The sequence below is a fragment of the Psychrobacter sp. 4Bb genome, assembly GCF_002836735.1.
GTDB lineage: Bacteria > Pseudomonadota > Gammaproteobacteria > Pseudomonadales > Moraxellaceae > Psychrobacter.
Genome location: NZ_PJAS01000059.1, coordinates 56,674 through 114,344, shown reverse-complemented (window position 1 = coordinate 114,344; position 57,671 = coordinate 56,674). Strand labels below are relative to the sequence as shown.

General features: G+C 43.3%; 44 protein-coding genes and 2 tRNA genes (2 of these 46 only partly in view). 24 read left to right on the top strand and 22 right to left on the bottom strand.

From position 1 onward, the window contains the following. The 3 genes from CXF60_RS06495 to infA form a co-directional block, all read left to right on the top strand. A protein-coding gene (locus CXF60_RS06495) for an asparaginase (RefSeq protein WP_180958106.1) crosses the window boundary here: on the top strand, nt 1-804 show its 3' portion. The gene continues 297 nt to the left of window position 1, outside the view; the window shows 804 of its 1,101 coding nt (coding positions 298-1,101); its start codon lies beyond the left edge, outside the window; it ends in the stop codon at nt 802-804. Nucleotides 805-847: 43 nt separating this feature from the next. Continuing rightward, a complete protein-coding gene (truA, locus tag CXF60_RS06490; protein WP_102091278.1) occupies nt 848-1,681 on the top strand; it encodes a tRNA pseudouridine(38-40) synthase TruA in 834 nt (277 codons plus the stop codon). 121 nt (nt 1,682-1,802) lie between these two features. After that, entirely contained in the window at nt 1,803-2,024 is a 222-nt protein-coding gene (gene infA / locus CXF60_RS06485) for a translation initiation factor IF-1 (RefSeq protein ID WP_021814850.1), read from the top strand. A gap of 261 nt (nt 2,025-2,285) precedes the next feature. Here infA and CXF60_RS06480 read toward each other — a convergent pair whose 3' ends face one another. The 5 genes from CXF60_RS06480 to leuC all read right to left on the bottom strand — a co-directional run bounded on the left by CXF60_RS06480 (nt 2,286) and on the right by leuC (nt 8,050). Then, on the bottom strand, nt 2,286-3,407 hold the full coding sequence (locus tag CXF60_RS06480) for a L,D-transpeptidase family protein (RefSeq protein WP_102091277.1): 1,122 nt from the start codon (nt 3,405-3,407) through the stop codon (nt 2,286-2,288). Nucleotides 3,408-3,814: 407 nt separating this feature from the next. Beyond that, nucleotides 3,815-4,918 (bottom strand): 3-isopropylmalate dehydrogenase, encoded by a 1,104-nt coding sequence (gene leuB / locus CXF60_RS06475; RefSeq protein WP_102091276.1) that lies wholly within the window; start codon nt 4,916-4,918, stop codon nt 3,815-3,817. A 63-nt stretch (nt 4,919-4,981) separates the two neighbouring features. Then, complete coding sequence (locus CXF60_RS06470; RefSeq protein ID WP_102091275.1) at nt 4,982-5,701, bottom strand: hypothetical protein; 720 nt, start codon at nt 5,699-5,701, stop codon at nt 4,982-4,984. A 137-nt stretch (nt 5,702-5,838) separates the two neighbouring features. Then, nucleotides 5,839-6,489, bottom strand: a complete 651-nt coding sequence (gene leuD, locus CXF60_RS06465) for a 3-isopropylmalate dehydratase small subunit (protein ID WP_057759322.1) — start codon at nt 6,487-6,489, stop codon at nt 5,839-5,841. A gap of 142 nt (nt 6,490-6,631) precedes the next feature. Next, a complete protein-coding gene (gene leuC / locus CXF60_RS06460; protein WP_102091274.1) occupies nt 6,632-8,050 on the bottom strand; it encodes a 3-isopropylmalate dehydratase large subunit in 1,419 nt (472 codons plus the stop codon). Nucleotides 8,051-8,507: 457 nt separating this feature from the next. On the opposite strand from leuC, the gene CXF60_RS06455 reads away from it, so the two are divergent. The 3 genes from CXF60_RS06455 (at nt 8,508) to CXF60_RS14660 (ending at nt 11,527) form a co-directional block, all read left to right on the top strand. Then, nucleotides 8,508-9,380 (top strand): LysR family transcriptional regulator, encoded by an 873-nt coding sequence (locus CXF60_RS06455; RefSeq protein WP_101205469.1) that lies wholly within the window; start codon nt 8,508-8,510, stop codon nt 9,378-9,380. Between the two features lie 457 nt (nt 9,381-9,837). Next, nucleotides 9,838-11,337 (top strand): sodium/proline symporter PutP, encoded by a 1,500-nt coding sequence (putP, locus tag CXF60_RS06450; RefSeq protein ID WP_101205470.1) that lies wholly within the window; start codon nt 9,838-9,840, stop codon nt 11,335-11,337. A gap of 64 nt (nt 11,338-11,401) precedes the next feature. Further along, nucleotides 11,402-11,527, top strand: coding sequence for a hypothetical protein (locus CXF60_RS14660; protein ID WP_267284418.1), 126 nt, complete (start codon nt 11,402-11,404; stop codon nt 11,525-11,527). A 395-nt stretch (nt 11,528-11,922) separates the two neighbouring features. Here the strand turns inward: CXF60_RS14660 and CXF60_RS06445 are convergent, their stop codons facing one another. The 3 genes from CXF60_RS06445 to CXF60_RS06435 all read right to left on the bottom strand — a co-directional run bounded on the left by CXF60_RS06445 (nt 11,923) and on the right by CXF60_RS06435 (nt 15,284). Further along, a complete protein-coding gene (locus CXF60_RS06445; protein ID WP_102091273.1) occupies nt 11,923-13,269 on the bottom strand; it encodes an outer membrane protein transport protein in 1,347 nt (448 codons plus the stop codon). Nucleotides 13,270-13,577: 308 nt separating this feature from the next. Beyond that, complete coding sequence (locus CXF60_RS06440; protein WP_102091272.1) at nt 13,578-14,807, bottom strand: OmpP1/FadL family transporter; 1,230 nt, start codon at nt 14,805-14,807, stop codon at nt 13,578-13,580. Nucleotides 14,808-15,026: 219 nt separating this feature from the next. Beyond that, nucleotides 15,027-15,284 (bottom strand): SlyX family protein, encoded by a 258-nt coding sequence (locus CXF60_RS06435; RefSeq protein WP_102091271.1) that lies wholly within the window; start codon nt 15,282-15,284, stop codon nt 15,027-15,029. 240 nt (nt 15,285-15,524) lie between these two features. Here CXF60_RS06435 and CXF60_RS06430 point away from each other — a divergent pair, with 240 nt between their 5' ends. The 6 genes from CXF60_RS06430 to CXF60_RS06405 all read left to right on the top strand — a co-directional run bounded on the left by CXF60_RS06430 (nt 15,525) and on the right by CXF60_RS06405 (nt 21,897). Next, nucleotides 15,525-17,468, top strand: a complete 1,944-nt coding sequence (locus tag CXF60_RS06430) for an ATP-binding cassette domain-containing protein (RefSeq protein WP_102091270.1) — start codon at nt 15,525-15,527, stop codon at nt 17,466-17,468. Between the two features lie 521 nt (nt 17,469-17,989). Continuing rightward, nucleotides 17,990-18,574 (top strand): ubiquinol-cytochrome c reductase iron-sulfur subunit, encoded by a 585-nt coding sequence (gene petA / locus CXF60_RS06425; RefSeq protein WP_102091269.1) that lies wholly within the window; start codon nt 17,990-17,992, stop codon nt 18,572-18,574. 7 nt (nt 18,575-18,581) lie between these two features. After that, entirely contained in the window at nt 18,582-19,802 is a 1,221-nt protein-coding gene (locus CXF60_RS06420; RefSeq protein ID WP_371531454.1) for a cytochrome b, read from the top strand. Next, nucleotides 19,802-20,518, top strand: coding sequence for a cytochrome c1 (locus CXF60_RS06415; protein ID WP_102091268.1), 717 nt, complete (start codon nt 19,802-19,804; stop codon nt 20,516-20,518). The genes CXF60_RS06420 and CXF60_RS06415 overlap by 1 nt, the downstream gene beginning before the upstream one ends. A 194-nt stretch (nt 20,519-20,712) precedes the next feature. Continuing rightward, complete coding sequence (locus CXF60_RS06410; protein WP_058024136.1) at nt 20,713-21,327, top strand: glutathione S-transferase N-terminal domain-containing protein; 615 nt, start codon at nt 20,713-20,715, stop codon at nt 21,325-21,327. Nucleotides 21,328-21,459: 132 nt separating this feature from the next. Beyond that, nucleotides 21,460-21,897: a ClpXP protease specificity-enhancing factor gene (locus tag CXF60_RS06405; protein WP_102091267.1), complete on the top strand. Its 438-nt coding sequence runs from the start codon at nt 21,460-21,462 to the stop codon at nt 21,895-21,897. A gap of 149 nt (nt 21,898-22,046) precedes the next feature. Here the strand turns inward: CXF60_RS06405 and dcd are convergent, their stop codons facing one another. From dcd to CXF60_RS06375, 6 genes are all read right to left on the bottom strand, one after another. Then, nucleotides 22,047-22,622 carry a dCTP deaminase gene (gene dcd / locus CXF60_RS06400; protein ID WP_058024138.1) on the bottom strand — a complete coding sequence of 192 codons (576 nt, stop codon included), beginning with the start codon at nt 22,620-22,622 and terminating at the stop codon, nt 22,047-22,049. A gap of 134 nt (nt 22,623-22,756) precedes the next feature. Next, a complete protein-coding gene (gene apbC, locus CXF60_RS06395; protein WP_102091266.1) occupies nt 22,757-23,980 on the bottom strand; it encodes an iron-sulfur cluster carrier protein ApbC in 1,224 nt (407 codons plus the stop codon). A 196-nt stretch (nt 23,981-24,176) separates the two neighbouring features. Beyond that, entirely contained in the window at nt 24,177-24,977 is an 801-nt protein-coding gene (locus tag CXF60_RS06390; RefSeq protein WP_102091265.1) for a 3-hydroxybutyrate dehydrogenase, read from the bottom strand. 141 nt (nt 24,978-25,118) lie between these two features. Then, nucleotides 25,119-25,748 carry a 3-oxoacid CoA-transferase subunit B gene (locus tag CXF60_RS06385; protein ID WP_102091264.1) on the bottom strand — a complete coding sequence of 210 codons (630 nt, stop codon included), beginning with the start codon at nt 25,746-25,748 and terminating at the stop codon, nt 25,119-25,121. A gap of 141 nt (nt 25,749-25,889) precedes the next feature. Continuing rightward, complete coding sequence (locus tag CXF60_RS06380; protein WP_102091263.1) at nt 25,890-26,603, bottom strand: CoA transferase subunit A; 714 nt, start codon at nt 26,601-26,603, stop codon at nt 25,890-25,892. A 255-nt stretch (nt 26,604-26,858) separates the two neighbouring features. Then, a complete protein-coding gene (locus CXF60_RS06375) occupies nt 26,859-28,199 on the bottom strand; it encodes a short-chain fatty acid transporter (protein ID WP_102091262.1) in 1,341 nt (446 codons plus the stop codon). Nucleotides 28,200-28,575: 376 nt separating this feature from the next. Here CXF60_RS06375 and CXF60_RS06370 point away from each other — a divergent pair, with 376 nt between their 5' ends. Beyond that, on the top strand, nt 28,576-29,991 hold the full coding sequence (locus CXF60_RS06370) for a GntP family permease (protein ID WP_102091261.1): 1,416 nt from the start codon (nt 28,576-28,578) through the stop codon (nt 29,989-29,991). A 488-nt stretch (nt 29,992-30,479) separates the two neighbouring features. Continuing rightward, nucleotides 30,480-32,579 carry a methionine--tRNA ligase gene (gene metG, locus CXF60_RS06365; protein WP_102091260.1) on the top strand — a complete coding sequence of 700 codons (2,100 nt, stop codon included), beginning with the start codon at nt 30,480-30,482 and terminating at the stop codon, nt 32,577-32,579. 94 nt (nt 32,580-32,673) lie between these two features. On the opposite strand, the gene CXF60_RS06360 is transcribed toward metG, so the two are convergent. Continuing rightward, nucleotides 32,674-33,075: a hypothetical protein gene (locus CXF60_RS06360; RefSeq protein WP_102091259.1), complete on the bottom strand. Its 402-nt coding sequence runs from the start codon at nt 33,073-33,075 to the stop codon at nt 32,674-32,676. Nucleotides 33,076-33,694: 619 nt separating this feature from the next. Between CXF60_RS06360 and CXF60_RS06355 the strand changes: the two genes are divergently transcribed. From CXF60_RS06355 to CXF60_RS06315, 10 genes are all read left to right on the top strand, one after another. After that, nucleotides 33,695-34,753 carry an ABC transporter substrate-binding protein gene (locus CXF60_RS06355; protein WP_102091258.1) on the top strand — a complete coding sequence of 353 codons (1,059 nt, stop codon included), beginning with the start codon at nt 33,695-33,697 and terminating at the stop codon, nt 34,751-34,753. A 135-nt stretch (nt 34,754-34,888) separates the two neighbouring features. Next, nucleotides 34,889-35,920, top strand: coding sequence for an ABC transporter substrate-binding protein (locus tag CXF60_RS06350; protein WP_102091257.1), 1,032 nt, complete (start codon nt 34,889-34,891; stop codon nt 35,918-35,920). A 446-nt stretch (nt 35,921-36,366) separates the two neighbouring features. After that, a complete protein-coding gene (locus CXF60_RS06345; protein WP_101204314.1) occupies nt 36,367-37,266 on the top strand; it encodes an ABC transporter permease in 900 nt (299 codons plus the stop codon). Between the two features lie 64 nt (nt 37,267-37,330). Continuing rightward, complete coding sequence (locus CXF60_RS06340; protein WP_102091256.1) at nt 37,331-38,125, top strand: ABC transporter ATP-binding protein; 795 nt, start codon at nt 37,331-37,333, stop codon at nt 38,123-38,125. Between the two features lie 215 nt (nt 38,126-38,340). Further along, nucleotides 38,341-40,662, top strand: a complete 2,322-nt coding sequence (locus tag CXF60_RS06335; RefSeq protein ID WP_102091255.1) for an FdhF/YdeP family oxidoreductase — start codon at nt 38,341-38,343, stop codon at nt 40,660-40,662. A 94-nt stretch (nt 40,663-40,756) separates the two neighbouring features. Continuing rightward, nucleotides 40,757-41,839, top strand: a complete 1,083-nt coding sequence (locus CXF60_RS06330) for a formate dehydrogenase accessory sulfurtransferase FdhD (RefSeq protein WP_228707056.1) — start codon at nt 40,757-40,759, stop codon at nt 41,837-41,839. 783 nt (nt 41,840-42,622) lie between these two features. Then, nucleotides 42,623-44,272, top strand: coding sequence for a sodium:solute symporter family protein (locus CXF60_RS06325; RefSeq protein WP_319823146.1), 1,650 nt, complete (start codon nt 42,623-42,625; stop codon nt 44,270-44,272). 84 nt (nt 44,273-44,356) lie between these two features. Continuing rightward, nucleotides 44,357-44,491 carry a putative transporter small subunit gene (locus CXF60_RS14545; RefSeq protein WP_219621825.1) on the top strand — a complete coding sequence of 45 codons (135 nt, stop codon included), beginning with the start codon at nt 44,357-44,359 and terminating at the stop codon, nt 44,489-44,491. A 181-nt stretch (nt 44,492-44,672) separates the two neighbouring features. Further along, nucleotides 44,673-44,746: transfer RNA gene (locus CXF60_RS06320), tRNA-Cys, on the top strand. A gap of 124 nt (nt 44,747-44,870) precedes the next feature. Then, a tRNA-Leu gene (locus tag CXF60_RS06315) sits at nt 44,871-44,957 on the top strand. Nucleotides 44,958-45,238: 281 nt separating this feature from the next. On the opposite strand, the gene CXF60_RS06310 is transcribed toward CXF60_RS06315, so the two are convergent. The 7 genes from CXF60_RS06310 to CXF60_RS06280 form a co-directional block, all read right to left on the bottom strand. Then, the gene (locus CXF60_RS06310; RefSeq protein WP_102091254.1) at nt 45,239-46,867 is read right to left on the bottom strand and encodes a long-chain-fatty-acid--CoA ligase; all 1,629 of its coding nucleotides are present in this window, start codon (nt 46,865-46,867) and stop codon (nt 45,239-45,241) included. A 459-nt stretch (nt 46,868-47,326) separates the two neighbouring features. After that, entirely contained in the window at nt 47,327-48,199 is an 873-nt protein-coding gene (locus tag CXF60_RS06305) for a glycoside hydrolase family 19 protein (protein WP_145990205.1), read from the bottom strand. Then, complete coding sequence (locus CXF60_RS06300; protein ID WP_102091252.1) at nt 48,177-48,491, bottom strand: hypothetical protein; 315 nt, start codon at nt 48,489-48,491, stop codon at nt 48,177-48,179. The genes CXF60_RS06305 and CXF60_RS06300 overlap by 23 nt, the downstream gene beginning before the upstream one ends. Further along, entirely contained in the window at nt 48,488-49,063 is a 576-nt protein-coding gene (locus CXF60_RS06295; protein WP_102091251.1) for a hypothetical protein, read from the bottom strand. Before CXF60_RS06295 ends, CXF60_RS06300 begins: the two co-directional genes overlap by 4 nt. Nucleotides 49,064-49,088: 25 nt before the next feature. Further along, on the bottom strand, nt 49,089-49,898 hold the full coding sequence (locus CXF60_RS14540; RefSeq protein ID WP_219621824.1) for a DUF2829 domain-containing protein: 810 nt from the start codon (nt 49,896-49,898) through the stop codon (nt 49,089-49,091). Further along, complete coding sequence (locus tag CXF60_RS06285; protein ID WP_102091250.1) at nt 49,895-50,392, bottom strand: Gp49 family protein; 498 nt, start codon at nt 50,390-50,392, stop codon at nt 49,895-49,897. The genes CXF60_RS14540 and CXF60_RS06285 overlap by 4 nt, the downstream gene beginning before the upstream one ends. A 175-nt stretch (nt 50,393-50,567) precedes the next feature. After that, nucleotides 50,568-57,671, bottom strand: partial view of a PLxRFG domain-containing protein gene (locus CXF60_RS06280; RefSeq protein ID WP_102091249.1) — the 3' portion only. Its footprint extends 3,072 nt past the window's final position; only the last 7,104 of its 10,176 coding nucleotides appear in the window; the start codon falls outside the window, past its right edge — the gene reads right to left on this strand; its stop codon occupies nt 50,568-50,570.

The following is a 57,671-nucleotide window of genomic DNA, read 5'->3' as shown; positions in this document are numbered from 1 at the left end:
GGCACGGATACGTTGAGTTACTTAGGCGCATTTTTAGCAGAAGCGTTTGCAGGTAGTGATATCTGTATTGTTTTGACCGCAAGTATGCGTCCATTATTAGACAGTGAGATATTGCATTCCTATAACATCGATGAACATAGCGATGCTTGGGGCAATCTCAACGACTCATTAAAACTAGCCGCTGCTGGTGAATCAGGCGTGAAAATTAGTTTTAGCGGCGAATCATGGCCTGCTCAAACGGTACAAAAAATTCACAGCCATGATCTGATGGCATTTACTGGTCATTCTCGCGCCGCTTACCCAGCCAATAGCTATATAAAAAATCTACCTGACACGCGTAGGCAACATTGGCTTGATGATCAACAAGACTTGCTATCCAGTATTCAAACACGCGCTGAAAACGCGCGTGTTCATGCGCTATATTGCCTACCTAACGATGTTTCAATAATAAACGACCAGCTACAAGCTTTATTGTCGCAGCCACCATGTGGCATTATTCTATTGGGATTTGGCGCCGGTAACATCCCTTATTCAGCTGTACTAGCAGAGACACTGACCGTTGCACATGAGCGTGGACATATGGTGATATCGGCCAGTCAATGTCCATTTGGCGGCGTCAGCGATAGCTATGCGGCAGGCAGTTGGCAGTACGAGCATCATGTCATTGCTGGTGGGCGTTTGACCATACCTGCTATTTATGCCCGATTACTATGGTTGCTACTTCGCTATGATAGTCCAGCAAGACGCAGACAGCGTTGGTTGAATAATGTCAATCAAACTGGCACTAGCATCAAAAAGCGATAAGCGACTTTTAATTAATTCCCATTTTATAAGTTTAGAAACCCTAATGTCTGAGACTGAAATTATCGACACTGAACCAACCTACACTTTAGCGATTGCTATTGAGTTCTTAGGAACTCATTATCATGGCTGGCAACGGCAACGAGAGGTTTTAGGTGTACAAGAAGCCTTAGAGACAGCTATCGGCAAAGTGGCTAACGAGCCTGTAGAAGTCATCGCAGCTGGGCGTACTGATGCCAGCGTCCATGCGAGTAATATGATTGCCCATTTTACAACTCATGCGTATCGCCCTACTCATAACTGGTTACGCGGTGTGAACAGCCTACTCCCTGATGATATTGCTTTACGCTGGATACAACCCATGCCAGTTGACTTTCATGCGCGTTTTGGTGCTATTGCTCGTCGCTATCGTTATATTACGCTCAACCAAGCACAGCGCCCTGCCATACTAAATCATCAAGTAACTCATATCTATGAGCCGCTTGATTTGAAAGCCATGCAGCAAGCAGCAGCTGATATCGTCGGTACACACGATTTTAGCAGTTACCGTGCTGCTGCTTGTCAATCCAATCAACCAGTGCGTACGATTAGCCATGCAAACCTTTTTGCTCATGGTCAATTTATCGTTTTTGATATACAAGCAGATGGGTTTTTACATCATATGGTTCGCAATTTAATGGGCACATTATATGCCATTGGTAGACACGAGCTAGAGCCAGCAGATTTTTTGAAGATTTTGCATAAAAAAGATCGGACGATTGCACCACCTACCGCTTCAGGTGATGGCTTGTATTTTATCAATGCCTATTATCCTGAACGTTTTCAAAGTTTATTGCCAGATGCGCCATTAACGCCTGTCTGGTTAAATCTACCTGATTAAATTATTATCATTTGGCATACATATCACTTACATGCTGTCAAGTCAAAAGCAGGTTCGTATTGCTTTAATCCGCTAACTTACGTATAATATGGGCTTATTTTTTAATTGATTGATACAAATTATGGCAAAAGACGATATTATTGAATTTGAAGGCGAAGTCATTGATACCCTTCCTAATACTTTGTTCAAAGTTCGTTTAGAAAACGGGCACGAAATCATCGCGCATATCTCTGGTAAGATGCGTAAGCATTATATTCGTATCTTGACAGGTGATAAGGTTAAAGTTGAAATGACGCCTTATGACCTATCTAAAGGCCGTATCACCTACCGTGGTAAAAACTAAATACTGACTGACCAATATGGTTATGAAAGTATTAGCATTGGTAAGATACAGCCAATAACTGAATAGCTACGTTATCGCTGATAGCTGATATGACGCTTGGGTAGTGAAACTGATAATAATAATGAAAATGCTAATCTGCTCATTATTGCCTATCAATATTTTAGTTATTTAGTAATTGACTGTTTCTGATTACCACAAAAAATACCGCTATATTTTAGCGGTATTTTTTTGTCCATTTTTTATGACTTAATACTATCGCATTTAACTAAATTCAACAGTTGCGCCGTTTTTTATAACTCCGAGTAGACTAAGCGCATCCCAGTTGGTCAAACGCACACAACCTGCTGATGCCTGACGACTGATACGAGCAGGATCTGGTGATCCATGAATGCCATAAGTCGGTTTGCTAAGCCCAATCCATACCGAGCCTACTGGATTGTTGGGACCTGGTGGTATGATAGACTTGCTACCGTCATTGGCCGTGTAAGTATAGTTGGGCTCGTGCACCTTTACCTTGACAGTATGCGTACCTGTTGGTGATGGTGTCGCTGTACTACCCACTGTCGTTGGATAGCTAGCGATCAAGTTATTGTTTTCATCATACGCGTAGAGTGTCTCAGTGGCCTTATCAGCAACGACGCGATGCACAGGCTTGGTATTAGGATTACCAGGGTTGTATACCGTAATGATTTCACCGGCAGTAAAACTGGCATCAGGATTAAGCGACTTTAAATATTTCTCACTAATATGAAACTTCTCTGCCAACGCCTCAGTAAGACTTTCGTAGTACATCCCCTCAAGCTTTGATTTGGCAACAGAATCAGCAGGTATGGTTGTCGTTTTAACATTCACATCTGCTTCAGTAAGCTGATAACTGACTAGCACTGGTTGAGTCGTGAGCTTCTCATTCTTGGTCAGCGCCTGCCACGTCTCGTTGTTCAACGTATCGGTTACATCTAAACCATTTGCTTTTTGAAACGCCTGCATGGCTTTGCGAGTATTTTTGCCCCAGTAGCCATCGACAGGCCCTACTCCGTTATGATGCCAGTTTAATAGAGCCTGCAGCTTTGTTCCTATATTACGATCGATCTCTGCATCCGCCGTCCAAGTGACATTGTTTATCTTTTTTGCATTGTCAGATAGGTTCTCAGTTGTGTATTTAATAGTAGGCAGTAGCTTATTCAATGAAGTCGCAGCTTTACTATCTCCTGTTAATTTTTGACTTACGCCATTAGTCACTGGACTGACTTCTGCCGGAGCCTTGACGCTATTATTTGCGTTCACACTATCCGTTGTCTCTGCTGCAATGCTTTGCCCCATGAATAGTAAGCTAGAGAGACTAATCACTGTTAATGCTTTACTGATTCTTGTTAATTGATACATGTAATACTCCTCATTTAAGAAATTCTATTATTATTTTCAGTTTTCAAATACTACAGTTTTTTGGATTTTTAGAACTTACCTTTGGCATCTAGATTTTGGATATTTTACTTTTGCTAAAAGCGAAATATTTTAGCTCCTTTATAAGCTACTAATATTGTCATATTACCTTGTGAGCATATAACAGCTTTGTGTTAAAAGGAGCTTTGTTGTACAGCGTCTCTGTTAATAAGGCGCTTATAAATAAGCTTTGCTAATAGATAAACGGTAAACGGTAAACGGTAAACGATAAACGATAAACGATAAACGATAAAAAACCCATACGCCACTTGGTAGCCTATGGGTATACAACACGCAAACTAAGACTGTGGAAAATGCTATATAGGAATAGCCTTTAAACGCAAGTTAACTTATATCAGTTTAGCCAAGATCGCTTGACCCATTTCTTTACAGCCTACCTGCTTAAGTCCAGCTTCGCTGCTATCTAAAATATCTAGCGTACGTAAACCATCATCAAGCACATCACTGACTGCTTGCTCAATTGCTTGTGCCGCTTCTTCTTGCTTGAAGGTGTAACGCAGCATCATAGCAACAGATAAGATAGTCGCTAATGGGTTGGCTTTATCTTGTCCTGCGATATCAGGTGCTGAACCATGACACGGCTCGTACATACCCTTACCTGACTCATCTAAGCTCGCTGATGGCAACATCCCGATAGAGCCTGTCAACATCGCAGCTTCATCAGATAGGATATCGCCAAACATATTACCTGTCACCATAACATCGAACTGCTTAGGATCTTTAATCAACTGCATGCAAGCGTTGTCAGCATACATATGTGACAACGCCACATCACTATAGTCAGCTTGCTGCATCTCGATCATCGTCTGTTTCCACAGCTCGGTGACTTCTAACACATTGGCTTTATCAACTGAACATACCTTAGCTGCTGTACCTGCTGCTTGCGCACGCGTTTTTGCTAACTCAAAGGCAACTTTACCAATACGCTGAATCTCACTTGTGCTATACACCATCGTGTTATAGCCCTGCTGCTCACCGTTTTCTAGTGTGCGGATACCACGAGGCTCACCGAAATAGATACCGCCTGTCAGTTCACGAACGATCAATAGATCTAGGCCTGAGATAATTTCCGGTTTGATACTTGAGGCATTAGCCAACTGTGGATAGAGCTTGGCTACGCGTAAGTTGGCAAATAAACCAAGCTCACCGCGGATTTTGAGCAGACCGCGCTCAGGGCGTTTACTACGCTCGATTGCATCCCATTTAGGACCACCGACCGCACCTAGCAATACGGCATCTGCGGCGCGAGCACGGGCCAATGTCTCATCTGGTAAAGGCTCACCAGTTGCATCAATAGCCACACCGCCAATCAATCCAGACTCAAGCGTTAAATCAAGTGAAAACTTATCATTGACAGCTTTGAGCACGTCAATGGCTTGGGTCATAATTTCAGGGCCAATACCATCACCCGCTAATGTTAAAATCGTTGCCATACTGATCCTTTTGGAAATATTTTTATTGGTTGATTATATTTTTGAGCTTTTCAGTCTCATATTTTATGCTGCCATTTTTTTGGCTTTGGGTGCTGATGTTACTGCTTTGACCATACCCGTCTCTACAAACTCGCCTTGATGCTCAGCGTCTAGTTGCTTGCAGAATCGGCGCTGTACTTGAGTACCTTGCAATAGCTCAATACATAAAGGCTCAGGTGATGCTGTGTCTAATAGACTGCCTGATTTTTCGGTGTTCTTTTTTTGATAAGCGCGCAACTGATAAGTACCTGCTTCAGTGAAATCATGAATCATCGCGAAACGCTCAATATAGCCCATATTGTTTTCTGGATAAAAATTAACATGAACCTCGTGTTTGGCAGGCATGACCCGTGCATAGTAGTTGGTCAATCCTGGCATACTCGAAGGCGCTAACGGCACAACTTTTATGGCATTTTTATTGACGAGTGGCGTCATATCCATATTCATCGAGGTTTTTGCCATACCTTCTTGACGTGGTAAGGCTGTCATAATCTGAGGATTGATTGGCTCGTGACTATTAGGCGCGATAATGAGTGTTTTATCTATCTGCACAATTTCGCAATGATATGTACCCACACAGGCAATATTTACTTCACCAGCAATAGGTTTAATTTTACCCACCCATGCTTCAGCACTCTCTGCTTCATCTATTTTTTGATAGCCCGTCAATAGCTGACAGCCTGACAATAATAAGCTTGCAGCAACGATTGTACTTGTCCATAGAGCATAACGTTTTGTATTCATAATGGCGGCTACTATTCAAGAGAGATAATAAAATGTAGTGAAAAACTATTCTTCATTTTAGACAGTTCACCGCCATAACTCAACGCTGCGTTGCGACTACTCGCAGTTTTATAAGCAGTAGATTATAGAATGACCCTCTACGCTCTTACGTCGTTAAATATCCACGGTGTTTTTTGCATCATTTGTTGTTCATAATCTTTGATAGCATCACTTTGCTGCAAAGTTAGACCAATATCATCCAGTCCGTTTAATAGGCAATGTTTGCGAAAAGCATCTACTTCAAAGGCATACTCTTCACCAGTTGGTGTGATAACGACCTGACGCTCAAGATCCGCGGTCAACTCATAGCCTTCGTTATCAAAAGTCGCCTTCATTAACGTATCTACAATCGCTTCATCCAACACAATCGGCAACATGCCATTTTTAAAACAGTTATTGTAGAAAATATCTGCAAAGCTAGGCGCAATTACCGTACGGAAACCATACTCTGATAACGCCCAAGGTGCATGCTCACGACTAGAGCCACAACCAAAGTTTCTACGTGCTAGTAAGATAGTAGCACCTTGATAACGCGGTTTATTCAATACAAAGTCTGGATTGATAACTCGTGTGCTGTTGTCTTGACCAGGATAGCCTTCATCAAGATAGCGCCAATCGTCAAATAGATTCACGCCAAAACCTGTACGTTTAATAGACTTCAAAAACTGTTTTGCGATAATTTGGTCGGTATCGACGTTTGCGCGATCTAACGGGCAAACGATACCTGTTTGGGTGTTATAAGCTTGCATAAAATTTCCTATCAATTATATTTTTGCTGGCTGATGATCTTGATAAGCGTATTAAATAGTAAATAAGTTTTTACCATCTTTGACAGCATGCTCATATATTTATTGTTCATACAAGCATGATATCAGCTACTTATTATCAGTCTTAAAACGTACGAACGTCTACAAAATGACCTGCCAACGCGGCGGCAGCTGCCATTGCTGGGCTTACCAAATGCGTACGACCACCATTGCCCTGACGACCTTCAAAATTACGGTTAGACGTTGAAGCACAATGCTCTTGCGGCTCAAGTTTGTCTGCATTCATCGCAAGACACATTGAGCAGCCCGGCTCACGCCATTCAAAACCAGCTTCAGTAAACAACGTATCCAAGCCTTCAGCCTCTGCTTGCAGTTTCACTTGTCCAGAACCTGCAACAACGATCGCTTCTTTTACGTTATCAGCAACTTTGCGACCTTTGATTACCGCTGCCGCATCACGTAAATCTTCGATACGTGAATTGGTACATGAACCAATAAATATACGATCAAGTTGGATATCCGTAATTTTCTGACCTGCCTCTAGCCCCATATAAGTATAAGCACGTAACCAGCCCTCTTCTTGAGCTTCATCCATGGCTTGATCTGGTGTCGGTACAGATTGCGTGATATCTACTACCATCTCAGGCGATGTACCCCAAGATACCTGCGGTGCGATCTGGCTACCATCCATTTCTACTACAGTATCAAATACCGCGTCATCATCTGAATATAGTGTACGCCAGTAGGCTTCCGCTTGTGCCCATTGTGCTTCGCTTGGCGCATATGGACGACCTTTGACATAATCAATCGTCGTATCATCGACCGCAACCATACCGACACGTGCACCTGCTTCGATCGCCATGTTACAGACGGTCATGCGACCTTCCATACTCATGTCTTCGAACACTTGACCTGCAAATTCAATCGCGTGTCCTGTTCCACCTGCTGTACCGATTTTTGCAATAATAGCTAACACCACATCTTTTGAAGTGACACCAGCACCAAGTTGACCAGTGACACGGATCTGCATATTTTTTGATTTCTTTTGAATCAAACACTGCGTTGCCAATACATGCTCAACTTCGGAGGTTCCGATACCGTGAGCCAAGCAACCAAGTGCTCCGTGGGTCGCTGTATGCGAGTCACCGCAAACAACCGTCATACCCGGCAAGACCAAACCTTGCTCTGGACCGACCACATGCAAAATACCTTGACGGGCATCATTGATAGTAAATTCAGCAATATCAAACTTGGTGCAGTTATCATCCAACGTGACAACCTGCAAGCGTGATACCTTGTCTTTAATCCCAGGCACCCCTTCTAGGCGCTCTTTGGTGACAGTCGGCACATTGTGATCTGGACTGGCAATGTTAGCCGATAAACGCCATGGCGCTCTGTTTGCCAATTCCAACCCTTCAAATGCTTGTGGACTCGTCACTTCATGCAACAGGTGGCGGTCGATATAAATCAGGCTCGAACCATCGTCGCGCTTAGTGACTTCGTGAGCGTTCCAAAGTTTGTCATATAACGTTTGACCAGCCATGTTGCTATCCTTTATAGGTTACTAATTACTTAATTTTTACTTACTTGCAAATTGCCAAGCTAAGATTCTATAGACCTCTTGCAAAAGTACCGTTTTATTGACCTTCGTTAACGGAGTATCAAAGGCTAGCAATGACTTATGCAAGAGATCTTATGTAAATGCTATGTCTATCTACAATGTTTAATAATTACTGTCGTATCTAAAATTTAAATATTATTTCTTTATGAGACCCAACATATGACTAAAATTAACGCTTAAAATACGTTTTAAATGGCAAATAGCCAATTTTTTAGAATAAATATGTCACAATATGCCTCGATGTCTTGTGATTATAGCAGGCAAATCCTATAATAATAATTGATGATTTTTAACCAGACGCAAACTTTTTTTTCTAATACGTTGTGATTGGGTCAGCCAACTTTTATTTATAGCTCATAAAGTAGCTAAGGACATTCGTTTGAACACCACAAACTTGACGACATTCGTTACCGTTATGCACACTGGCAGTATCTCAGGTGCCGCAGAAAAGCTGTTTATCACTCAGCCTGCTGTCAGTAAACGTATCAAAAACTTAGAAGACGAGTTTAATATTACCTTGTTTGATACGGTAGGACGTGGAATTGTACCTACTCAAGCTGCCAGTGAAATGCTACCTCATGCCAAGCGTTGGCTGGAAGATTATGAGAACTTTAAAATCAACTTGCAGCATTCTCAGCATATCGTTTCTGGCAAATTAGTCATTGGTACTAGCCATCATATTGGCCTACATCATTTAGCACCTGTCCTTAAACACTTTATTCAAGCTTATCCAGCTGTTCAGTTAGAAGTACACTTCGTAGATTCTGAAAAAGCGCACAAAGCAGTACTAGATGGTGATTTGTCTTTAGCCTTTGTTACGCTTCCACCGGTCTACGATAAGCGCTTAACTTATCACACGCTCTGGTCAGACCCTCTTTATTTTATGACGGGTACGCTATCACCTTTGGCTACTAAATCTAATGTGACGTTGGAGCAGTTAGCGCGCTATCCTGCCATTTTGCCTTCTGCCAATACCTTTACCAGTCAGATTACTTTGGCCGAATTTGCCAAGCACAATCTGAAGCCTTATGCCACGATGAGCACCAACCCTCTTGAGTCTATCCGTATGCTGGTATCTGTTGGTCTTGGTTGGTCAGTACTACCACAAACGATGGTCAGTCAAGACTTGGAACGTATCGATATGGCTGACAATATTGAATTACAACGCTATTTAGGTGTGGTCATCAATCCAAAATTAACTCAATCTAGCAGCGTGACCGCCCTACTAGACTTACTTGCGCCTATTGAATAAAAAGAGCTCGCTATAACAGTCTAACCATTAAGCTATTCGCATTTGTGACTCTCATGCGTTATAATACGCTTGACGTTGCTTTTATAACAAAAATTTACCACAAGGACACTGATAGTCATATATTGAATACTTCTAGTAAGATATGATGGTTAACAGTAGGTTTAATGGTTTAGATTGATGATGTAGGTTGCTAATACTCATATATAAATAGCAGATGCGAGCAATAACAATAGATAAGTGGAATGCGATGTTCCCGTTGTTCTCTATCTCTATATGAGTGCTAGCCATAGAACAACATCAATCATATAAAACTACAGAAGATACTGAAAAAAGCCATTATGTCTCAATTAATGGCTTTTTTTGTCTTTAAATATTGTTTTGGACATCGCCTTGTAGGACAGAACTTTTATAGTTAAAAAATAATTACAGCCAACCATGTTGGTTAAGGACAATTTATATGAACGGAGTTTCTAGTGGCGTGCTGATATCACTCGGCGCCTATTTCTTAGTGATGATTGGGATTGGTGTTTACGCTTATTTTAAGCAAGCCAATGATACTGAAGGCTATATGTTAGGGGGTCGTAACTTAGGCCCAGCAGTAACCGCACTTTCTGCAGGTGCATCAGATATGTCAGGTTGGTTACTACTTGGCTTACCTGGTTATATGTTTGCCGATGGTGTGGTCAGTATTTGGATCGCGCTTGGTTTGACATTAGGTGCATTATTAAACTATCTCATCGTAGCACCTCGCCTTCGTGTTTATACCGAAGTGGCTGACAACGCTATCACCCTACCAGATTATTTCGCCAACCGCTTTGAAGACAAGTCGCACATGCTACGCGTCATCTCAGCAGTGGTCATCATTCTATTCTTTACCGTCTATACCGCTGCAAGTCTTGTAGGTGGTGGTAAACTCTTCGAAAGCTCACTTAACCTATCGTATAGTACTGGCCTATGGGTTACTGCTGGTGTGGTTGTGGCTTATACGCTATTCGGTGGTTTCTTAGCAGTATCTATGACCGATTTCGTACAGGGCGTCATCATGCTGTTTGCCATGGTAATCGTACCTGTCGTTGCCTTTACTGATCTTGGTGGTATTTCAGCCACTACAGAAGCGGTTAGAAACATCGATCCTACCCTTTTAGACGTTACTAGCGGTATGAGTGTTATCGGTATTATCTCACTCATGGCATGGGGCTTAGGTTACTTTGGCCAACCGCATATTATCGTACGTTTTATGGCGATTCGTTCAGTGAGAGATGTGCCAACCGCACGTAATATCGGTATGAGCTGGATGGTTGTGAGTCTGGTTGGTTCACTAATGACTGGTTTTGCTGGTCGTGCCTACGTACAAAAAACTGCGATGACGCTAGACGATCCTGAGACTATCTTCTTAGTATTCACTCAGTTCTTGTTCCATCCATTGGTTTCAGGTTTCCTATTAGCAGCTATTTTAGCAGCAATTATGAGTACTATCTCATCGCAGCTATTGGTTGTATCAAGCTCTCTAACCAAAGATGTATACAAACTATTCTTTGATAAAGACGCACCAGAAGCTCGCCAGGTATTGGTTGGTCGTATCTCAGTTATCATTGTCGCTATTGTTGCCATTATGCTAGCGTCTAACCCAGATAGCTCAGTATTGAACTTAGTTTCTAATGCATGGGCAGGATTCGGTGCAGCGTTTGGTCCATTGGTTATCTTCAGCCTTACATGGCGTGGTATGAACCGTAATGGTGCTGTTGCTGGTATGGTTGTTGGTGCGTTGACTGTTATCCTATGGATTTATGGTCCTTTCCAAGTAGATGGTATGGCACTAAATAGCTGGTTATATGCTATCGTTCCAGGCTTTATCTTAAGTACTATCGCTATCTTTGCCGTTAGTATCATGACTGGTGGTCCAAGACCTTCAGTTTCTGCTAAGTACAAAGAGATGGAGCTAAACTTAAACAAATAAGTTTACGTAAAATCTTAAGATTATTGTTATAAAAAAACCTCGTCACTTGTGGCGAGGTTTTTTTATGAGTAACGACTTAGTATATTTAACCTACTACGGTATCGAACCAAGAGAAATTATGGCGAGTGAGACAGGAGTATGGACAAAGATAGTAGCATCTAATAGCCCTGTGATGGGTATACTACGCTAGATTGTCCTAGCCTATTTGGCAGTTCAACTGCTACACACCCTTGAACGGTAGGCCTTTATCAACAATACTATCTTTTCTTAATATCAAATTTGATTACGTTTTTAGTTCTTTTCGTTGTGTATCTTGAGTATGCTATGTCATTAGCAACTTACTAGATGTTCGATAAGGTGTAAGTAATTATCAACCTTTGATCCGTAAGATACTCACTATATATAGACAGGAAACTAAACTAGGCAAATAAGATGTAGCCTTGCTATATGAATTAGTACTATAAAGATTATCTTTGCTGTTCTACTTAGATATAAATATGAATAATCAAATATTTTTTAGAAGTTGCATAAAAAAGCAACCCATCATAGGTCGCTTTTTTATTATCTAGCAGTTATACCAAGAAATTATCTTGCTTGATAAGAAATCTTTACACCAGCAATAAAGCCATCATTGTCTTCAAAATCAGCAACGATTTTGTCAGTCGGTAGGGCGCCTTGAGCGTCACCAAACCATAAGTACTTACCACCAGCAGATACCGCCCAGTTCTCGGTTACGTTGTACTTGGCACCAAGACCGACACTATAGTAACCATCGACAGGACCTAATGAGGTCGTTGGATCCCCGGCACCACTGTCCCAACCAACGGTACCACTGATAGCCAATGCTGGAGCGACACGCTTGGCCAGACCCAACTCTACCTGCCACTGATCATCTTCATACTCAACCAAATTTAATCCATCATCTTGGTACAGAGGATTGAGTTTACTAGTAGCATTATACAGTGGTGGAGTAATAACAAAGTCACTCCAAGGTACCCAACGGACTTTTGCCGTTGCTAAAGTAGTCGGATTGATACCTGTTTGGAAATCAAAGTTGACTGATTTAGGGGTGGTAATCTCGTAGTTGCTGACTTGAGTTGATAAAGAGTTTATCAGTGCTATAGGAGCGGTTGCGGCGTTTGATCCAAGCCCTCTAACACCTCTTATCGGATAAGTTTCAGATATTTCTATACTATGATCAATTTCGGAACGATATGTCAATGCAGCTTTTAATGCGATTTCAGGCTTACTGTAGGCAATACCTGCTATATAACCATAGTCCATATCAGGGTTACTGTTCGACGTATAGCCAGTGGCTGGACCGTAAGCAAGACCACGTAGTTTTGTTTCAGACTGAATACGCTGTGCTACTGGACCGCCATAAACTTGAAAGTTTTTATTGGCGCCAAACTTCATACCAAGGATCCCTGTTAAGCTCTGGCTACGAACTTCTACATTAGTATTTTCACCCGCAGTCGTTGATTCAGCTAACGCTATGCCACCTGCGGTCGTCGCATCTACCCCATCAGTTACTAATTCGCCTCCAGAAGCTTGAGGGTTATTGCTTGCCACAAAATTGCTTTGAGTATATTCAGCCGCAGCACCGAAGGGCTCATCGTATAGTAAGCCAATACTGAACGTATCATTGATATCAGTTTTTACACCATAACGGAAAAAGTCATAAGCTTCAGCAATATCACCCGTTTTATTACCACGTTCATAAGCTTTTTCATCAGGGTTGACATTAGCACTATCATAACCACTTACATCAGCATCAATATAGGTATAGACGGCTTCAGCATAGGTTCCATCTTGCAAGAAAGCGGTGACATCCTGACCTGAACGATCAAGACCAGCAGCATTAGTCATGCTAGCGACAGAAAGAGTAGCGATCGCTACTGCAAGGGTTTTTAAGTGAAAAGTAGTGCGCATTGTGTATCTCCAACGGTCCTTGTTGTATTACTACTTTGATAACCAATATATAGCATTGCAGCGCTTAGCATTGAAGTTATCAAAGTCGTGTCCTAAGTTGAATACTAATGCCTTTTTGACACTAAAACAACATTTAAAGTGCTTTATTTCTCAAATATGACTGAACAGTACATATAAGATATAAATAAAATGCTGTGGTTTACTTTTTGTCTTTAATGTGATTTTTAAAAATACATAATAAAAAAGCGACCCTTAAAGGATCGCTTTTAATATTAATAACAAACAGCATCACATAATTTATTTGTGATTTACTGAGCTTGGTAAGATACCTTTACACCCAATACAAAACCATCGTTACTTTCGAAGTCACTAACAATCGTCTTAGTTGGGATTTGACCTTTGGCATCACCGAACCATAAGTATTTACCGCCAGCAGATATTGCCCAGTTCTCGGTAACATTATATTTTGCGCCAAGGCCAGCACTATAATAGCCTTCGATAGGACCTAACGAAGTGACAGGGTTACCTGCACCGCTATCCCAACCGATATTACCAGAGACTGCTAATGCTGGCGTTAAGCGTTTGGCTAGGCCAAGCTCTACTTGCCATTGATCGTCATCATAGCTAACTAACGCTAACCCCTTATCATCCTGAGTCGAAATCTTGCTAACATCGTTATATAGTGATGGTACGATAGCAAAATCACTCCATGGTACCCAACGTACTTTTGCAGTCGCTAGGGTTGTAGGGTTGATGCCAGTTTGAAAATCAAAGTTCACTGATTCAGGCGTAGTTATTTCAATGCTATTAACTCTGTTTGTTGACAGACCAAGTGCAGAAACCACAGGAGCTGGTATAAGACCAGAACCTACAACAGGATAAATTTCAGATGCTTGAGCGTTATGTTCGATTTCCGATCGGTATGTTAATGATGCTTTTAACGCAATTTCAGGCTTGCTATAAGCTACGCCTGCGATATAACCATAATCTTGATCAGCATTAATATTCGTAGTGTAACCGTTCGCAGCTTCATAAGCAGGACCGCGTAGCTTTACATCTGCCTTTACGCGCTGAGCAACTGGGCCACCGTATACTTGGAAGTTTTTATTTTGACCAAATTTTGCACCAAGGATACCAGTAATACTCTCTGTACGTACTTCTACATTCGTACCCTCATCATTTCTAGGTGAAAGAGGATTCTGATCCACAAAATTATTGTTACCAGTATAATCAGCGGCTGCGCCAAAAGGCTCATCATATAAGACGCCAACACTAAACGTGTCGTTGATATCTGTTTTTACACCGTAACGGAAAAAGTCATAAGACTCTGCGATGTCATCGATCTTATTACCTGAGGTATCTTTACCGGTAACGTCAGCATCGATATAAGTGTAGACAGCTTCTGCATAAGTGCCGTCTTGTAGGAATGCGGTGATATCTTGGCCTGAGCGATCAAGACCAGCAGCACTAGCGACGCTAGCAACAGAAAGAGTAGCAACAGCTACTGCAAGAGTTTTTAAATGAAAGGTGTGGCGCATTTTATATCTCCAAACATCCGCATTGTTTTACTGTTTTACCCAGTATTAATAGGTAATCAGTATCCGAGGTGGAAGATAGTAAAGATTTTTTAACACTAAAACAACTACAAAAACACATTATTCCCATGTTATGACCACATAGTCATTAAACAGTATCTATATATAAAAATACGTATATATTTTCCGTTATTAAAAGATTTTCTTTCCAAATCTTACTTATCAATAATGTGGCGGTCTGTCTGCCATTACATCGAATGGTGCAATGCCACTTTCCGTATCTTGACCCTCAATCTGTTTATAAATCAGCTGTAGTTGACGTTGCAGCGTATGAATATCTTTGTCTTGTCGCGTGATTACGTCATCCAGTCGTTCGACGGTAACTTCAAGGTGCGCGAGGCTCATTTGCAAATCGATTACTTGGGCTTGCAGATCATCTTGCACTGTAGAAGTATCGGTTGTAGTTTTAGATTGGTTCATATTTTTCTCTAGATCATAGTAAGTATTAAAGTGAAAGAATGGATTATTAAGGTGTTCAAGGAGTACTGTAGATTAGAGATAAATCTATAATAATAGTCGTTAAATAGCATCCATTAGTAAAAGCAATAAATAGTACTGATAAAACTATTTACTCCCACTACAGTGATGCGGTGGCATGTTATACTGCAGGCAATTTTGCAACAACCCCTACCTCACTATTATATAAGCTTAAGATACTCTATGGCACTGATTCATTTAAAAGACATTCACTTAGCCTTTGGCGTCGCGCCTGTTCTTGATGGTATTGATTTTTCTATCAATACAGGCGAGCGTGTGTGCTTGATTGGCCGCAACGGCGAAGGTAAATCTACTTTGTTTAAACTGATCAATGGCTCATTGCAGCCTGACAGTGGCGAGATTATTACCAACAGTAGCATGCGTGTAGCGATGCTAGAGCAAGATGTTCCTGAAACTAGCGGTCGCATATTAGACATCGTTATGGGCGGCAGTCGTCGCACGGCTGATTTGCTCATTAACTATAATAAGCAAGTCGATATGTGCGCGAATGGCGATATGGATGCCTGTGAGCACATGGCGACCCTACAACATGATATCGATGCGGTACATGGTTGGGACTTAGAACGCGATGCCATGCGTCTGATTACGACCATGGGCCTTAATCCAGAAGACGACTTATCATCCCTATCTGGTGGTCGTAAACGCCGCGTGTTACTTGCTCGTGCGCTAGTTACTAAGCCTGATGTGCTACTACTAGATGAGCCAACCAACCATTTGGATGTTGAAAGTATCGAATGGTTAGAGCGCTTTTTGCTGGATTGGCAAGGCCTGACGTTGTTGTTCGTGACTCATGATAGAGCATTCGTAAATAAGCTATCGACTCGCATTATTGAGCTTGACCGTGGCCAATTGACTAGCTACGACGTAACACAAGGTGAAGGTGGTTACGCGCGCTATCAAGAGCTAAAAGAGCTACAGTTACAGGCTGAAGAAAAGAACAATGCTAACTTTGATAAAAAACTGGCACAAGAAGAAGTTTGGATTCGCCAAGGTATCAAAGCCCGTCGCACCCGTAATGAGGGCCGTGTCCGTGAACTAAAAGCCTTACGTGAAGAGCGTAGCGATCGCCGTGAGCAAGTGGGCAATGTAAACATCACAATGGGTCAAGGCGAGAAAAGCGGTAAGCTTGTCTGTAAAGTTAAAAACTTACATCTTGAGTATGATGGCAATGTCTTGGTAGATGATTTTACGACTACTATTATGCGTGGCGATAAGATTGGTATTGTCGGCCCTAACGGTGCGGGTAAAACTACGCTTATTAAAGCCCTACTCGATATGTCTGATGATGAAGTCACCAAGTCTGGTAGTGTCGAATTAGGTACTAATCTGAAAATCGCATTCTTCGATCAGCTGCGTGATCAGTTAGACCTTGAAGCAAGCGTTGCGCAAAACGTTTCGGAAGGTTCTGACTTTGTAGAAGTTGGCGGTCGCAAAACACATATCATGAGCTACTTGCAAGATTTCTTATTTGCACCAGAGCGCGCACGTACACCTGTCAAAGCACTGTCTGGTGGTGAGCGTAACCGAGTACTACTGGCCAAGCAGTTATTGAAACCTGCCAATATTTTGGTACTCGATGAGCCGACCAACGATTTGGACATGGCAACACTTGAGTTGTTAGAAGAATCAGTCGCCAGCTTTGGTGGTACGATTTTGCTGATCAGTCATGATCGTTCGTTCATGGACAACGTCGTTACCTCAACATGGGTGTTTGGCGAAGATGAAGACGGCAAAGGAGTGGTCAATGAGTATGTAGGTGGTTATCAAGAGTACCTCGTACAAAAGAACCGTGAAGAAGCATCACGTGCTGCCAAAGCACCTGCCAACAATGCGGCTAGTAATAAAGCGACAAATAAGTCTGGCGCGGCAGCGAAACCAAATAAGGCAGCCAAAAAGCTAAATTATAATGATCAACGCGAACTGGATAACTTGCCAAAAGAAATCGCTGCACTCGAAGCCGAACAGGCTCAACTGCAAGAAAAGCTGGCCGATGGCTCTTGGTTCAATACTGACTTTGATGCGGCGACAGCTGCTAGTGATCGTCTCTTAACCATCGAAGATGAGATGATGCACAAGCTTGAACGTTGGAGTGAGCTTGAAGGCTAGTATTGGCAACTCTCTAGCTGAGTTTATTGGAATATCGCACATGTACTTTGTATTGCGTATTTCGATAAACAAGTTTCTGATAGTCTGACAAAACCTTATTAATCATTATGAAAACATCACTACTTTATTATATAGAGTGGTGATATTTGTTTTACAGCAACTTACAAAGTAGTTAGATGGTGAAAGTTAGTGAACATTACCTTAATTTCAAGTATCATTCGCTATTGCTGAAAATCCTTATTATTTATAAGGTCATCACATCATAATCCTTGTTAAAGCAAAGTTAGCGTTAAGCGTTGATAATCCAACTGTTTTGGTTTGATTATCATATTCAACCTTCTAATATGTCCTATTGAGGTTGCTTTATTTTTAACGCAATAATTTATTTTATCACCGAAATAGCTTAGAATAGCAACAATTAGCAAAATTAGGCACAGCTAAAGTGGCTTGATATTGTATATTTTCTAAGCCACAAACCCAGTGTGGGATAATCCCATTTCATTCACCTGGAGGAAGTATTAATGAGCCAAGCCGAAGGCGTTAATGTACAACGCCGTAGAGTTCTTATTGCCTCAACTGCCGCGATTGGTGCAGCTGGGGTAGCTGCCGTGGCGACACCTTTTGTCCGTTCTTGGTACCCAAGCGCTAAAGCTGAGGCTGCAGGGGCTGCAGTGACCCAAGATATTGGTTCTATCGAAGATGGACAAATGATCGTCGTCAAATACCGTGGTAAACCTATTTATGTGGTTAAGCGCACCGAAGACATGGTTGCAGGACTAGAGTCAGTCAAACCTCTATTATCTGATCCTGAGTCTGATGCGTCTCTACAACCTGAATATTGCAAAAATACTACTCGCTCTTTAGATCCAACCGTATTGGTTGTCGAAGGCGTTTGCACACATTTGGGCTGTGCACCAAACTACCGTCCTGATGTGGGCGCGGTGGATTTAGGTGGTAATGATTGGTACGGCGGATTTTTCTGTCCGTGTCACGGGTCAAAATATGACTTAGCAGGTCGCGTATATAGCGGCGTTCCTGCACCACTTAATTTACCCGTTCCAGAATATGGTATGGATGGTACCATCTTGACGGTTGGGGAGGCTTAATATGAGTATGGGTAAAAAGTTAATGCATTGGGTGGACGCGCGTTTTCCAGCGACTGAAACCTATGAATACCATATGTCAAAGTACTACGCACCAAAGAACTTTAACTTCTGGTACTTCTTTGGCGTGCTATCAATGATTGTACTGGTCAACCAATTGGTGACTGGTATATGGCTAACGATGATGTACAACCCAAGTGCCGAAGGGGCATTTGCGTCTGTTGAATACATCATGCGTGATGTAAAAGGTGGCTGGCTCATTCGCTATATGCACTCAACCGGCGCTTCTGCGTTTTTCGTCGTTGTATACCTGCATATGTTCCGCGCCTTGCTATACGGTTCATACCAAAAACCTCGTGAGCTTATCTGGCTCATCGGTATGGGTATCTACCTAGCACTTATGGCAGAAGGTTTCTTCGGTTACCTACTACCTTGGGGCAACATGTCATTCTGGGGTGCACAGGTTATCTTGAACTTACCTGCAGCGCTGCCTGTTATTGGTGATGGCCTTGCTGAATGGGTACGTGGTGACTATATCATCTCTGGTATTACTCTAAACCGTTTCTTTGCTCTACACGTTGTTGCTATTCCATTAGTACTCGTGGGCCTAGTATTTATGCATATTGTGGCGTTGCACCATGTGGGTTCGAACAACCCTGATGGCATCGACATCAAAAAGCTAAAAGACAAAAATGGTGTGCCTTTAGACGGTATCGAATTCCATCCGTACTACACTGTGCATGACATGGTTGGTATCGTAGTATTCTTTATCTGTTTCTTTGCAGTGGTATTCTTCTTCCCAGAAGGCGGCGGTTTCTTCCTTGAGCCACCGAACTTTGAGACAGCGAACTCACTGAAAACACCAGCGCATATTGCTCCAGTATGGTACTACACGCCTTTCTACGCTATCTTGCGTGCTGTTCCTGATAAGCTTGGTGGTGTTATCGCAATGGGTGCTGCAATTGCTGTACTGTTCTTGATTCCATGGCTTGATAGATCGCCTGTACGCTCTATGCGTTACAAAGGTATCTTGTCTAAAATCGCGCTTACTGTATTTGCTATTAGCTTTGTTGTATTGGGCTACTTGGGTGCGACACCTGCTACCCCAACGGCAACTATCATGGCTCGTGTATTCACGATTCTATATTTCTTGTTCTTCTTACTGATGCCGTTCTACACTGCCATTGAGAAGTGTAAACAGCCACCAGAACGCGTTACCGGAGGTCACTAATGAGCACGCTAATTAAATCCCTAGCTGGTCTAGGCTTAGGCGCGGCATTGACGTTGACTGCTGGTACGGCAATGGCAGCTGGTGGTCACGGATGTGGTACGTTTACCAACGCTGAAGGTGTTGACGAGCATTTGGCTTGTAGCACTGCCCCTATTGATTTTACCAATAAGGGCTCGCTACAAAACGGTGCAAAAATCTTTATGAACTACTGTGCTGGGTGTCACTCAGCCAAGTACGTTCGTCACTCACGCATTGCTAAAGATTTAGAGATACCGCCTGAGCTGGTTGAAAAGTATTTGATGGTTACTACCGATCAAATCGGTGACCACATCACTGCTGAGATCGATCCTGAGATCCAAGCGTCTTGGTTTGGCGCAGCGCCTCCCGATTTATCACTTGAGACAAGACTGCGTGGCGATGACTGGGTATACACTTATCTACTATCGTTCTATGAAGATCCAAGCCGTCCTTGGGGTGCAAACAACTTAGTACTGGCCAATGCAGCGATGCCTCACGTATTGCATAATATGCAAGAAGAGTTGAGCCAAGAAGAGTTTGAATCTGAAGTTGGTGACTTGGTTAACTTTATGGCGTGGATGGGCGAACCTGCTCGTCATGACCGTCAAGTAATTGGTTTCTTTGTAATTCTATTCTTATTAGTACTGCTCATCCCAGTTTACTTATTGAATAAAGAATTCTGGAAAGATGTCAAATAAGTCATAGTCAGCAGACCGTTCTTAGAATTAAAAAAGCACTACTTCGGTAGTGCTTTTTTGTGCCTTGATATAAAGTGTAAATACTAGATAAGCCGGAAAATAAGTCGCTCAGCGCTAATGTTTACGTACACTACCTTGATAAACGTTGCGAGTTTGTTTACGATGACAACCTTCACTATTAACATTAGGCTTTCATGATTGATGCGAATGACATTCCAAGTAGTCAGCTAATTTTGTATGCTGATGACGGCTACGACAGTCATGTGGTACGCCTATTACTTGAAGAAAAAAAGCTCGCTTACTATTTGTCTCGCTTACATTCTGAGCGCCCTGAAGATTTGACTGAGCTAAACCCTTATCACACCTTGCCTGTATTACAGCAGCGTGAGATTGCGCTTTATGAGATTAATGTCATTTTTGAGTATCTTGAGGAACGCTATCACACAAATAAACTGCTCCCTGAGACACCGCAAGAGCGTGCACAGTTTCGCCAATTGGCTTGGCGCATTCAGCGTGATTGGTTAGTACTAGGCAAGCGCTTGTTGACGCATCCAGATAGCTTTAATAAAGCACAGGCTGCCGTTGCCAAAAAACAGCTCAGTGACTCGTTGATCACTCTGTCACCGCTGTTCGCTCATAAGCCTTATTTCATGGCTGATGAGTTTGGTTGGTGTGACGTGTTATTAGCACCATTATTATGGCGATTAGACGAGATGGGTATTGAGCTGCCACGTGCCATTAGCCGTCCATTATTTGAATACCAAACGAGAGTGTTTGAGCGCAGTAGCTTCCAAAAAAGTGTGCGTTGATTAGACAAGTATCGAAAGCTGTCCTAAAATAAAGTATAAATAAGATAGATGTTAATTAGCATCTGTCATTTGATAAGTTGCTGAACGAGATATTTTTCATTATTAAAAATTATTAGTATAGGAAATCATTAAATGAGCGAAACCACCTCTATTACACCTACCCGCCCTTATATGGTACGTGCACTATATCAATGGATAGAAGACAACGCTCTGACACCATACTTGATGGTTGATGCTACCGCTGACAATGTGCAAATACCAACCGAACATGTGCAAGACGGTCGTATTGTATTGAATATCGCCAGCCGTGCTACTGGTAACATGAGTATGGAAAATGACTATATTCATTTTAGTGCGCGCTTCGGTGGTGTATCACAAGAAATCTGGGTACCACTTACTGCGGTGATGGGGATTTATGCTAAAGAGAACTCGCAAGGGATGTTCTTTGATCCAAAAGAGTATGACAACTATCAGCCAGAAGACGACTCAGCACCAATGTCTAGCAACAGTCCTGCTAAAGCACCTAAACCAAAGCGTGATAATAAAGCGGGTTTAAAGGTCTTAAGATAAAAATTCTTGAAATAAATAGAACCTTAGACAAATTCTATTTGAGACAATAAAAAAGCTAGCCATATTTAATATGACTAGCTTTTTTATTAACTATTTAAAGGCTTATTAACTTTCTATAACTGATAAGCTTTTAAACGGACGCTTACTGACTAGGTTCTCGGCAAGGTCACGCCGCGCTGACCTTGGTATTTACCGCCGCGATCTTTGTAGCTGGTCTCGCACACGTCATCGGCATCGCTTTGGAAAAACAGCATTTGCGCTACGCCTTCACCAGCATAGATACGGGCTGGCAGGTTGGTCGTATTACTAAACTCTAAAGTAACATGACCTTCCCACTCAGGCTCAAGCGGCGTTACGTTGACGATAATACCGCAGCGCGCGTAAGTTGACTTACCTAGGCAGATAGTCAATACATCACGCGGAATACGGAAATACTCCATAGTACGGGCTAAAGCAAACGAATTAGGTGGAATAATGCACTCATCACCAACGATATCGATAAAGCTTTTATCATCGAAGTTTTTAGGATCAACGACCACTGAATGTACGTTGGTAAAAACTTTAAACTCAGGAGCACAGCGCACATCATAACCATAGCTTGAGGTGCCGTAGCTAACCAAACGCTCACCTGCATCATTGAAGCGTACTTGACCTGGCTCGTACGGTTCAATCATGCCGTGCTCTTCGGCCATTTTACGAATCCAGCGGTCAGACTTAATAGACATTGTTGTTCCTTAGCAAATATTTAATAGCGACGATTATACGGAATTGACGGCTGAATTTATAGCGTGATGGCTGTTTTATCCTACATTGGTTTTAGACTAGCTAAGCAACCAGCCCCCTATTCAATCATTAGACACTAGAAAATCCGCTTGTCATCGACAGGCTTTGCAAATTTATTGATATTGGTTTCGATGTTTTTGGCAATATCTAGGTAATACTGTGCAAAATCATCATCAGCTAAGACGCTTGGCACACCTTTATCAACTTGTGCACGAATGCCACTGGCAAGTGGTAGCTGACCCAATAGTGGTACCTGATATTGCTCAGCGATAAATTCACCGCCACCCGTACCAAAGATCGCTTCGGTATGATTACAGTTGCTACACGTATGTAGCGCCATGTTTTCAACCACCCCAAGCACAGGAATGTTGGTTTTGTTAAACATCTCAACGCCTTTTTGCGCATCAAGCAATGCAACATGCTGCGGTGTCGTGACAATGACAGCACCCGTGACTGGAATACGCTGCGCTAATGTCAGCTGTATATCACCCGTACCTGGTGGCATATCAATCACTAGATAGTCCAGCTGCGGCCAATTGGTTTGATTATATAGCTGCATCAATGCACCTGTGGCTTTCGGTCCACGCCATGCAACCGGCGTATTATCTCCATCAAGTAAGCTACCGATAGAGAGCATTGCCATACCGTGCGCATCGACCGGTACAAATTGCTCGTTTTCTAGTTGCGGCTTCACATCAGCAACGCCTAGCATCGTTGGCATACTAGGACCATAGATATCTGCATCCAGTACACCAACACGATTGCCAAGCTTCTGTAGTGCTAGTGCGATATTGACCGTCGTCGTCGATTTACCAACACCGCCTTTACCTGATGCCACGACAATAATATGACGGATACGAGGATGCGCGGCCAACGATGCTTGCGTAGGTGCCGCTTTCGTAATCGGTGGCTCAGCGTTAGTGCTATTAGCATTGTTATTAGCGCCAGATGAAGGCTGAGATTCCATTGCATTGGTTGTCTTTGGCATCTGCTTTGGTAAGCTTGAACCTGAACCCTTTTCTGGTGCAGGCAGACGCACATTCATATGAATCGTAGTAATACCATGTGGATGTAACAACTGCCCAAGCTCCTGCTGGATAACTTCAGGATTGCTATCTTTTGGCAAACGCAGGTCTAACGTAAGTGCTTCACCATCACGCTCAAGTCCTGTAACCATTGTGGCAATACTGACAGCACCTATTTCATATCCAAGTAGGACTTTGTCGACGGCACTATCACGCTCTGCCTGCTGCTGAGGCGTTTCGGTTTTTGTGGTTTTTTTCTTCATAAAGTTAAACATAGCTACTATTATGGCCTATACAAGTGGGTAGATCTGGCAAATCGCTCGAGTCGTCTCATTGCGTATCTCACAACCGATAGCGTTAATGAGTATATTAGCCAAACCTTCTATCGTGACAGTGTAGCTGAATTGGACACATAAAAAAACCACAACGCCAGTAGGTCTGACGTTGTGGTATATGCAAATTGTATATATATTAATTCATAAACCAACCATGACTGGCCACGATAGATTGTCCAGTGAATACATTGGTTGGGAAAGCCGCTAAAAATAGCGCCAATTGGGCAATATCTTCTACTGTCGTAAACTCTTTATCTACGGTATTGACCAGCATAATATCGTTAATAACCGACTCTTCACTGATGCTTTTTTCAGCCGCTTGCTCTGGGATTTGTTTTTCTACCAATGGCGTTTTGACAAATCCTGGGCAAATCACATGCGAACGTACCTTATGCGCTGCACCTTCTTTGGCTAACACACGGCACAGTCCTAGTAGTCCATGCTTCGCAGTCACGTAAGGGGCTTTATATAATGAGGCCTCATGCGAGTGCGCAGAGCCCATATAAATAACTGTGCCGCCCTTATCGCCTTTATACATATGCTTAATCGCGGCTTTAGTGGTCAAAAAAGCGCCATCTAAGTGGATATTAAGCATTTTTTTCCAATCGCTAAACGCCATTTTATCGATTGGATCAATGATCTGAATGCCAGCATTAGAGACCAATATATCAATACTGCCAAAAGTATCAACTAGCTGTTGTACACCATCGTTTACTGCATCTTCTGAGGTAACATCCATGGCAATCGCCAGAGCACGTCCACCAGCAGATTCAATAGCATCGACGGTTTTTTGTGCCGCTTCAAGGTTGATATCAGCAATACCAACCGCTGCTCCTGCTTTTGCATAAGTCTCAGCGATGTCACGTCCGATACCACTTGCAGAGCCAGTGACCAATGCTACTTTGCCTGTCAAATCTTGTTCTAATTGGGTCGCCATACATATTCCTTATCATGGTCTAATATATTATTAGTTTTTATAAAATTGAACTGAACAAATACGCCACTATAGTCATAGTGGCGTATTTATGTGCGGGATAAAACATATTAATCTTAGGACAGTCACTTTACTGTACAGAGTTTACTGAATAATACTTACTGGTGTTTTTTCTTGTAGCTCGTCAAAGCTTACACCATCTGCTAATTCAACCAGTTTTAGGCCTTCATCAGTAACGTCTAATACAGCAAGCTCAGTAATGATACGATCAACCACGCCTTTACCCGTCAATGGTAGTTCACAGTTTGCCAAGATTTTTGGATCGCCGTGTTTATTAACTTGCTCCATCAATACAATCACGCGCTGCACGCCTGCGACCAAATCCATCGCCCCGCCCATGCCTTTGACCATATTTTTGGGAATCATCCAGTTGGCAAGATCACCTTTTTCTGACACTTCCATTGCACCCAATATTGCCAAGTTGACATGACCACCACGAATCATAGAAAAAGACTCTGAACTACTAAAATAACTGGCCCCTGCTTCTGCGGTCACGGTTTGCTTGCCCGCATTAATCAAGTCCGCATCGACTTTATCTACTGTAGGGAACTCACCAATACCTAGCAAGCCATTCTCTGATTGTAGCCATACGTCCACGCCTTCAGGAATGTAGTTGGCGACCAACGTTGGGAGACCGATGCCTAGGTTCACATAGTAGCCATCTTGTAGCTCTTTTGCAGCGCGTTGCGCCATTTGCTCTCTTGTCCATGCCATGCTGATTTCCTTATTTTTTGCGATATTCTATTTTTATTCATTTGGACAGCCAGTTATTTAATCAATTGGCTGTCTAAACTATTATCAATCTAAAATTAACTATTGATTTCACTTACGATTAAGCGTCAACCACGTTTTTATTTACGCGCCTTCTACGGCTTTAGTCGTGGTTTTTTCGATACGTTTTTCAGGGTTAGTATTCAACACAATACGCTGAACAAAAATACCTGGTAGATGCACTTCGTCTGGATCAAACGTACCTGTTTCGACGATTTCTTCGACTTCAACAATCGTGATTTTACCGGCCATCGCACAGTCTGGGTTAAAGTTACGAGCGGTTTTGTTAAAAATTAGATTGCCCGCTTTGTCAGCCTTTTGCGCTTTGATCAAGGCGACATCAGCACGTAACGAATGCTCTAGCACATAAGTACGACCATCAAAATCACGAGTCTCTTTGCCTTCAGCAACTAATGTGCCTACGCCTGTTGCGGTATAAAATGCAGGGATACCAGCGCCGCCTGAACGCAGTTTCTCAGCCAATGTGCCTTGTGGGGTCAGCTCAACCTCTAGCTCGCCAGCTAAATATTGACGCTCAAATTCTTTGTTTTCGCCCACATATGACGAAATCATTTTTTTGATTTGACGTGTCTGTAGTAGCAGACCAAGACCGAAGTCATCGACACCAGCGTTGTTACTGATACAAGTCAGCTCTTTGACTTTGCTATCGCGCAATGCTGCAATTAATGCTTCTGGAATACCGCATAGACCGAAGCCACCGATCGCGAGCGTTTGCCCGTCACTAACGACACCTTTTAGCGCTTCTTCGGCACTGTTATATACTTTTGATTGACTCATGTTTGTCTCCTATGACTGTTATTTATATTTTTAATCCGTGCATAAACTAATGCTGAATTAAGTGTCTCAATTATCCGTTTGATTGTTGCTTTTAATAAAACCTAACAACGAAAACTCATCATGCTTATTTTTCTTTTGCGCGTTATAACCTTGTATAGTCAATTCAATTTAAGAATAGTACAAGGCAACCGAGTGTAGATGTATATTAAATACTTCAAGCAAGGTGAACGCAGTAATACTTTTATAGTGAAATGACTATACCAATAGCCAAAACACGCTCATGATAATAGCACCCGATACTGCCAGTACGATCAGGCAATATCCCATAATGGCTCGCGCATCCAAACCTGCGATACCCAATAATGGCAAAGCCCAAAACGGCTGAATCATGTTGGTCCATGCGTCACCCCATGCAATCGCCATTGCAGTAATGGCTGGACTAACACCCAGTTCGATACCAGCAGGAATCATAACAGGGCCTTGTACCGCAAACTGTCCACCGCCCGATGGTACAAAGACGTTGACCAAGCCAGCACTTAAAAATGCAAAAATCGGAAAGCTGTCTGCGGAAGCAGAATTGACAAAAAATTCGGTCACTTGCGTACTGATAGAGATACCATCCGCATTTGCTCCCGTCATAATGCCCATGATGCCACCGTAGAACGGGAACAATAGCACAATACCCGTGATGCCACCTATCCCCGAGTGTACGGCACGATAATAACGCTCTAACGTGCCATGCGATAGCAAACCTATAAATAGGAATAGCCCAATGACGATATTTAGCCCTAGGTTAAAACCATTACTACCAAACTCGCTGATATAGTACATCAGTGCTAAGGCCAATAAGATGACAGCAATAATACGGCTATCATCTAGCTTTTGTGCAGGCGTGTCTCTTTGGGGCGCGACGTAGATCTCTTCTTTGATCAGCTTAGGATCAATAACCGTAGGGTTTTTAGGATGCATAAAGCGATTTAGCAGAGGCAAAATAATGATAAGTAAACCTACTAGCAGCATGTTGTAGCCTGCAAATACCGTCTGCGATAAAGGTACTGCTTCGGTCATGGTATTGCCTGACAGCGTCAGTAGCGTATCACCGCCCGAGCTAAGTGTCAGCGGTATCGAACCTGAAAAACCGCCATGCCAAATCACGAAACCTGAATACGCGGCAGCGACAAGCAAAGGATAGTCAACGTTGGCAACTTTTCTGGCCAGTGCTTTCGCAAAGATTGCCCCGATGATTAGACCAAAGCCCCAATTTATCCATGAACCGACTAGCCCAACCAAGGTTGATACGATAATGGCGGTCGTAGGAGAGTGAACTCTACTAGCGAGATTGTCCAATAAGCGCTGAATAAATGGTGCGCTAGCAAATGCATAACCGGTTACTAGGACCAACGCCATTTGCATGGCAAAACTATGCAATGACCATAGTCCATTGCCCCAGTGCCCTGCCATAGCAATCATATCTTGGCCAGTAATTGCCAGTCCTACAGCGAATGCAATGAGGGTCAATACGATCGAAAACACGAATGGGGATGGTAGATAGCGGTTGACTAACTGTACGCTCGCATTAGTGATGGCACTAAACATATTCACATTCCTTGTAAATTTGATGTTTGGTTTTAAGAGTTATTATTAGAGCTTTATCAGACTTGAGAGCGACGACTGCATACTCTACCTGATAAATGGCACGCATTATATTTTACATTATTATCCATAACAATACATTTTATATCGCTATATCATGCGTGAAACAGTTGTGATAACTTAACATATTATTTTCGTAGTGATTAGAAAATAACCCAAGAGCACGCGAGTCAACAAAGTATTCCTTATCCTTCAATAATATCGCAATTGGATTTATGTTTAATAAAATATAAAAAATAAGGTTTTTTGATTAATTTTATTGACCTATATCGATAAGCGCGACATACTCGCTGTCTTAATTTTGCCAAGGAGGGCTATCATGTTTAGTACATTTGCGATTGTCATCACCCTATTATTACTCATGTTTTTTGCTTATCGCGGTTATTCTGTGCTGATCCTAGCACCGATTATGGCGACGCTGGCAGTCTTACTATCAGGTGACTTCTTAAACACCATCCCCGCTTATACCGATGTTTTTATGGGCGCGTTAAGTGGATTCTTGCTTAAATTTTTTCCTATATTCTTGCTAGGGGCACTATTTGGCCGCCTAATGGCAGACTCTGGCGCAGCAACCGCCATTGCCAATACGGTCGTCGAAAAGCTCGGTGCTAGCAAGGCCATCCTTGCGGTGATTTTGGTCTGTGCTATTTTGACCTATGGCGGCGTATCGTTGTTCGTTGTGGCTTTTGCTATTTATCCAATCGCCAAAGACTTGTTTAGAGCAGCCGATATCCCAAAACGTTTGATTCCAGCAGCGATTGCTCTAGGATCATTTACGTTTACGATGACTGCACTGCCAGGCACGCCAGCCATTCAAAACGCCATTCCCATTCCTTACTACAATACCAACGTATTTGCCGCCCCTATCTTGGGTATCATCGGCGGTACGATCATGTTTATTTGTGGTTGGATGTGGCTGCAATCACGTGCCAGAAAAGCCAATGCAGCGGGCGAAGGCTATGGTCAGCATGATGAAGAGGATGTGGGCGGGCTTGGTGCAGACACACAGGAAGCTGAAGCATTAAATACGCATCACACCTCGTTTACCATTGCAATGATTCCACTCGTATTGGTCATTGGCTTGAACGCTTTGTTGACCTATGTGGTTTTCCCGTCGATAGATTTTACTAGTCTACAGGCGCAGTTTCCTGACTTAAATATCGCAGGCTCACTCGGATTATGGTCAATTATTATCTCATTGGTCGTGGCTTGTGTGGTGTTGATTCTGCTACGTATTGGTCATTGGAATAATCTACAAAAAACCATTAACCGTGGTACTTATGATTCTATGTTGCCGATTTTTAATACCGCATCAGAAGTGGGTTACGGTGCGGTTATCGCATCGCTAGCAGGCTTTCTTATCATTCGTGACAGTATCCTAAACTTAACCCCTGACAACCCTTTGATATCAGAAGCAGTCGCAATGACCACGCTGGCTGGTATCACAGGCTCATCGTCTGGTGGTTTGAGTATTGCACTGTCGACTTTGGGTGAGGACTATCTCAGAATGGCAGTCAATGCTGGTATCGACCCTGAGCTGATGCACCGCGTGGCCGTCATGGCAGCGGGTGGTCTTGATACGCTACCGCATAGTGGTGCGGTCATCACCCTACTCGCTATTTGCAGATTAACACACAAGCAATCTTATTTGAACTTGGCCATGGTGACGATGGTTATTCCATTGGTCGCTGTGACAGTGGTCATTATTTTGGGTACGATGTTTGGCTCGTTCTAACGCACACGCAATATCCAAGCATTACTTTTAATATTAAAATAAAAACCCCATTCAGTGACTGCTGAGTGGGGTTTTTTACCGGCGCATTTTTATTATAAGTCCCTGACCTAGGGCGTGTCATCAGTTAGATTGTGAGGTTTAAAATGAGAAAAATTGTAGATAAACGAGGAAGAAATTGCCGTTAATATGAACATATTGACAAAATTACTGACGATGTTTAGCAAAATTTAGCCATTTTAAGGCCACTAAATGCGTTAATGTGCTAATTGATGACACGCCCTAAGTAGAGCTTGCCAAAAAGTGCGTGGTCAACGCCTGTGCTGACAGAGTTAATTACCAAGCAATGGCACAAATTTGGCTGAATTACGGTATCATAGACACCATTTTTAATTTTCATAATGTTTAGACTTTATAATAGTGCATCTGCCAACAACAGCTGATGGCTTAAAGCCTGTTATAACCAACCCGTTCATATAAAAATATAGGTGATGAAAGTGCGTGAGATTTTAGTAACCAGTGCCTTGCCCTACGCCAACGGCTACATTCATTTGGGGCATCTTGTAGAATACATCCAAACTGATATTTGGGTACGTGCGATGAAGGCGCAAGGCCATCAGGTCACTTACGTCTGCGCCGATGATGCTCATGGCACCGCCATCATGCTAAAGGCACAAGATAACGGTATCACACCAGAAGAGCAAATCGCCACGGTTAAAGCCTCACATGAAGCCGACTTTGCTAAGTTCTTGATTAATTTTGATAACTATCATTCTACCCATTCAGAAGAAAACAAAGAGTTTTCTGAGCTGATTTATCGTCGTTTGAGCAGTGCAGGCCATATTAGTACCAAAGATGTTGAGCAGCTTTTTGATCCTGAAAAGCAATTATTTTTAGCCGATCGATTTGTCAAGGGCACCTGTCCTGAGTGTGATAGTCCAGATCAATATGGTGATAACTGTGAAGTATGCGGCACCACATACAATGCCACCGAACTTAAAAACCCACAGTCTACGCTGTCTGGTGCAACGCCTGTACTCAAAACCTCTAAGCATTATTTCTTTAATTTGCCAGAGTTTGAGCAGTTCTTAAAAGACTGGACACGCAGCGACAACCGTTTGCAAACGTCGGTCGCCAATAAATTGCAAGAGTGGTTTGAAGCAAGTTTGGCGACTTGGGACATCTCACGTGATGCACCCTATTTTGGTTTCCAAATTCCAGATACCCCAAGCGATGAGCCAGACAAATACTTTTATGTATGGCTAGATGCGCCTGTCGGCTATATGGCAAGTTTTAAAAACCTATGCGATAAGCGTGCAGGTACAGAGCAAGCGCTTGATTTTGACCATTACTGGGCACAAGAAAACGAGCACAAAACTGAGGTCTATCACTTCATCGGTAAAGATATCGTTTACTTCCATGCCTTGTTTTGGCCAGCGATGCTTGCGGGCAGCGAGTATCGTACACCAACAGGCGTCTTTGCCCACGGCTTCTTGATGGTCAATGGCGAAAAAATGAGTAAGTCACGCGGTACCTTTATCAAGGCCGAAACGTACGCTGAGCATCTGCATCCTGAGTACTTGCGTTATTACTTCGCCAGCAAACTGTCTGACAAAGTCGAAGATATTAATCTAGATTTAGAAGACTTTATGCAAAAGGTCAACTCTGACTTGGTTGGTAAAGTCGTCAATATCGCCAGTCGTAGTGCAGGGTTCTTGGTTAAGAAGTATGACGGTATGCTGTCAGAAGTTTGCGTCGAGTCAGAGCTATTAGAAGACATCACCAAAACGGGCGATGAGATTGCTGCTGCCTATGAGAATCGTGAGTTCTCACGTGCTATGCGTTTAATTATGCAATGTGCGGACAAAGCCAACGAATATATTGATGCCAAAAAACCATGGTCACTAGCGAAATTGGAAGGTACTGAGCAAGAGGTTCAAGACGTCTGCTCAGTCGCTATCAATATCTTCCGTCAATTAATGGTTTATCTTGCGCCAGTATTGCCTGAACTGACTAATAATGCCAAAGAGTTTTTGAACCTTGATGATTTAAGTTTTGCCAGTCGTAATGAGTGGTTACTAGGTCATAAAATCAATAAGTTCAAACCACTGATGCAACGTATCGAAGAAAAAGATATTGAAGCGATGGTAGAAGATTCTAAAGCATCATTAACTCAAGCAGACGCTCCTGCCGCGACTGAAAGTAGCAAGCCTGCTGCAAAAGACAAAGCACCTGCGACAAATGCAGATGCTGAGCAAACGGATTATATTGGTATCGAAGACTTTGCCAAAGTCGAGATGAAAGTCGCACACGTTTTAGAATGTAACCATGTAGAAGGTGCTGATAAGCTACTACAGTTCACGCTAGATGTTGGTGAAGATAAGCCACGTAACGTGTTTAGCGGTATTCGTAAGTTTTATGAGCCTGAGCAATTGATTAATAAGAAGGTCATTTGCGTGACCAACCTTGCCCCGCGTAAAATGAAATTTGGCGTATCAGAAGGAATGGTATTGTCAACTGGTGAGCCAAAGACCGGCTTAACCGTCGTTACCTTGCCAGATGCTTGTGTTGTTGGCGACGTACTGGCATAACGGTTATTTTTAGGATTAAGAAATAAAAAAGATGCCACTAAGGCATCTTTTTTTATAGTTGATTTAGCAAATAACTAAAAACCAAGCCTGATACCTATCTACTCAAAATATCGATAATCTGCAACGTATCATTAATCACCGTCACAATATTATTTTCTGGCGTACGAATACGAACGTAACGGTCATCATAACGGTCTAAAACGACAGAGCGATCATAATCCCTTCTATCAATCTTGCCGACTACTCTATAACCGTATCTATCAAGATCACGCTTAAATGAGGCGTTCGGGCTAGCATTACGATAAGCGTTAATACTTGGGTGGGCATTGCCATTATGCTTATAGTTTTTACTGACATGGGCAGAGTTACCTTTGCTATTACCATGTCCATTACCGTGCCCGTTTCCATGACCATCTTTTGCCATAGCAGGCAATCCAATCAAAGAAGTAGCAGTGATACCCGCGATAATTAATAATTTAAGATTAGCAGTCTTCATAATATTATCCTTAAAATAGTCATCCTTAAAATGGTCATTCGAAAAAATTAGATAAATAATAGCGTCTATTTCATATCCACTATGGCGGCACAATGTCGCCAAAATGACTGGATTATCCTTAGACCCATCATATTTCTCGTATGAAAATTAGCTTACGTTAATTATGAAGTGAGTACGTAATAGATGCGTTGCTAGGATGTAAGCCTTTTGCATATGGTTTGAGCAAACAAAAGTACCCTAGCGGCATCTGTTATATTTAGATATACATAAGAGCTTCAATGCACCACGCGTCTTGATAAGATAAAAAGAAGTGATGATTTTTTTATTATCCATCACCATGACCGCTACAGATTAATTTCTTATTGCGATAACTTACATTACTGTCATAATATGAACATAATAATCGATGGAACGATTACTTTATTTAATTGTTAGCCTGCTATCTCAGCATCAACATAGCATTGACTTGGCTAATCTGCATTCTTCAATATCACGGTAAAAAACCAAAGTACACCAAACAGATGAGCAAAATGACTACTATATAAGTTAGTAGGCTCAATCAGTCTGGCTGTATCCGTTTGGTTTTCGCGATTGATATAACCTATGAGTTAACCTAATAATGACTATCGCTTCTACTCTACGCTTAAGCCTATATGGCGTTGCTCTTAGTGCCATTAGCACACTTGGACTAATCGGCTGCTCAAACTCCTCTACCGAGACCGCAGCGACTGCTGAAAATAGCACGGCTACAGACAAACCTGCCAAATCTATTGCCATTACTCAAATCGTTGAGCATCCATCATTAGATGATATGCGCCGCGGTATTATTGATGAATTGGCTGATAATGGTTATGTCGAAGGTCAAAACCTAACTGTTAACTTTCAAAGTGCGCAAGGAAACACAGCGACTGCAGGACAGATTGCCAAGCAATTTGCAGGAGACAATCCTGATGCGATCGTAGCAATCTCAACGCCTTCTGCGCAGTCAGTGGTAGCCGCGACCACCACTATCCCTATTATCTACACTGCTGTGTCAGATCCGCTAGGTGCCAAGCTTATCACAGCCGATGGCAAGCCTTTTCAAAGCAACTTGACTGGACTCTCAAGCCAGCTGCCATTAGAGCCGCAATTGGATTTGTTACAGCAGATAAAGCCTGACTTAAAGACCATCGGTTATGTCTATAGCCCAGGTGAGGCAAACTCAGTGTCATTGCGTGATAGCCTAAAACAAGCCCTGCCAGCACGAGGTCTGACATTGTTAGACATTCCTGCCAATCGTCCAACCGATATCGGCATGGCAACACGCAGCTTGCAAGGACGCGCAGATATCATCTACACCTCATTTGACAATAATGTCGCTTCTGCTTTTGAGGCCATGACCCAAGCCGCGAATGAGTTAAAATTACCCATTGTCGCGTCGGATGAGTTCAGTGTGAAGCGCGGCGCGACAGCTGCTCTTGGCGTTAATGATTATGACTTTGGTCGTACCACTGGCAAGATGGTATATCGCGTATTAAATGGCGAGGCGATCAATACCATTGAACCTGCCGTCATGAACGATCTAACCTTATATATCAGTCCTAAGCACGCCAAAACGCAAGGCGTTAGTTTGCCAGCAGAGTTGCTAAAAAATGGCATCAATGTTGATGAACAAGCGCAAAGCACTGATAACAAATAGCACGAATAAAATAAATAGTGCTGAATCGTAATACTGAAAAATAACCTCTAGCCATCTATATAGATGGCTCGCTTTACCCTTTTACCCATCTATTGATAATGTACGGACACATTATTACTTTTAGGAGTCAGAACCATGTTGTATCAAAATCGTTTTAATTTTGGCAAAGCGTTACTACTAGGCGGTGTATGCACTGCTATCTTAACGGGTTGTAATCAATCAGCCCAAGATACTAGCACGACTGATACTGCGGCTACTGGCGATACTGCCACCGAAATGAAAACTGTTGCTATCACTGCTATCGTTGAACATCCAGCACTTGATGATGTGCGCAAAGGCGTGATCGATGAATTAAACGAAGCAGGATTCAAAGACGGTGAAAATCTAACCGTCAACTTCCAAAGCGCACAGGGCAATACTGCTACTGCTGGACAGATTGCTAAGCAATTCGTCGCTGATGCGCCAGATGTTATCGTCGCTATCGCAACACCATCTGCGCAGTCTGTTGCCGCTTCTACTAGCAGCATTCCACTGGTATTCTCAGCAGTTACTGATCCAGTAGCAGCCAAACTGGTACCTAAGCTAGATGGTTCTGGCACCAATGTTACAGGCGCATCAGATGCGCTACCGTACGAGCCACAAATCGACTTGATGCGTCAAATCATTCCATCATTGAAGAATGTCGGTTATGTCTATAGCCCAGGTGAAGTCAACTCAACGATTATCTTACAAAATCTAAAAGAGAAATTGACACCGCTCGGCATCAATGTATTAGAAGCACCAGCACAGCGTAGTAATGACATCGCGATGGCAGCCCGTAGTCTTGAAGGCAAAGTCGACATGATCTATACGTCGACTGATAACAACGTGGTATCCGCTTACGAGTCACTCTATCAAATTGCTAAAGAAAGTAAGATTCCTCTTATCGCATCAGACACGAGCTCAGTTGAGCGCGGTGCGGTTGCAGCATTAGGCGTAGATTATTATGAGCTTGGCCGTGAAACGGGTAAAATCGTTGTTCGTATCTTGAATGGTGAAAAAGCAGGCGCTATCCCTGTTTATACCCCACAAGCGCTTAACCTATATGTCAGCCCAAAACATGCTCAAGAAGAAGGCATCACTTTGCCACAAGCGGTTATCGATAAAGCAAAAGAAGTGGTAGAATAACGCACCTTTGTATTTGGCTTAAAATAGTAGCCGTAAGCAAGATAGCCATATCAATCAATGATTGATCGCCATCTTGCGCTGTGATGCTAAATGTTTGACAAGAAACCCAGCTATGAGTCAGTAAGCTGGGCTTCTTGTTTCAGCAGAACCTATTTAAATAGCTTGTTTCATATATTGCTGTAGTTAGCTTGTGGCTTATCTGCCACTTGTTAAGTAAAATACATTTTTGCTGCATGAAATATTGCCATGGCTCGAACTATAGCTTTAAACCAAGGTAACTTATGATCGTTGTTAATCGTGATATGTTTTGGTTTACCCTAACCGCAGATTGCTTAATCTGTTAAATTCACCGCTTAGCTGTTTAGCAGGTAGATGATTTTGGCAATTGCCATTTATTTATCTTAGTACCATACGCTAGACACTTGGTTATGACTTACTGATCTCTTATGTCTTTAATTGCTTTTTTTGGTGCGCTTGAAAGTGGTCTGATTTATGGCCTAGTAGCACTCGGTGTGCTTATCTCATTTCGTACGCTCGACTTCCCTGATTTGACCGCTGACGGTAGTTTTCCGTTAGGTGGCGCAGTCGCTGGTATTTCTATCATCGCTGGTATCAACCCGTGGTTGGCCTGTGCTTTTGGGATGTTAGCAGGTTCAGTCGCTGGTATCGTCACGGCATGGTTGCATGTCAAACTTGGTATTTTGCAGTTGCTTGCCAGTATCTTGGTCATGGTTGCCTTATATTCTGTCAACCTACGCATCATGGGCGCGCCAAACCTACCCTTGCTTGGTGAAACCACAGTGTTTAGCACATTGGTGACCGATGGTAATGGTTATTGGATGCGCTGCCTGATTATTGGTGTCGTTGTCGCAGCTGCCATGTTATTTTTGAACTGGTTCTATAGCACTGAGACAGGTCTGTCGATGCGCGCTACTGGCTCAAACCTAAGAATGGCACAGGCGCAAGGTATCAATACCTCGTGGATGACTATCATCGGTATGGCGATTTCTAACGGTTTGATTGCCTTAGCGGGAGCACTGTTTGTCCAGACTCAGGGCGGCGCAGATATCTCAATTGGTATCGGTACGATTGTTATCGGTCTAGCAGCAGTCATCATCGGTGAGACGATCATTCCTGCCAAGCGTATTTGGCTGATCACCTTTGCCGTTGTTGTCGGCGCGGTATTGTACAAACTGTTTATTCAGGTCGCACTATCAAGCGATACGCTACGTAGTATCGGCTTTGGTCCACAGGATTTGAACTTGATTACTGCACTGCTCGTGGTACTAGCCTTGGTATTGCCAAAAGCGAAAACCAAGTTTTTATCACGCAAGGTTCGCGCCTAATGACAGTCAAAGCAAGTATTGATAATACTTGTGACGCTTGAAGAGATAATAAGGAATAACGATTATGATGCAAGCCACCGATTTACGGTTGACCTTTAACCCAGGCACGCCAATCGAAAACCCTGCCCTACGTGGTATCAGCTTAAATATTGCTGATGGTGAATTTGTCACTGTCATCGGTACCAATGGCGCAGGTAAATCTACTTTTTTGAACGCCGTAAGCGGTACGACACGCGTCGATAGTGGCTCAATCTTGCTAAATGGCATTGATGTGACCAAAAAGTCTGCCCATCAACGTGCGCATTGGGTTGCTCGCGTCTTTCAGGATCCGATGGCGGGCACTTGTGAAGCGCTAACGATTGAAGAAAATATGGCTTTGGCCTACAAACGCGGCGGTAATCGCGGTCTAAAATTTGCATTGAACCAAAACAACCGCGATTTGTTCCGAGAAAAACTATCCGTTTTAAAATTAGGTTTAGAAGATCGTCTAACCGATCGTATGGGTCTGCTCTCTGGTGGTCAACGTCAGGCGGTAAGTCTGCTAATGGCATCATTGCAGCCCTCTAAGATTTTGCTGCTTGATGAGCATACTGCAGCTCTCGATCCTAAGACTGCGGCATTTGTCTTAGAATTGACTGATAAGATTGTCACGGACAATAAGCTGACTACGATGATGGTCACCCACTCTATGCAACAAGCATTGGCACATGGTACACGCACCGTTATGCTGCATCAGGGTCAAGTCGTATTAGATGTGGCTGGTGACATTCGCAAAGGCATGACCGTACATGATCTACTCGATATGTTCGAGCAAACACGTGGCGAAAAAGTTGAAGACGACAGTTTGATTTTGAGCTAAGTTTTTGAGCTAATACTGTCCATGACTTACGACTTATAAATTTGTGCCTGTCGGATACAACCATTTTCGATAACTTCTAAGACCTTCAAGAGAATTGATTTTTCTTGGAGGTTTTTTGTTATCTATAGTTAATGATCATATGAACTTTTCACTGACCATTATATAGTTGTCGTCTATCAAATCTTCGCTATTGTCATCTATCTATGAGGTCTGTCATGCGCAAAATTCCTATTTATTCCCACCCTGCCGCTGGTTGGCCTGCGCTGATCTCATCTACCCAAAAGCTAATGGACTATAAGACATTTTTGCGCGGCGGTATAAGTGTATTTAAAAGCAATCAGCCGCAAGGCGGATTTGACTGCCCAGGCTGTGCATGGCCTGACCATAAGTCACACAAAGCTATCGATGTTTGTGAGAACGGTATTAAAGTCATTGCCAGTGAGACCATGACCCATCAAGCAAATGCCGATTTTTTTGCGAGAAATACCGTCACTGAACTACAGGGCTGGACTGGTTACGAGCTTGAGCACAGTGGTCGTTTATCAGAGCCGATGTATTACGATGCGGCGCAAGATCGCTATGTTCCTATCCCTTGGGAAAATGCTTATCGCATCATCGCTGAACAATTGGGGCAGCTTGATTCACCCCATGAAGCATTATTTTATACATCAGGCCGTGTCACCAATGAGCCAGCGTTTTTATTTCAGCTGTTTGTTCGCTGCTTTGGGACCAATAATTTGCCTGATTGCTCAAATATGTGTCACGAGCCAACCTCAGTAATGCTAAGCAGACAGCTAGGTATTGGTAAAGCGACCGTGATGCTAGAAGATTTTGAGCAGGCCAAGCTGATATTGATGTTTGGGCAAAACCCAGCAACTAACCATCCACGTATGCTAGAGATGCTCGCCCATGCGCATGAGCAAGGGTGTCGAATCATCTCAATCAACCCGATGCGTGAGCAAGGCCTGAGTAAGTTTAGAAATCCGCAAAAACCAACACACATGGCAGCTGGTCAAAGCGCTGACATGGTCGATGATGTTATTCAAATTCAAATCGGCGGTGATGCAGCGCTATTGACGGGCATCGCCAAGTGGTTAATTGAAAACGATAAAATCAATCATGATTTTATTACCACTCATACTTCAGGCTTTGAACCTCTCAAACAGTGGCTAACAGAGCAATCATGGTCAGACATCACACTTGGTTGCGGTATTTCTCAGACAGATATTATCAATCTCGCTGAACTCGTGGCCGATAGTCCAGCAACGATTTGTACTTGGGGCATGGGCATTACTCAGCATGTGCAAGGTGATGACAATGTCGCGATGATTACCAACCTATTATTATTAATGGGCATGATTGGTATTGATGGCGCCGGTGCATCTCCAGTACGAGGACACTCCAATGTACAGGGCGATCGCACCATGGGTATCCATGAACGCCCTAGCAAAAGCTTACTAGACAGTTTAGAGCGTGTGTTTGAGCACCCTATGCCGCAAGAGCATGGCTACGATGTCGTCACAGGTGCCAAGGCTCTTATCGCAGGTAAATTGAAAGTCTTTATGGGCATGGGTGGTAACTACGCAGTGGCCGCCCCTGATACCAGCGCGATTGAGCAAGCCTTAACCACTACTCAGCTTAATATATTTGTTGGTACTAAGCTCAATGAGACCATGCTATACCCCGGTGCTAATAATTTGATCCTACCTTGCTTAGGCCGTACCGAGCGTATTGTCACAATAAAGGGTGAGCAATTTGCCACTATCGAAGACTCTATGTGTCAGATCGTACCTACTCAAGGTAAGCTCAAACCTGTTAGTGATACTCTAAAATCTGAAGCGCAAATCGTAGCGGATATCGCGACTCATGTACTCGGCGCCGACTCGTCTATTCCTTGGTTGGCGATGAGTGAGGATTTCGATATTATTCGAGACTATATCGCTCAAGCGATTAACGGATTTGAAGACTTTAATCAGCGTATTCGCACCTCTGAGCGTGGCTTTCATTTGTATCATGCGGCGCGTCATCGTGTATGGAATACCGAGAGCGGCAAAGCTCAGTTTGAAGTACCGCAATATCCGATTACTTTTGTCGCAGCACAAATGGCAGCCGCAAACGATATCGATGAGCATGCAGATACAGCACAAAAAGTTTGGCAATTGACCAGTGTCCGCAGCCATGACCAATTCAACACTATGATTTTTGGGTTTAAAGACCGCTATCGTCAAACGGATCGTCGTGACGTGCTATTCATGCATCCAGATGAAATAAGTCGTTTAGGTTGGCAAAAAGGTGACCGTGTTATGGTCACTCGCCAGCGTGCCAAAGACAGCCTAGAGCAACCACGCGTCTTAGGCCCATTGGTATTAAGCGAGATGGATATTGCCTCTAACGCTGTTGCTGCTTACTATCCTGAGTGCAATGATCTCTTTGATTTGGAGACACATGCGCCAGATTCTCATATCCCAGCGTACAAATCGACGACCGTCGTTTTAGAGCGCGTAGAGGCAAATACATCGATAGCTACGCCTGCATAAATCATCCTGCGGAGAGCTAATGAGAATGACTTTTTCATTGGCTCTACCTCTATATGACTATAAGCACACTCATAATTTTAGGCCATAATAAATCGTGATAACCATTGAAAATAATGCTGAACAAAGTGAGGCTCTTATCGGCCCCGCTATGATAGATAACTCAACTAGCACTAAGATAGTTACACCTGAGCTGTCTAACGATGATAGGTTGTCAGAGACACCACTTGCTCGTAGTCATTTGGCACACAAACATCATTACCCGTCAGTTATTAGCAACCCTAATAATGACTCTCACCTTCAAATCGAATCTCAGACCACCAGCTTAGCAGTCGAAGCTGCGGTCTCTATCATTATTAATGGGATTCATTATGCTGTGCTGATGGCTAGTCCTCATCAGTTAGAGTATTTGGCTGTTGGGTTCTTATTTAGCGAAGGATTAATTCAATACAGTCACGAGTTACTCGACTGGGAAGTGACTCACCTTGCAGATATCGCTAGCTACCAGAAGTTCGTTCAAGATTCGAGTGACGAAGATCTTGACTCAGTATCAATTGAGCAAAGCTTAGAACGATTTCAAGATTACGATATCTATGTCGTGGAGTTGGTATTGAGCCAACGCTGCCATCAACGTATACAGGCACAAAAGCGGCAGCTCGCAGGGCGTACAGGCTGCGGTATGTGCGGTATTACTGGACTAACGCAAGCTTTGCCTGATTTAAGTACTTACTCACAAGACCATTTACACCATGAACATAACCGACAGACAGGTATAAATGGCATTCAAACGAGCGCACCAAGTCTTGACTCCCTATTGGCACTGCGTCAACAAGTGGATGCCGCGCAACATACGCATCAACTGACAGGTGCGGTACATGCCGCAGCGACGATACATAATCAGCAGCTACATTTATTCGAGGATGTAGGCCGCCATAATGCACTTGATAAACTCATCGGTTGGCAATTACGCCAAAAAGCAGACGTTAGCTGTGTGCTTATGACTTCGCGTCTCTCTATTGAACTGGTTCAAAAGTCTATTCGAAGTCAAATCCCATGGCTAGTTGGCATGTCAGCACCCACCAGTACAGCCGTGCGCGTGGCTGAGCGTTATGGTCTTGGATTGGCTGGATTTTTACGTGATAACCGAGTCACTTACTACACCAAACAAGATAATATATAAAAATTCACGTCTACTTGTTCATTGAGAGCATCCATCTATCGCTCATTATCTATTTTTCTAATGAAAACTTCAGCTAATCATTCATAGGTGAAATTTTGCTCATAATGATATATCACTTGATGCTGCTCATAATAAAGCCCTATTTTTTCAATGGCTTATTAAAAATATCATTGAATCTCTTTAAACAAATACTTATATGTCATCTGCGGTCATTGTCTGGTAAATATCGGATAATGTTTGAGGTTAGTGACATAATAGGTTACTCTTATCGCGCAAATATGTTACAGGCACTTAACAAATATGTAGTTTTATTTATTAATGCCGCTTAGTAACACATCAATCGCAATAGATGAGTAGAGATTTCTCAGCTATTGTTTATTACAGCTAATAAGGCTGTCTAAATCGAGTTCGGGTCATTTCATCATGGCTTAGTGCTTATTCGTAATTCCGCTATAGACACTCATCACATGAGTTTTCTTTAGCATGTAGCTACCTTTGTGTATGCCTATTAATAGCGTGATGGTTTACCCATTAACTGACGCCTATTGAAAGTAGTCCCTGTCTTTTTGATTTGACACTATCTGTCTCATTAAGATTTGGGCGTAACACTTAGCATTTGCTTACCACTGCAGTTGGTATTTTCGCTATTTATATTAGCCACATACGTTCGGTATGAGGACTGTGTAGGCTATGCTGTATTCCTAATGGTTTGGTATCTTTAATTTTTGCTGAACTTTATTCATCAACTAACAATTGCGAGGTCTGAGTTTGAAAACTGAGTCATTGTTCCAATTTTCATCATTAACGATTATTTTATTATTATTAGCATTTTATGGCGGCACCTATTTACTGTCCTTATTAATCAAAAAAGATAAAGAGACCACTTCTGGATTTATGGTCGCAGGTCACGGTGTTGGCTTTGGTATGGGTGCAGCCAGCATGACCGCCACTTGGATTTGGGCAGCCTCATTTTACGCTGCGGCCACCTCTGGCTATAAGTACGGCGTATCAGGGCCGATACATTATGGCTTTTGGGGTGCATTGATGATTTTATTCATCTACCCTTTTGGTATGCGCTTTCGTGAATTGGCACCAGATGGCCATACACTAGGTGAACTGATTCATGCCCGCCACGGTTCATCAAGCCAATTAATCTTAGCCATATCCAATATTATGGGCAGTTTAATTAGCTTGATGGTCAACTTTACCGCTGCTGGGGCATTGGTGTCAGTACTGTCGCCATTATCGTTCCAAACAGGGGTAATGATCGCAGGTATCGGTGTCCTGAGTTATACATTGACATCAGGGTTTCGAGCATCTGTCTTTACGGATTTCGCCCAGTTGGTCGCTCTAATGGCCATTGGCATTGTCATTATTCCCGCCGTGTTATTTGGCATGGGTGGCCCTGAGGTTATGGTCAGCGGGCTGTCGAACCTGACGTTAGAGCAGCAGAACTTTTTCTCCTCTGAGGCATTCTTTCAACAAGGTGCGCCCTACTTCGTCGCTGTATTAGCATATGCTATCGGTAATCAAACCATCACTCAGCGATTATTCGCGATTGATAAAACCAAGATTAAAGCGACGTTTATCACTGCTACAGTCGGCTATGCTGGTATCGTTATTGGTCTTGGTATGATTGGACTAATGGCTGTGACGATTGGCGTCGAGCCACTCGATGGCAATATGAATAACCTCATTCCTCAAATGGTCAGTACTTATCTGCATCCCGTCTTTATCGCCTTATTCTTTATCTTAGTGATTGGGTCGTTGTCCTCGACCGCTGACTCAGATTTATCAGCGCTATCAACCATTATGATGGCTGATGTCTACGGTAAAAATATCGCCAAAAAAGGCCATGTTAAACCTAAAACAATGATGCTAATTGGTCGCGGCACGATGATTGTTGCGACAGCAGCTGGACTAATTTTTGCGAGCTTTAAGCTTGATATTCTCGTCATGCTAGTATTTGTTGGTGCACTATGGGGGGCTATTGTCTTCCCTGTTATCGCCAGTGTGTTTTGGAATCGCGTCACCAATACTGCCTTTACCTCAGCAGTTATCGTCGGACTACTCTTATTTTGCGTTGCCCGTTTCGAATTACTCCCAATCACTGGTGTCACCGCCCTATTCTTTGAAATACTGGCCAGTGTCGGTGCAGCGGTTGTTATTGGGCTAATGGTCTTTGGATTCTTAGGTCGTAAGATTGGCATGGTCGCCGCAGTTATCACGCTAGTGCTGATGCTTATCTTCGCTACTGGCTTCTTACGTCAATATATGGTCCTGCTAGCCTCTCTAACAGCTTACGGCGCTAGTACCGTCGTCTGTGTGATTATCAGCCTGATGGGAGACGAACACTTCGACTTCGACTTAATTAAGCAGCGTGTGGGCAATTACGATAAAAAGTCGGAAATCCCATCGTCACTTAAATCTTAAATCAAAGTCGCTTTATCCAAGTAATGATTAGTCAGGAGTATCTGGCTAATCGCTACTTACTTAGCGATATTATAAGGAGATATCATGGACAACGTTTTTATCTACGGCTTATATATCTTAATTTGGCCCGCCATTACTCTTGGCGTACTCGTATTAATTTGCACGGCCACTTATCGTGATGTGAAAAGTGCCAAACGTAACAATAAAGATATAGTTTAGCGCACTATATTTTAAACCATCATCATTAAACGCTACTTTACTGGCGAACTGACAAAGCCTATTAACAATATAAACGCTTCTAAATTGGGGCTAAATATAGATAAGATAATAAATAAGCTGTTTTTAATGAAAAAAGGACTTGTAATTTACTATATTTTTGCTAATATAGGCGACCTTGATTGGCTGGATGGCAGAGTGGTCATGCAGCGGACTGCAACTCCGTTAACGCCGGTTCGATTCCGACTCCAGCCTCCAATTATTTATTAACTTTACGTTAATTTTGGCTTGCATTATTATCACAACCGATTATAATAGCGACCACTTATCTAGTAACTAGATGGTCTATCAGCTAGTTTACATCTTAGATAAAACAAGTTTTGCCCGGGTGGTGAAATTGGTAGACACAAGGGATTTAAAATCCCTCGCTAGCAATAGCGTGCCGGTTCAAGTCCGGCTCCGGGTACCATTACATAGTCCTATACTATCTTATAGAACAGCTAAAGCCCCTGATATCAGGGGCTTTGTTGTATCTGACGTTCCATACTGTCCTGCTCTATCTATCTCAATCTGTGCATCTGATGTACATGAATCTCTTAGTGCTCATTTAAAATAATCATGACGAGCGATATAGATGACGAGCATCTCAAACGCCCTACTCACCTATACCACTATTCTTAGAGAAATCTAACTAGACTACAAACTTGATTTTGCAAGTAGCATTGTCAATTTTTGCTTTTAACAGCTAAATCAGCTATCCAACAATACGTTGCCATAGTCATCACGCAAATCCTTTTTGACCATTTTCCCAGCGCCATTTAGCACGATGTTATCTACAAATATAACTTTATCAGGTATTTGCCAGCTGGCGATTTTACCTTCGTAAAAGCTCAGTACTTGCGACTCATCGATTTCTGAATCTGGCTCCTTCACCACAATCAGTACTGGACGTTCGCTCCACTTTTTATGCTTTGCAGCAATAGCGGCCGCCATTCTTATCTGCGGATGGGCGACTGCGATGTTTTCTAGCTCTACTGACGATATCCATTCTCCACCAGATTTAATCAAATCTTTTGAGCGATCCCGAATATTCATATAGCCATCGGCATCAATGGTTGCAATATCGCCTGTGTCGAACCAACCATCTTCAGTTATCGCATCAGGATTTTCTGTGTAATAATCATTGATGATCCAATGCCCTTTAATCTGTAAACGACCTTGAGACATACCATCTTCTTCGACTCGCTGTAGCGGCTCGTCAGTATCTATGAGACGTAGCTGAACGCCGTAAGGTGGACGACCTTGAGAGTTACGCAACTCATTAATCTCATCTTTACTCAGCGATTTATGCTTGGCTTTTATTTGATTCATCGTTCCAAGTGGGCTGGTTTCTGTCATGCCCCAACCATGCACCGCATCGCAGTTAAAGTCTTCTCTGAACGTTTTGATTACTGATGGTGGGCATGCGGCTCCTCCGACGATAGTACGCGTCATGCTATCAAGCTTACTACCTCTGGCTTTGGCAGCGGTTAATAGGCTTTGCCAGATTGTTGGAACCCCTAGAGCAACCGTAACATGACAATCATCAATGAGAGATACTAGGCTGTCACCATCGAGATTTGGACCAGGAAGTATGAGAGAGCAACCAGTCAGGGCAGCTGCATAAGGTGTGCCCCACGCATTGACATGGAACATCGGTACTACGGGTAACAAAACGTCTTGTGCAGAGAGCGCGGAGACATCAGGCATGCACAATGCCATCGCATGCAGCACAGAAGAGCGATGAGTATATAAAATACCTTTAGGATTACCGGTAGTTCCTGAGGTGTAGCATAAAGAGCTGGCTGTTGCTTCATCGAATTGAGGCCAGTCAAAGTCAGTAGAGTTTTCTGCTAATAGCTCATCAAAGAACAGTACATTAGGCAGTTTCTCTACGATACTATCATCTCGATCACTTAGACAAATGAAGTATTCAACACCTTTGATATGCTCTTTGATTGCCATAATTAGCGGTAGGAAAGTAGTATCAAAAAATAGCACACGATCATCAGCGTCATTGATAATGTAGCTAAGCTGCTCGGGGAACAAACGTGGATTGATAGTATGGCAAACCATGCCACTGCCTGAAATCGCATACCAAGCTTCTAAATGACGACGATTGTTCCAAGCCAAAGTTGCTATGCGTTCTGATGATTTAAGTCCCAGTGTAGCCAACGCATTGGCCAATCGTTTTGAGTTATCTGAGACAGTACGCCAATTGGTATGAGTCATCTGTCCATCGACTTCTTTGGACAAAACCGCCGTATCACCATGATAACGGGCAGCGTGTTCGATTAGACCACTGATCAGCAATGGCTGATACATCATTTTTCCTAACATAATACATTCCCTGTAGTTATTTGAAAGTCCGCTTATTCTTGCTACTGCATTGCCTGATGCGAAGAATAGGCCTCAACTAAGAATAATCAGAATTATTCTTTAAGACAAGTTAATATTATGTTCTCCATAGGCGACGAAAAACTGTGATTCAACTTCAAAGACTTGATGATTACTCTATATAAATAGTTTTTACTTTCTCATCAAAAGTTTATTGGTATCATTGTTTCTTTAATTAACCATAAAATTTAGACAAAAAAAATCCGACCACCTAAGTGATCGGATTTTTAATGTTTGGTGGAGATGGCGGGAGCGCACACAGAATTATAAGCCAATGATTTAAAAGGTTTTTATATTATTATTCAATATCTGTGTGCTTATGGTGTGTTAGAATCTATTATAAATCGTATTCTACACACGAAAAAAAACCGCTAATCATTAGCGGTTTTTTTTCGTGTATATCTACAAGTAGCGCAAGCACTTCTCTAACGTCTCGCAAAATTCTTCATAACCGTTAAAACCACCATTGACGGTTCGACGAATAATACGTGCGCCATAATTCATTTTATAGTCGTTCGTTTCAACGCCTTTTGATGTCAGTGTATTTAGCGTATAACCGTCATCATAAGTATTGATTTTTTCTGCCATAGCATTACAGCCATTTAGTTGCCAAAAAGCCATCGCTGCACGTACTGAATTTTCCAACTCTTCAATCAACTTAGGGTTATCACCAAACTTAATACCAGTCATGTTTTGAAGAATAAAGTAACCATCTCTAAAGGTGTTCATGGTTAGGCCGCCACCGCGATAATCCCAACCGTCATTCGTGCCGGGGCGATTGCCATAGCGACCACCATATAAATAGTTGGCAACGGCAACCTGCCCTTTGGCAATCAGGTTTTTGGCTGCTGAAATAGATGGTATGCGAGTGCTAAACACTTTGCGCAAACGCTCAGGGCTGTAGGCAAAACTTTCGCGCTTGGCGTTAAATCCATTCGACTCGATAATGCAATTGGCAATAAAAGCGCACATCTGCTTTTTAGTCAGAATGTCGTACTGCGGTGCGTACTTTAAGATAACGCTGATCGCATCAGCATTAACAGTGGAATAAACCTTACGCAGATTGGCTAGTGTCAGATTGTATGGGCGCGTTTCTGTTGACACCACTGACGTTACACCTAAGCGCTCAACCAGCTCGTCACGAAATGCTGCGTCCTCCATTGCTTTATTGGTTATATCAACCATAAGCTGTGATAGATTTTTTGGCTCTAAGTGCTGGCGTAATGCTTGGAATATATCAGCGTCAGCAACACTAGATACTGTCATGTTCGTCATCTTCTACCTCTTCATCTTCTATTGTGTCTTGTGTTTTAAGTAGCGGCATACAGCACCATAAGCCAATCAAAACCAATGCTCGACTGATTACGGTTAGACTGGTTGGTTGCAGGTGCTGCGCGGTGTCTGCCAAAAATAGTAGTATCCAGATCACACCAAAAGCCATTACGCCTGTTTGTGTGCGTATGGTGCGCCCTGTCTTGTACTTTCCAAACCACCACACCCAACTCCAGCCAGCGATACCAATCAGCGCAAGTGAAGTGTTAAAAAGCTCTAGATTGAAGGTGATCATTTATCCGACCTCCCGATAACCGCCATCAAAATACCTTTAAGGTAACTAAAGATAGCCTTTATCATCTCAGGCGCAGAGCTATGAGCCTCAGTGTTTATGACCGCCCATAGTTTTTCTGATATAAAAAAAGCAATCACATAGTAGATAACCACTGAGCCAATGGCAGCAAAAAAGGCTGCCGGAACAATCAGACTCCAGATAGTGATATCAGGATAGAAGGTTGGCACAACAAACAAGGTAACTAATATGCCAAAGCCCAAGCTGTAAAATGGCTTTAAATAAGCACGTTTGAATTTATCATCGACTGGTGTTTTTTGGTTCACGCCAGCAATGGTGCCGCAAATAAGCGCGATAACAAAGAACACGAGGCCAAGCCAGTTTGGAACCGTAAACCCGACAAGCACATAAGGGTCTGATAGCTGTAGAAGATACACACCTGTAGGTGCTGATACCTCAGTAGCGCTTTCTGCGCCATCTGCCAGTGTGCTCACGGAAGACAGTGCTGCCGCTTTTGTCGCAACATAACCCACTGTCGCTATAATGCCGTTACCAATACTGGCTCGAATTGTCATTGATCTGTCCTTTGCTGCGCTTAATTTAGGCGAGGCACCAGTCGGTTGCGAGTGCGTCTGAAACACTGGGCGACCATGTTGCTACGTCACCTTGCGCGGTTTTGAGTGCGAGGTATTCACGGTATGGCACCATATCGTTTTCAAACTCACCGCCCATCGTTTCTAGGTTATTACGCTCTACTGGATAACTTGCGGCTGGTACGTAATAAACGTACATGCCTGCACCGTTCCAACCTTTACGCGCAACTTTTTTGCCAATTTTTAGCAAGTGAATTGCCGAGCCAAAATCAAACTCATCACCTTCTTCAATAGGACAGTCTCCACCTACTTGTACAAACTCACAGCAATCGCACAAAGAGCCACCACTTGCCAGCGTTGCAACTTCATCGTCGGTCAATTCGTGGTCAGGATCTGCAGGTCCATAAGAAGCTTGTCCCGCAGTACATTCATAAAACTGATCTTCAAACATAGCTTTGGGTGTCCAAGATACGTAGCCCATAAATTCATCTGTATTTATAGGACCATTGATATCTTCGGTTAGGTAGCCTTCATCATCACCGTTTTCGTCTTCTGGTAATGTCCAGCCACGATAATCGTTGTACGCTTGGCGAGTCATTGGCGTAGCATTGACTTTTTTTAGTGCGTTAAATCGTTTCATATTCTTTAGCCTGTATTCTATTTCTGATCGTCTTGCGTCTGCGATATGCTGTGCCAGTAATTGAGATTGATAAGGTTTTTCACGCTCAAACTTCTCACATTTACCGCAGCACGTAGCGTATGGGTGATAGTTGTTGCTATTAATGTCTGCAACATCACACTGCTTGAGTAGGCTCATTGCGGCGACTTCAATAATTTAGGTTCATCACCTAAAGTCAAAGTAATGCGTTTTTCAAGAATATTAAAATAACTAACCATCGCCTCTTGCTGGTCCTTCATGAGCTCCCACTGAGATTGCTCTACAAAGTCAGGCTTTGGTTGATCTAAGAACTTAGTTAGCTTTTCAAGCTTTTCGTTCAAATCTGATTGCTCAAACACCATGCGAGAAACAAAGCTGGTCGGCTGTTTGGCACGATACAAATCATTGGCCAACAGATAGCCTTCGAGTGGCCACAACTTATCTACGGCTTGCTCAAGTGCGTATTTCTCGCCAAGCTCTTTGTTGTAATTGGCTGGATCAACACAAGCTGATTCACCAGTAACGGTATAACCGCAAGGCAAAGTAATAACGCAATGTGTCAGCGTGCCTGCTGGATTAGTGAAGATGGTGTTGCTTTGAGCCACTAAATGCTCAAGGTCTTCTTTAGTGACTTTATTAGGTAGCTCTGCCATGGGTTATCCTCTTTCTGATTAATAGATTTGTATACCGTTTCAATAGTCACTATTTAATCAAGATAGGTGCTGGCTGGCGAACCTTATAGGGGTGTGCGTAGGCTGGAATGTTACAAACAAAAAGCCCTACATATTAATGTAGGGCTTGAAGTACCGAGGATTGCTAGGCAGTTGGTTATAAACCTTCGCGCACCTGAGCGAAGTCTTGCGCCATCTGACCACGCATTGACTTAGGTGCCAGCTTGACGACGCGATCTGATTTGTCCATATTCATCTCACGCACACGACGAGCGATATCGTTTGGTTTAATAACGATAGGCTGCTCAGGGTTTTTCTTATTCCAATCTGCAACTGCAGCACGAGCATCAGCCACTTTTGCCTGATTGCCTTCTGACACGCCAGCGGCCCATAACGCTCTGATATCTGAGGCGCGTAAATTGTAGTAAGACGTTGACGACTGACCAAGATAGTTTGCTTGCTGAATTTTTGACACGCTCTTTGGCTGAAAACCAATGCCTTTGAACACAGCGTCGATAGGTGTGACATCAGAAACCTTATAGCCTTTCGTATCTTTGTAAGTGCCACTGACCAACATGCCAGCACCTTTAGCAGCGTTACGCACTGCGACCGGTGATAGCTCAAGTGCACCATTTCTGATCTGACGACCATCAATATTGGCCACACCTTTTAGGATCTCACGACTACCACCAAGCATACGTGCACTAAAGTCACCTGCTGGACCTAGTAACTCAAGAGCGTCACGAGTATTGTCAGTACGCTCTTTAAAGATACCTGTGCCTGGTATTAAGTTGTCCATACCGAGTCGACCCGATACATCTGTTGGCGAACCGGGTATGCTTGAGATACCAGACTCAATGAAGTCGCCTGCCAACTCACCCAACCATGCATCTAAAAAGTCTTGACGTGATTTTCGCGTTGAGAAGTTATAACCCATGATTTGACCTGCGCCATCAATAACGTCCTCGATGTCTTCCATAAACGGCAAGCCGCCTGCACCGCCTAGCATAAAGAGTGTACCCATCATCAGCATGGCAGCCTTACGCCCTTGCGCACGTTCTTGTGATCCCTTATCGCCTTGCGTCCATAGTCTGTGCATGAGCTCCATATAAGAGACAGTGTAAGTCTTAAAGGTCATGAGTGTGCCACCAACCGCACCGCGACCCCAATTCATACGTGAGGCTTTATTGTAGACAAACTGCGTCTCTTTAATAGACTTGGTAGCAAAGTCTGCTGGATCAGCCATACCTTGCTCTTTTGCCATACGATAAGCGGCCACAAAAGTCACGCGACGGTTAATCTGCTCAGCTAGACTGAACAAAGTACCCCAACCAAGACTGATACGCGAGAAAGTGTTTTGTAAAGCAGCCTTACTATCGCCATACTTGGTACCGTCACCTGCTTGCAGTGGATTTTTACCGCTGGCTTGCTTGAGTAGGTTGTGCACTTCTTGCGGTGACAGTGTGCCGTCCGCTTCTGCACGCTCAATCGCTTTTTGCAAATCCGATTCAAAGTGATCATTGTTTCTATTCTTGAGCGACTTTGCCCAATCACTTGATGACCGGCTAAGCTCTGCTGCAGCTTTCACCCCACCACCGAATTGACTCAGATAAGGGAACGATACCGCGATAGGCTGCGTGATGTTGACCACAGCGGAGGCAATCGAACCACCCAAGTATTGCGCAAACATCCAACCACGAATAAGCTGACCTTCCTCTTGTGGGTTTTTAATGTACTGCGCCAGTTTAACCGCGGCATCTTTTAACTGACCTTCCCCTTTTGGTATGTCCTGAATACTGCGGTCAAGGTTACCCATATTTAAAGCAGCTGACGTATGACGAGCGTTTGAGTAGATAAAGCTTGCCAGCACACGGCCAACGTCTTCGGAATAACCCTTGATGCCTTTACGGTGCATCAAGCGCTTCATGGTGCTACGGTTGTTTTTGGTGCGACGTAAGTATTCTTGGAATGCATCGTCAGCTGCTTTGTCGCCTGTCGCATCAAGCCCCATCATTTCACCAAACAATTCAGCCGTCTCAGGCGTCACGCCAGCGAACAACTTAAACTCTTCATTAGACAAAGCACCGCGACTGACTTCATAACCATCACCGTCATACAATGCCTTCATCTCAGCTTCCATCTTACGAGCTTCATAAGCAGACTCAAACATACCAAAGTATTCACGGTTACCATCTGCGTCTACAACATCAACGGTGTATTGGCCAAAACGTGACAGTGGCGCATAACCATTATCCATCAGCTCATTGGTGCGGAACTGCGACTCTTTAATATCTTTAAACGTATTTCGTAGTGACTTCTCTTTTTTAGGTGCATCGTTGATCAAAGCGTTGATATGCTGCTCGATAGTAAATACCGCTTCACGTAACGTGCCAGCCTCCATCACTTCTGCTTCAATAACAGCTGCATCTTTGCCCAAACGTCTGAGCATGTCTGAGCGCGTCATGCTATCAAGGCTATTGTCAGTCGCAGCGCGGAACTCACGATACAATCCAATTTGCTCATCGTTCAAGTCAAATTTAGAGCGCAGCTCGTTATCTGTCCAGACAAGACCAGCGTTTACCTCTTCATCGATAATGCCATTGATAAAGCGATTGGCTTGAATATTGTTCAGCGTGGCAAGCTCTTGCAGCTGTGCTGGCGTGATGCGATTAGCATCTTTGAGCATCTGCAGTCTGTCTTGCTTTGAGCTGGCCATTACCTTTTTACGCCAGTCTTCAATGAGTACCGCTTTACCGTCAAGGTCACGGCCCCATAGCAGCGTGCCTTCAAAAATTGGTTTGCTTAACGCTTCATTATCTTTGGCACCGATAGCGGACTTTGTGATATCTCGGATCGAGTCAAGCTGTGGCAATAGTCTTGGCGCAAGCTCACTGGCTTTAGAGGCATAGAACGAGACATCATTGATAAACTTCTCAGTGCTTTCAAACACTGGCTTAAAATACGGATTGCGCTGTGCCAAGTTATACATCGTACCAATTGTCTTGTGCCACCATGAAAGTTTGCCGGGCGGTGCTGAGCTCACCCAATCATAGAAGCGTGTCATAGACTCACGAGCAATAGACTTGGGATCAAACTGATCGGTCGCGCCAGCTGCTCGGCTAAAACGAATGTCAGGATTTGAACCATCGAACGCACCAGTGTTATTGGTGGCTGATTTGATTTGTGTTGGCTCGAATACCGCAATCTCAGCTCCGATATTGCCCGTTTGATTAGACAGTACACCATCGCTGCCATTTCTTTCAGCGTCCGATAGCACTTTGCCAGCACCTCTATGTCCTGTATTACCATAGGCTGGGTTTATGATTTTTAGAAAAACATGCTTAACGCCTCTATCTTCACTCAGCGGCATGCCTTCATTCTCCATCATCCACTCTATATTCTCGTCACTATCTTCATAGAACTCAGAATAACCTGTTGCATACTCGATGTGAGGTGTGAAGAAAAAAGCATTGCTTTCGGAAAACCCTGTGTTTGTTGTCTGCTTTAACTTATCAAACGTGTTGAAATTATTATTAGGCGTACCATGATAAACCACCATCGGCTCGCCATTATCATCAACCACCTTGCTAGCATTGGCAGCATCGCCCTCCCAATCACCAAACCACTGTTTAAAGGCTGGCGTGCGAACTTGCAACCATTGCTGCTCGTTCAGATTGGTGTCACTACCATTAGGCGCTTTCATCCATTGGTCAGTACCCTCAAACTTAGCTCGAACATCATCAACCTGCTTGGCTGGTACGTCAGGACTACTGAATTTCATATCAGGATTTTTGGGGTCACTAAACTGCGGCATGGCGTTCATGGCGCCAAACGCTGAACTTTGCTTTTCAACCTCATTTACCATACGCTCAGCAAGTGACAAGATGTCTTGCGAGTTAATCCTAATCGCCACGCCTAATGTGTTACGCAGGAACGAACGTACTGCCATGACCATACGATTAATCATGCCAGCTATCTTGCCTTGTCTGACTTGTTTGCGTGATGCGAGTGTCAGCAAGTATGGTAGGTATTCATCAAGCGCCTCTTGCTTACTGCGTGCAACTTTATCAGCGATGGATTTGGCCTGTACTGCCAGTGGATCGCCAGCTGCTACGAGCGCATCAAAGTCTTTCATCAGTGCGTTGTAGGCTTTTTTATCCATCAGCGTTTGCATACCACCATGGCCACCAAGCTCATGCAGGAATGTTGGGATGATCATCTCATCTGATAGGTTGTCAGCAATCAACGTGGCCTTGCCGTTTAAGTACAAGCCATCAACATCACTAGGGATAGTGAGCCTGCCGTTTCGCACAAAGTCTGACAGCACTTTGATATCAAGCTTGCCGTCAGCAATGAGCTTATTGATAGTCTCTTTGCCAAACTTGCTGCTCAATTTATTAATAACTTGCTGGCGCGTGGTGTTGGTTGAACCTATTGCGTTAGCCTTTACGTTCTCAATCGTTTGGCTCATTTGTCCTGCGCGGCTAAACAACGTCTTGCCGTTACCGTCTTCTGACGCTTTGCTGTCAATGGTGGCAAACAGATTATCAAACGCTTCAGCCACTGGTGCCATCTCACTTTCTAGTAAGTATGGGTATCTATCCATATTGCGAGGGAAGGCATCTTCTGGCGTGACATTGGCTAAGAAGTCACTACGAGCACCTTTCTGGTCTAGCTTGTGGATAATATATCCTTCAAAGGCGCGCGCAGCGCGCTCGATGATACGTGACCAGTAACCGTCAGGCGCTCCCTTATCAATAGTGATCGCACGCCCTTTCATTGGCGATTCATCTAGCGTCTCCACCAAATCTGCAAAAACTTCTTCAACTTGTGGTCGCACGCCTTCTTTATGATTAGGGTCGGGCATAAAGTTTTCAGGCAAATAAGCCTTATTCTTATTCATGTCGTAAATTTGCTTACGACGCGCTTCTGTTATTGGACGCATACGGCTAGGCTTGCCGTTCTGGTCTTTCATAATCAGCATTGGTTCAGGCTTATAGGTGATATAAGCATTCTCTTTACTGGTCATTCGGTTAGGGTCATCACGGAACGAGGTAAAGTGATTGTCTAGCGCATGAAACCATTCGTGCGCAAGCGAGCCTGCACCTTTGGTTTTGGTTAAGTTGATGATCACTTGTGATGGCTCATAGTGGGCCATGGCATTGCCTTTACCACGCGCACCAAACGACATGCCAAGCTTACCGCCCAAGCCAATCGCTTCTGGTGGAATATTTAACACGCCTGCCAAGTCCATAAAGGCATCATAAGTATCGTTTAGCATACTCTGACGAGTGGTTTCGTCTTTGGTATTTTGCGTTACCCAGTTACCAAACTGACCACCGCGTAAGCCAAACGCCTTCATAAATTGCTCAGTCGTTATATCGAGGCCGCCACGATGGTCAGGACCTATGCGGTCACGAGTCACCTTTGATCGAACATCAGACTTTTTAACATTCACTTTTTCTTTGTGCTGATCCCACAGCTCGGACAAATCATTGTTGTTGTCCTTTAAAAAAACCCTTGCAGTATCTCTGTCGTTAAACTCAATTAGTGGCGTCTTATCTTTATCACTGGCTTGTGTGATAAACCATGACTTATTGTCACCGCGACCGCGACTATATAAATCAAATTTTAAAGTCGGTGCTTTCACTTCACCTGATAACAGCTCATTCACCTGGTCAGCAAGCTCGGACATATCTCTGTTTTCGGTTTTAAGAATATGTACCTTTTTATCTATCGTCACCACAAAGCCCATGAAAGGTGTGTAGCTTCCATCTTCTTCTCTTTGTTTAGAGCCGATACGAGGGTCAACCTTAGTGATACGCGACCACTGCTCTCTGTCTACCTGATTAAGTAGTTTTGCATGATATGCATACCCACTCATACTCTCGCTTGTCATTAGTCCATCCATAATCTTATCTAATGGAATGGTATCGCCAAGCATGCTTTGCATAACACCGCGAAAAGTCTTTACGGTTTCTACCCAGTTTCTAAGCTTGTAGCCTTTTCTTGGCTTGGTCGGTATCGCACCACGGAAGACAGTAGCCAATGCTGCCTGCTCTTTATTTTCAATAAACTCAACATCTTTCTTTGGCCATATCTTACTAAGCGGCTGGTTGACAATATCATCATCAGTGATTTCTTTTTGATGGAACGAATCCATATCCTTACGCGCACCAGTTATCTTCTCGCCAAAGTCTTCAATCTCTGTGACTGGCTTGGTGGTCGCGTCTGGCTTATCTGCTTTTTTAGGCGTGGTCTTAGCTGTGCTCTCAGCTTGCTTTAGGATTGGCAGTAGAGATCCAGTAGGTTTTTTGGTTCCTTTTTTGCGAATCATATCACCTTGACCATTAAGCCAGATAGAACCCTCACTAAACGGGTTATTAATATCATCTTTGGCAGCAATGTAATGAAGCTCTCGAATGTCTTGGCTGACAAGTTCTTTTGCTTTCTTGTTGGCTGCTATAGAATTTGCACCACGAATATGAACAACTCGGTCATGCTTGCGTACAGTTACTCCATCCTCATTGATACGGAACTCATTGCCATTCACTTGCGTTTGCCAGTCGCCAGTAGGAGTTGGGTTGTTATTTGACTCACCAACCTCGGCAGATTTTTTGGTTTCTGGTGCTACTTCTGCAGGTGCTTGAGTTGCGGCTTGCTGTTCTTCTTGGAACTTCTTAGATAACTTCAAGAAAGACTCAGGATTGTATTTTGCTTCATCACGTATAAAGTCACGCGCACTCACCCCTTGAGCTTCAAGTCTATCTTTATAAGCGCTGACCATGGCTGTGCCGTACTGCTTATATTCTGCTTGAGCCTGTTCTTGTATGGGTGCTAGGCGTGCTTTTTCTGCGTCTGCCTTCTCGGTATTTTTAGCTTTTACTTCATCACGTTTTTTGGCATCAAGCTTTGCCTTATCCGCTTTGTACTTATCAAGCTCGTTATCAATATTTTTTGTGCGATTAGGGATAGACAGCTCGCCATGATCCAGCTTATTACCTTCATTAAAACCATGCTTTTCTGCCAACTCGGTTTCAGGACTATTGGCTTGTGCTTCCATACGCTCACGAACACGGCCTTCCATCACATCAAACTGAGCGTCACTAATATCATACTCGCCATCTTCATTGGTAGTAATACCCATCTCGTCAGCGACTTCGGTTTGAACCTGCGCGTAGCTTTTTTGCTGCTGCTCTTCCGTTATCTCGACTTCATTGCTGCTGGCGGTGACCTCTGGGTTAGTTGCTGGCAAGTCCTG

Coding starts and splice junctions, on each gene's coding strand:
- CXF60_RS06375 (WP_102091262.1), bottom strand. CDS start 28,199: ATGTTTAGTGCCATCACTAATGCGAGCGTACAGTTAGTCAACCGCTAT.
- CXF60_RS06415 (WP_102091268.1), top strand. CDS start 19,802: ATGAGCACGCTAATTAAATCCCTAGCTGGTCTAGGCTTAGGCGCGGCA.
- CXF60_RS06440 (WP_102091272.1), bottom strand. CDS start 14,807: ATGCGCCACACCTTTCATTTAAAAACTCTTGCAGTAGCTGTTGCTACT.
- CXF60_RS06410 (WP_058024136.1), top strand. CDS start 20,713: ATGATTGATGCGAATGACATTCCAAGTAGTCAGCTAATTTTGTATGCT.
- CXF60_RS06360 (WP_102091259.1), bottom strand. CDS start 33,075: ATGAAGACTGCTAATCTTAAATTATTAATTATCGCGGGTATCACTGCT.
- CXF60_RS06295 (WP_102091251.1), bottom strand. CDS start 49,063: ATGACAATTCGAGCCAGTATTGGTAACGGCATTATAGCGACAGTGGGT.
- CXF60_RS06430 (WP_102091270.1), top strand. CDS start 15,525: ATGGCACTGATTCATTTAAAAGACATTCACTTAGCCTTTGGCGTCGCG.
- CXF60_RS06385 (WP_102091264.1), bottom strand. CDS start 25,748: ATGGCATGGACAAGAGAGCAAATGGCGCAACGCGCTGCAAAAGAGCTA.
- CXF60_RS06445 (WP_102091273.1), bottom strand. CDS start 13,269: ATGCGCACTACTTTTCACTTAAAAACCCTTGCAGTAGCGATCGCTACT.
- CXF60_RS06420 (WP_371531454.1), top strand. CDS start 18,582: ATGGGTAAAAAGTTAATGCATTGGGTGGACGCGCGTTTTCCAGCGACT.
- leuB (WP_102091276.1), bottom strand. CDS start 4,918: ATGGCAACGATTTTAACATTAGCGGGTGATGGTATTGGCCCTGAAATT.
- CXF60_RS06480 (WP_102091277.1), bottom strand. CDS start 3,407: ATGTATCAATTAACAAGAATCAGTAAAGCATTAACAGTGATTAGTCTC.
- CXF60_RS14540 (WP_219621824.1), bottom strand. CDS start 49,898: ATGAGCCTACTCAAGCAGTGTGATGTTGCAGACATTAATAGCAACAAC.
- putP (WP_101205470.1), top strand. CDS start 9,838: ATGAACGGAGTTTCTAGTGGCGTGCTGATATCACTCGGCGCCTATTTC.
- CXF60_RS06345 (WP_101204314.1), top strand. CDS start 36,367: ATGTCTTTAATTGCTTTTTTTGGTGCGCTTGAAAGTGGTCTGATTTAT.
- CXF60_RS06340 (WP_102091256.1), top strand. CDS start 37,331: ATGATGCAAGCCACCGATTTACGGTTGACCTTTAACCCAGGCACGCCA.
- dcd (WP_058024138.1), bottom strand. CDS start 22,622: ATGTCTATTAAGTCTGACCGCTGGATTCGTAAAATGGCCGAAGAGCAC.
- CXF60_RS06350 (WP_102091257.1), top strand. CDS start 34,889: ATGTTGTATCAAAATCGTTTTAATTTTGGCAAAGCGTTACTACTAGGC.
- CXF60_RS06300 (WP_102091252.1), bottom strand. CDS start 48,491: ATGATCACCTTCAATCTAGAGCTTTTTAACACTTCACTTGCGCTGATT.
- CXF60_RS06370 (WP_102091261.1), top strand. CDS start 28,576: ATGTTTAGTACATTTGCGATTGTCATCACCCTATTATTACTCATGTTT.
- CXF60_RS06390 (WP_102091265.1), bottom strand. CDS start 24,977: ATGGCGACCCAATTAGAACAAGATTTGACAGGCAAAGTAGCATTGGTC.
- CXF60_RS06285 (WP_102091250.1), bottom strand. CDS start 50,392: ATGGCAGAGCTACCTAATAAAGTCACTAAAGAAGACCTTGAGCATTTA.
- leuD (WP_057759322.1), bottom strand. CDS start 6,489: ATGCAAGCTTATAACACCCAAACAGGTATCGTTTGCCCGTTAGATCGC.
- CXF60_RS06470 (WP_102091275.1), bottom strand. CDS start 5,701: ATGAATACAAAACGTTATGCTCTATGGACAAGTACAATCGTTGCTGCA.
- CXF60_RS06310 (WP_102091254.1), bottom strand. CDS start 46,867: ATGTTAGGAAAAATGATGTATCAGCCATTGCTGATCAGTGGTCTAATC.
- CXF60_RS06435 (WP_102091271.1), bottom strand. CDS start 15,284: ATGAACCAATCTAAAACTACAACCGATACTTCTACAGTGCAAGATGAT.
- CXF60_RS14660 (WP_267284418.1), top strand. CDS start 11,402: ATGAGTAACGACTTAGTATATTTAACCTACTACGGTATCGAACCAAGA.
- leuC (WP_102091274.1), bottom strand. CDS start 8,050: ATGGCTGGTCAAACGTTATATGACAAACTTTGGAACGCTCACGAAGTC.
- CXF60_RS06405 (WP_102091267.1), top strand. CDS start 21,460: ATGAGCGAAACCACCTCTATTACACCTACCCGCCCTTATATGGTACGT.
- CXF60_RS14545 (WP_219621825.1), top strand. CDS start 44,357: ATGGACAACGTTTTTATCTACGGCTTATATATCTTAATTTGGCCCGCC.
- CXF60_RS06380 (WP_102091263.1), bottom strand. CDS start 26,603: ATGAGTCAATCAAAAGTATATAACAGTGCCGAAGAAGCGCTAAAAGGT.
- CXF60_RS06355 (WP_102091258.1), top strand. CDS start 33,695: ATGACTATCGCTTCTACTCTACGCTTAAGCCTATATGGCGTTGCTCTT.
- truA (WP_102091278.1), top strand. CDS start 848: ATGTCTGAGACTGAAATTATCGACACTGAACCAACCTACACTTTAGCG.
- petA (WP_102091269.1), top strand. CDS start 17,990: ATGAGCCAAGCCGAAGGCGTTAATGTACAACGCCGTAGAGTTCTTATT.
- CXF60_RS06335 (WP_102091255.1), top strand. CDS start 38,341: ATGCGCAAAATTCCTATTTATTCCCACCCTGCCGCTGGTTGGCCTGCG.
- infA (WP_021814850.1), top strand. CDS start 1,803: ATGGCAAAAGACGATATTATTGAATTTGAAGGCGAAGTCATTGATACC.
- metG (WP_102091260.1), top strand. CDS start 30,480: ATGAAAGTGCGTGAGATTTTAGTAACCAGTGCCTTGCCCTACGCCAAC.
- CXF60_RS06305 (WP_145990205.1), bottom strand. CDS start 48,199: ATGACGAACATGACAGTATCTAGTGTTGCTGACGCTGATATATTCCAA.
- apbC (WP_102091266.1), bottom strand. CDS start 23,980: ATGTTTAACTTTATGAAGAAAAAAACCACAAAAACCGAAACGCCTCAG.